Source organism: Curtobacterium sp. MCSS17_016 (assembly GCF_003234255.2).
Taxonomy (GTDB): Bacteria; Actinomycetota; Actinomycetes; order Actinomycetales; family Microbacteriaceae; genus Curtobacterium; species Curtobacterium flaccumfaciens.
Genome location: NZ_CP126254.1, coordinates 2,281,629 through 2,338,284 on the forward strand (window position 1 = coordinate 2,281,629; position 56,656 = coordinate 2,338,284).

Annotated in this window: 54 protein-coding genes (2 of these 54 only partly in view); 32 read left to right on the forward strand and 22 right to left on the reverse strand. The window is 72.4% G+C overall.

Annotated features, from left to right (window positions below; translation table 11 throughout):
• Together DEJ19_RS10780 and DEJ19_RS10785 are read left to right on the forward strand one after the other, a co-directional pair.
• Positions 1–1,050, forward strand: the 3' portion of a protein-coding gene (locus DEJ19_RS10780) for a Pls/PosA family non-ribosomal peptide synthetase (RefSeq protein ID WP_111234097.1). It extends 2,847 nt beyond the left edge of the window; 1,050 of the gene's 3,897 nt are visible here — the last part of the coding sequence; the start codon falls outside the window, past its left edge; it ends in the stop codon at positions 1,048–1,050.
• A 14-nt stretch (positions 1,051–1,064) separates the two neighbouring features.
• A complete protein-coding gene (locus DEJ19_RS10785) occupies positions 1,065–2,384 on the forward strand; it encodes a M1 family metallopeptidase (RefSeq protein ID WP_258377475.1) in 1,320 nt (439 codons plus the stop codon).
• A gap of 71 nt (positions 2,385–2,455) precedes the next feature.
• Here the strand turns inward: DEJ19_RS10785 and DEJ19_RS10790 are convergent, their stop codons facing one another.
• Positions 2,456–2,725 (reverse strand): helix-turn-helix domain-containing protein, encoded by a 270-nt coding sequence (locus DEJ19_RS10790; RefSeq protein WP_027465796.1) that lies wholly within the window; start codon positions 2,723–2,725, stop codon positions 2,456–2,458.
• Between the two features lie 32 nt (positions 2,726–2,757).
• Here DEJ19_RS10790 and map point away from each other — a divergent pair, with 32 nt between their 5' ends.
• Positions 2,758–3,525 carry a type I methionyl aminopeptidase gene (gene map / locus DEJ19_RS10795; protein WP_111094285.1) on the forward strand — a complete coding sequence of 256 codons (768 nt, stop codon included), beginning with the start codon at positions 2,758–2,760 and terminating at the stop codon, positions 3,523–3,525.
• Here the strand turns inward: map and DEJ19_RS10800 are convergent.
• Both DEJ19_RS10800 and DEJ19_RS10805 read right to left on the reverse strand, forming a co-directional pair.
• Positions 3,509–4,063, reverse strand: a complete 555-nt coding sequence (locus DEJ19_RS10800; protein WP_111234099.1) for a 4'-phosphopantetheinyl transferase superfamily protein — start codon at positions 4,061–4,063, stop codon at positions 3,509–3,511. The genes map and DEJ19_RS10800 overlap by 17 nt on opposite strands.
• A gap of 72 nt (positions 4,064–4,135) precedes the next feature.
• Positions 4,136–4,339, reverse strand: a complete 204-nt coding sequence (locus DEJ19_RS10805) for a hypothetical protein (RefSeq protein ID WP_017885770.1) — start codon at positions 4,337–4,339, stop codon at positions 4,136–4,138.
• Positions 4,340–4,623: 284 nt separating this feature from the next.
• Here DEJ19_RS10805 and DEJ19_RS10810 point away from each other — a divergent pair, with 284 nt between their 5' ends.
• The 5 genes from DEJ19_RS10810 to DEJ19_RS10830 all read left to right on the forward strand — a co-directional run bounded on the left by DEJ19_RS10810 (position 4,624) and on the right by DEJ19_RS10830 (position 10,054).
• Entirely contained in the window at positions 4,624–6,549 is a 1,926-nt protein-coding gene (locus tag DEJ19_RS10810; protein WP_284176447.1) for a TPM domain-containing protein, read from the forward strand.
• A gap of 95 nt (positions 6,550–6,644) precedes the next feature.
• Positions 6,645–7,370: a PspA/IM30 family protein gene (locus DEJ19_RS10815; RefSeq protein WP_017885772.1), complete on the forward strand. Its 726-nt coding sequence runs from the start codon at positions 6,645–6,647 to the stop codon at positions 7,368–7,370.
• A 44-nt stretch (positions 7,371–7,414) separates the two neighbouring features.
• On the forward strand, positions 7,415–8,236 hold the full coding sequence (locus tag DEJ19_RS10820) for an arginase family protein (protein WP_111234333.1): 822 nt from the start codon (positions 7,415–7,417) through the stop codon (positions 8,234–8,236).
• Between the two features lie 55 nt (positions 8,237–8,291).
• On the forward strand, positions 8,292–9,695 hold the full coding sequence (locus tag DEJ19_RS10825; protein WP_111234334.1) for a dihydrolipoyl dehydrogenase family protein: 1,404 nt from the start codon (positions 8,292–8,294) through the stop codon (positions 9,693–9,695).
• A 2-nt stretch (positions 9,696–9,697) separates the two neighbouring features.
• A complete protein-coding gene (locus DEJ19_RS10830; RefSeq protein WP_175330772.1) occupies positions 9,698–10,054 on the forward strand; it encodes a Fe-S oxidoreductase in 357 nt (118 codons plus the stop codon).
• Positions 10,055–10,923: 869 nt separating this feature from the next.
• Here DEJ19_RS10830 and DEJ19_RS10835 read toward each other — a convergent pair.
• Both DEJ19_RS10835 and DEJ19_RS10840 read right to left on the reverse strand, forming a co-directional pair.
• A complete protein-coding gene (locus DEJ19_RS10835) occupies positions 10,924–11,742 on the reverse strand; it encodes an ABC transporter ATP-binding protein (RefSeq protein WP_111103401.1) in 819 nt (272 codons plus the stop codon).
• On the reverse strand, positions 11,742–12,641 hold the full coding sequence (locus tag DEJ19_RS10840; protein WP_163343554.1) for a siderophore-interacting protein: 900 nt from the start codon (positions 12,639–12,641) through the stop codon (positions 11,742–11,744). The genes DEJ19_RS10835 and DEJ19_RS10840 overlap by 1 nt, the downstream gene beginning before the upstream one ends.
• A gap of 66 nt (positions 12,642–12,707) precedes the next feature.
• Here DEJ19_RS10840 and DEJ19_RS10845 point away from each other — a divergent pair, with 66 nt between their 5' ends.
• Genes DEJ19_RS10845 through DEJ19_RS10870 form a run of 6 tightly spaced genes read left to right on the forward strand, consistent with a single transcriptional unit; the run spans position 12,708 to position 18,782 of the window.
• Complete coding sequence (locus DEJ19_RS10845; RefSeq protein WP_181441653.1) at positions 12,708–13,718, forward strand: alpha/beta fold hydrolase; 1,011 nt, start codon at positions 12,708–12,710, stop codon at positions 13,716–13,718.
• Positions 13,715–15,259: an ABC transporter substrate-binding protein gene (locus DEJ19_RS10850; RefSeq protein WP_111234337.1), complete on the forward strand. Its 1,545-nt coding sequence runs from the start codon at positions 13,715–13,717 to the stop codon at positions 15,257–15,259. Before DEJ19_RS10845 ends, DEJ19_RS10850 begins: the two co-directional genes overlap by 4 nt.
• Before the next feature lie 46 nt (positions 15,260–15,305).
• A complete protein-coding gene (locus DEJ19_RS10855; RefSeq protein WP_111234338.1) occupies positions 15,306–16,259 on the forward strand; it encodes an ABC transporter permease in 954 nt (317 codons plus the stop codon).
• A complete protein-coding gene (locus DEJ19_RS10860) occupies positions 16,256–17,167 on the forward strand; it encodes an ABC transporter permease (RefSeq protein ID WP_111234339.1) in 912 nt (303 codons plus the stop codon). The genes DEJ19_RS10855 and DEJ19_RS10860 overlap by 4 nt, the downstream gene beginning before the upstream one ends.
• Positions 17,164–18,000 (forward strand): ABC transporter ATP-binding protein, encoded by an 837-nt coding sequence (locus DEJ19_RS10865; RefSeq protein WP_258377502.1) that lies wholly within the window; start codon positions 17,164–17,166, stop codon positions 17,998–18,000. The genes DEJ19_RS10860 and DEJ19_RS10865 overlap by 4 nt, the downstream gene beginning before the upstream one ends.
• Positions 17,997–18,782, forward strand: a complete 786-nt coding sequence (locus DEJ19_RS10870; protein WP_111234340.1) for an ABC transporter ATP-binding protein — start codon at positions 17,997–17,999, stop codon at positions 18,780–18,782. Before DEJ19_RS10865 ends, DEJ19_RS10870 begins: the two co-directional genes overlap by 4 nt.
• A 620-nt stretch (positions 18,783–19,402) precedes the next feature.
• On the opposite strand, the gene DEJ19_RS10875 is transcribed toward DEJ19_RS10870, so the two are convergent.
• On the reverse strand, positions 19,403–20,848 hold the full coding sequence (locus DEJ19_RS10875) for an amidase (protein WP_111233016.1): 1,446 nt from the start codon (positions 20,846–20,848) through the stop codon (positions 19,403–19,405).
• A 40-nt stretch (positions 20,849–20,888) separates the two neighbouring features.
• On the opposite strand from DEJ19_RS10875, the gene DEJ19_RS10880 reads away from it, so the two are divergent.
• The gene (locus DEJ19_RS10880) at positions 20,889–21,188 is read left to right on the forward strand and encodes a hypothetical protein (RefSeq protein ID WP_111110844.1); all 300 of its coding nucleotides are present in this window, start codon (positions 20,889–20,891) and stop codon (positions 21,186–21,188) included.
• A 36-nt stretch (positions 21,189–21,224) separates the two neighbouring features.
• Here DEJ19_RS10880 and DEJ19_RS10885 read toward each other — a convergent pair whose 3' ends face one another.
• The gene (locus DEJ19_RS10885; RefSeq protein WP_071404585.1) at positions 21,225–21,641 is read right to left on the reverse strand and encodes an HIT family protein; all 417 of its coding nucleotides are present in this window, start codon (positions 21,639–21,641) and stop codon (positions 21,225–21,227) included.
• A gap of 52 nt (positions 21,642–21,693) precedes the next feature.
• Here DEJ19_RS10885 and DEJ19_RS10890 point away from each other — a divergent pair, with 52 nt between their 5' ends.
• Both DEJ19_RS10890 and DEJ19_RS10895 read left to right on the forward strand, forming a co-directional pair.
• Complete coding sequence (locus DEJ19_RS10890; RefSeq protein ID WP_111233017.1) at positions 21,694–23,367, forward strand: ABC-F family ATP-binding cassette domain-containing protein; 1,674 nt, start codon at positions 21,694–21,696, stop codon at positions 23,365–23,367.
• 25 nt (positions 23,368–23,392) lie between these two features.
• Positions 23,393–24,316: a L,D-transpeptidase gene (locus tag DEJ19_RS10895; protein ID WP_181438150.1), complete on the forward strand. Its 924-nt coding sequence runs from the start codon at positions 23,393–23,395 to the stop codon at positions 24,314–24,316.
• Between the two features lie 22 nt (positions 24,317–24,338).
• Here the strand turns inward: DEJ19_RS10895 and DEJ19_RS10900 are convergent, their stop codons facing one another.
• From DEJ19_RS10900 to DEJ19_RS10910, 3 genes are read right to left on the reverse strand one after another with little or no spacing between them, the layout of a single operon-like run.
• Complete coding sequence (locus DEJ19_RS10900) at positions 24,339–25,679, reverse strand: cytochrome P450 (RefSeq protein ID WP_111233020.1); 1,341 nt, start codon at positions 25,677–25,679, stop codon at positions 24,339–24,341.
• A gap of 27 nt (positions 25,680–25,706) precedes the next feature.
• Positions 25,707–26,270: a gluconokinase gene (locus tag DEJ19_RS10905; protein ID WP_111233021.1), complete on the reverse strand. Its 564-nt coding sequence runs from the start codon at positions 26,268–26,270 to the stop codon at positions 25,707–25,709.
• On the reverse strand, positions 26,267–27,823 hold the full coding sequence (locus tag DEJ19_RS10910; RefSeq protein ID WP_220035307.1) for a GntP family permease: 1,557 nt from the start codon (positions 27,821–27,823) through the stop codon (positions 26,267–26,269). Before DEJ19_RS10910 ends, DEJ19_RS10905 begins: the two co-directional genes overlap by 4 nt.
• Before the next feature lie 207 nt (positions 27,824–28,030).
• On the opposite strand from DEJ19_RS10910, the gene DEJ19_RS10915 reads away from it, so the two are divergent.
• Entirely contained in the window at positions 28,031–28,729 is a 699-nt protein-coding gene (locus tag DEJ19_RS10915) for a FadR/GntR family transcriptional regulator (RefSeq protein ID WP_181438938.1), read from the forward strand.
• A 105-nt stretch (positions 28,730–28,834) separates the two neighbouring features.
• On the opposite strand, the gene DEJ19_RS10920 is transcribed toward DEJ19_RS10915, so the two are convergent.
• The 5 genes from DEJ19_RS10920 to DEJ19_RS10940 form a co-directional block, all read right to left on the reverse strand.
• Positions 28,835–29,440: a GNAT family N-acetyltransferase gene (locus DEJ19_RS10920; RefSeq protein WP_027465815.1), complete on the reverse strand. Its 606-nt coding sequence runs from the start codon at positions 29,438–29,440 to the stop codon at positions 28,835–28,837.
• A gap of 9 nt (positions 29,441–29,449) precedes the next feature.
• Complete coding sequence (locus DEJ19_RS10925) at positions 29,450–30,133, reverse strand: uracil-DNA glycosylase (RefSeq protein ID WP_111233022.1); 684 nt, start codon at positions 30,131–30,133, stop codon at positions 29,450–29,452.
• A 5-nt stretch (positions 30,134–30,138) separates the two neighbouring features.
• Positions 30,139–30,858 (reverse strand): Type 1 glutamine amidotransferase-like domain-containing protein, encoded by a 720-nt coding sequence (locus DEJ19_RS10930; protein WP_111087831.1) that lies wholly within the window; start codon positions 30,856–30,858, stop codon positions 30,139–30,141.
• Positions 30,855–31,382, reverse strand: coding sequence for a phosphoribosyltransferase (locus tag DEJ19_RS10935; RefSeq protein WP_051596753.1), 528 nt, complete (start codon positions 31,380–31,382; stop codon positions 30,855–30,857). Before DEJ19_RS10935 ends, DEJ19_RS10930 begins: the two co-directional genes overlap by 4 nt.
• Before the next feature lie 82 nt (positions 31,383–31,464).
• A complete protein-coding gene (locus DEJ19_RS10940) occupies positions 31,465–32,238 on the reverse strand; it encodes an SDR family oxidoreductase (RefSeq protein WP_111233023.1) in 774 nt (257 codons plus the stop codon).
• Positions 32,239–32,360: 122 nt separating this feature from the next.
• On the opposite strand from DEJ19_RS10940, the gene DEJ19_RS10945 reads away from it, so the two are divergent.
• The 6 genes from DEJ19_RS10945 to DEJ19_RS10970 all read left to right on the forward strand — a co-directional run bounded on the left by DEJ19_RS10945 (position 32,361) and on the right by DEJ19_RS10970 (position 39,926).
• Positions 32,361–33,452, forward strand: coding sequence for an acyltransferase family protein (locus tag DEJ19_RS10945; protein WP_111233024.1), 1,092 nt, complete (start codon positions 32,361–32,363; stop codon positions 33,450–33,452).
• A 301-nt stretch (positions 33,453–33,753) separates the two neighbouring features.
• A complete protein-coding gene (locus DEJ19_RS10950) occupies positions 33,754–35,085 on the forward strand; it encodes a bifunctional o-acetylhomoserine/o-acetylserine sulfhydrylase (RefSeq protein ID WP_111233025.1) in 1,332 nt (443 codons plus the stop codon).
• Between the two features lie 270 nt (positions 35,086–35,355).
• Positions 35,356–36,558: a homoserine O-acetyltransferase MetX gene (gene metX / locus DEJ19_RS10955; protein WP_110864018.1), complete on the forward strand. Its 1,203-nt coding sequence runs from the start codon at positions 35,356–35,358 to the stop codon at positions 36,556–36,558.
• Between the two features lie 132 nt (positions 36,559–36,690).
• Positions 36,691–37,848, forward strand: a complete 1,158-nt coding sequence (locus DEJ19_RS10960; RefSeq protein ID WP_111233026.1) for a sensor histidine kinase — start codon at positions 36,691–36,693, stop codon at positions 37,846–37,848.
• Positions 37,845–39,167, forward strand: coding sequence for a hypothetical protein (locus DEJ19_RS10965; RefSeq protein WP_084740710.1), 1,323 nt, complete (start codon positions 37,845–37,847; stop codon positions 39,165–39,167). The genes DEJ19_RS10960 and DEJ19_RS10965 overlap by 4 nt, the downstream gene beginning before the upstream one ends.
• Before the next feature lie 87 nt (positions 39,168–39,254).
• The gene (locus DEJ19_RS10970) at positions 39,255–39,926 is read left to right on the forward strand and encodes a response regulator transcription factor (RefSeq protein WP_017888182.1); all 672 of its coding nucleotides are present in this window, start codon (positions 39,255–39,257) and stop codon (positions 39,924–39,926) included.
• Positions 39,927–40,115: 189 nt separating this feature from the next.
• Here DEJ19_RS10970 and DEJ19_RS10975 read toward each other — a convergent pair whose 3' ends face one another.
• Together DEJ19_RS10975 and DEJ19_RS10980 are read right to left on the reverse strand one after the other, a co-directional pair.
• Entirely contained in the window at positions 40,116–41,381 is a 1,266-nt protein-coding gene (locus DEJ19_RS10975) for an MFS transporter (protein WP_027465824.1), read from the reverse strand.
• Between the two features lie 361 nt (positions 41,382–41,742).
• Positions 41,743–41,922: a hypothetical protein gene (locus DEJ19_RS10980; protein WP_111038590.1), complete on the reverse strand. Its 180-nt coding sequence runs from the start codon at positions 41,920–41,922 to the stop codon at positions 41,743–41,745.
• 128 nt (positions 41,923–42,050) lie between these two features.
• On the opposite strand from DEJ19_RS10980, the gene DEJ19_RS10985 reads away from it, so the two are divergent.
• Complete coding sequence (locus tag DEJ19_RS10985; protein ID WP_146243492.1) at positions 42,051–42,239, forward strand: hypothetical protein; 189 nt, start codon at positions 42,051–42,053, stop codon at positions 42,237–42,239.
• A 3-nt stretch (positions 42,240–42,242) separates the two neighbouring features.
• Here DEJ19_RS10985 and DEJ19_RS10990 read toward each other — a convergent pair whose 3' ends face one another.
• The gene (locus DEJ19_RS10990; protein WP_111233027.1) at positions 42,243–42,551 is read right to left on the reverse strand and encodes a thiamine-binding protein; all 309 of its coding nucleotides are present in this window, start codon (positions 42,549–42,551) and stop codon (positions 42,243–42,245) included.
• The gene (locus DEJ19_RS10995) at positions 42,548–43,861 is read right to left on the reverse strand and encodes a glycosyltransferase 87 family protein (protein WP_111233028.1); all 1,314 of its coding nucleotides are present in this window, start codon (positions 43,859–43,861) and stop codon (positions 42,548–42,550) included. The genes DEJ19_RS10990 and DEJ19_RS10995 overlap by 4 nt, the downstream gene beginning before the upstream one ends.
• 83 nt (positions 43,862–43,944) lie before the next feature.
• On the opposite strand from DEJ19_RS10995, the gene DEJ19_RS11000 reads away from it, so the two are divergent.
• Positions 43,945–44,655 (forward strand): YceI family protein, encoded by a 711-nt coding sequence (locus tag DEJ19_RS11000; RefSeq protein ID WP_111233029.1) that lies wholly within the window; start codon positions 43,945–43,947, stop codon positions 44,653–44,655.
• A 210-nt stretch (positions 44,656–44,865) separates the two neighbouring features.
• Here the strand turns inward: DEJ19_RS11000 and DEJ19_RS11005 are convergent, their stop codons facing one another.
• A complete protein-coding gene (locus tag DEJ19_RS11005; RefSeq protein ID WP_111233030.1) occupies positions 44,866–45,726 on the reverse strand; it encodes an ADP-dependent NAD(P)H-hydrate dehydratase in 861 nt (286 codons plus the stop codon).
• Between the two features lie 24 nt (positions 45,727–45,750).
• Between DEJ19_RS11005 and DEJ19_RS11010 the strand changes: the two genes are divergently transcribed.
• From DEJ19_RS11010 to DEJ19_RS11025, 4 genes are all read left to right on the forward strand, one after another.
• Positions 45,751–46,383 carry an HAD family hydrolase gene (locus DEJ19_RS11010; RefSeq protein WP_111233031.1) on the forward strand — a complete coding sequence of 211 codons (633 nt, stop codon included), beginning with the start codon at positions 45,751–45,753 and terminating at the stop codon, positions 46,381–46,383.
• 9 nt (positions 46,384–46,392) lie between these two features.
• Positions 46,393–47,475: an NADH:flavin oxidoreductase/NADH oxidase gene (locus DEJ19_RS11015; RefSeq protein ID WP_111233032.1), complete on the forward strand. Its 1,083-nt coding sequence runs from the start codon at positions 46,393–46,395 to the stop codon at positions 47,473–47,475.
• A gap of 156 nt (positions 47,476–47,631) precedes the next feature.
• Positions 47,632–49,014, forward strand: a complete 1,383-nt coding sequence (locus DEJ19_RS11020; protein WP_027465831.1) for a hemolysin family protein — start codon at positions 47,632–47,634, stop codon at positions 49,012–49,014.
• 55 nt (positions 49,015–49,069) lie between these two features.
• A complete protein-coding gene (locus DEJ19_RS11025) occupies positions 49,070–50,107 on the forward strand; it encodes a hemolysin family protein (RefSeq protein WP_027465832.1) in 1,038 nt (345 codons plus the stop codon).
• Positions 50,108–50,203: 96 nt separating this feature from the next.
• Here the strand turns inward: DEJ19_RS11025 and guaB1 are convergent, their stop codons facing one another.
• On the reverse strand, positions 50,204–51,643 hold the full coding sequence (guaB1, locus tag DEJ19_RS11030) for a GMP reductase (RefSeq protein WP_110864009.1): 1,440 nt from the start codon (positions 51,641–51,643) through the stop codon (positions 50,204–50,206).
• A 177-nt stretch (positions 51,644–51,820) separates the two neighbouring features.
• Here guaB1 and DEJ19_RS11035 point away from each other — a divergent pair, with 177 nt between their 5' ends.
• On the forward strand, positions 51,821–55,579 hold the full coding sequence (locus DEJ19_RS11035) for a multifunctional oxoglutarate decarboxylase/oxoglutarate dehydrogenase thiamine pyrophosphate-binding subunit/dihydrolipoyllysine-residue succinyltransferase subunit (RefSeq protein WP_181441507.1): 3,759 nt from the start codon (positions 51,821–51,823) through the stop codon (positions 55,577–55,579).
• 76 nt (positions 55,580–55,655) lie between these two features.
• On the opposite strand, the gene DEJ19_RS11040 is transcribed toward DEJ19_RS11035, so the two are convergent.
• Positions 55,656–56,096, reverse strand: coding sequence for a GNAT family N-acetyltransferase (locus DEJ19_RS11040; protein WP_111233033.1), 441 nt, complete (start codon positions 56,094–56,096; stop codon positions 55,656–55,658).
• Between the two features lie 115 nt (positions 56,097–56,211).
• On the opposite strand from DEJ19_RS11040, the gene DEJ19_RS11045 reads away from it, so the two are divergent.
• A protein-coding gene (locus DEJ19_RS11045; RefSeq protein ID WP_111233034.1) for a hypothetical protein crosses the window boundary here: on the forward strand, positions 56,212–56,656 show its 5' portion. Its footprint extends 137 nt past the window's final position; only the first 445 of its 582 coding nucleotides appear in the window; it begins with the start codon at positions 56,212–56,214; the stop codon falls past the right edge of the window.

The following is a 56,656-nucleotide window of genomic DNA, read 5'->3' on the forward strand; positions in this document are numbered from 1 at the left end:
CGGGTCGGTCGGGACACCGAGATCTCGACGGTGCTGCTCATCCCGGCGCTGACGCAGATCGCGTCGGGGGCGTTCCTGGCCGACGACACGATGGTGGCGACGTACGAGCTCGGCGGCGGTCGGGTGCGGATCGGTCGCTCGAAGGTCGGCCGTCGCGCGTTCCTCGGCAACAGCGGGATGACGGGTGCCGGACGCTCGGTGCCGCGCGAGGCCCTGGTGGCGGTGCTGTCCGCTGTGCCGAAGAAGGCCAAGCGCGGGTCGTCGTGGCTCGGGTCGCCCCCGGTGCGGCTGCGGCGCGCGGCGACGGAGTTCGACGAGGCGCGCACGTTCCGTCCGTCCCGGCGGCTCAAGGTCGCCCGCGGCTGCTGGGAGCTGCTGCGCCTGGTCGCCCCGATGGTCTCCGCCGCCATCGCGCTCGGCGTGGCCGGAGCACTGCTGGCGCTCTGGTCGGCCGTCGGGATCGGGTGGACGGTGCTGCTCGCCGGACCGGTGCTCATCGCCGCCGGTGCCGTCGCCGCCGTGGTGTCGACGATCGCGAAGTGGGCGTTCGTCGGCCGGATCACGGCCCGGGAGCACCCGCTGTGGTCGTCGTTCGTGTGGCGCAACGAGGTGCAGGACACGTTCGTCGAGACCGTCGCGCGCCCCTGGTTCGCCGAGCAGGCCACCGGCACCCCCGCGCTGGCCGTCTGGCTCCGGAGCCTCGGTGCGACGATCGGCCGCGGCACCTGGCTCGAGACGTACTGGCTGCCCGAGGCCGACCTGGTCACCATCGGCTCCGGGGCGTCGGTGGCGCGGGGCACGGTCGTGCAGACGCACCTGTTCCACGACCGCGTGATGCAGCTCGACACCGTCCGGATCGACGCGGGTGCGACCCTCGGGCCGCACAGCGTGGTCCTGCCGGCGGCCGGCATCGGTGCCGGGGCGACCGTCGGGCCGTCCTCGCTCGTGATGCGCGGTGAGCAGGTGCCGACGGGCTCCCGCTGGTCCGGCAACCCGATCGCTCCGTGGACATCGGCAGCACCGTCGGTGACCGCCCCACCGGCGCCATGAGGTTGACTGTCCCCGTGCCCTCCGATCCCGCCGCAGACCCGTACACCCCGCACAGCGGCGACCGACGGTGGAGTGCCGAGCACTACGAGCTCCGTCTCGACTACCGCGTCGCCACGAACCGCCTGGACGGCACCGCCACGATCACCGCGCGCGCCCTGGAGCCGCTCGAGAAGGTCGTGATCGACCTGCACGGGCTCACGGTCGACCGGGTCGACGTCGACGGACGCCGGGCGAAGAAGGTCTCGACCGCGACGCACAAGGTGACGGTCACCCCGGCCGACCCCATCGCCGCCGACACCGTGTTCAGCGTGCACCTGCGGTACCGCGGTACCCCGCACCCCGTCCGGAGTGCGTGGGGGCAGCTCGGCTGGGAGGAACTGTCCGACGGTGTCATCGTCGCCGCGCAGCCCACGGGAGCGCCGTCGTGGTTCCCGTGCAACGACCGCCCCGACGACAAGGCCACGTACCGGATCGAGATCGCGGCCGAGGCGGCGTACGACGTCCTGGCGAACGGGGAGCTGCTCGCCAAGGAGCGCGACCGCGTCGGCACACGCTGGACCTACGCCACCACCGAGCCGATGGCGACCTACCTGGCGACCGTGCAGATCGGCCGGTACCGCACCACGAAGCTGCGCACGAGCGGGGTCCCCGTCACGCTGCACCACCCCGCCGACCTCGCCGCCGCCGCGAAGACCGACTTCGGCCAGGTGCCGGAGATGCTCGCGCTGTTCGGTGACCGGTTCGGCCCGTACCCGTTCGCGGCGTACGGCGTCGTGGTGACCGACGACGACCTCGAGATCCCGCTCGAGGCCCACGGCCTGGCGGTGTTCGGCCGGAACCACGTCGACGGCGAGCACGGCACCGACCGCCTCATCGCCCATGAGCTCGCCCACCAGTGGTTCGGCAACTCCGTCACGGTCACCCGGTGGCAGGACATCTGGCTGCACGAGGGGTTCGCCTGCTACGCCGAGTGGCTGTGGTCCGAGGACCGCGGCGACGACACCGCCGACCAACTCGCTGAGCGATACCGGCAGGGACTGCTCGAGCAGCCGGAGGACCTGGTCGTCGGTGACCCCGGCGCGAAGGACATGTTCGACGACCGCGTCTACAAGCGCGGCGCCCTCGCCCTGCACGCCGTCCGCCGCACGTTCGGCGACGACGCCTTCTTCGCCGGGCTGCGGAGCATCACCGAGCAGCACCGGCACGGATCCGTCACCGTGCCCGACGTGCTCCGTGCGTTCGCGGACGCCGCCGGCCGCTCGGTCGCGGACGTCGGTGCGGTGACCGGGCCCTGGATCGACGAGGCGTCGGTGCCGGCGCTGCCCGCTGGCTAGCAGGCGCCGCCGGCGCGTCGATCAGCAGGCTCCGCCGCCGCGCCGGACAGCAGGCTCTGCCGCCGCGCCGGCTAGCCCGCCAGCTCGCCGTCGGCCGGGTCGCAGCTGACCTCGGACCACACCGCGTCGAGCGACAGCCCGACCACGCCCGCGACCGACGCGATGGTCGAGAACGCCGGCGTCGCGATGCGGCCGGTCTCGATCTTCCGGAGCGTCTCCGGCGAGATCCCCGCGGCCAGGGCGGTGTCCACGATCGATCGCGGACCACGGGCACGACGGAGCAGCGCACCGAGGCGACGACCGCGCGCGACCTCGTCGGGGCGGAGTGGGAGACGGACCATGACCACATAGTAATACCGGTATGATCATCGGCGTGATCGAGATCCTCACCCCCGCCGAGGTCGACAAGGGCCGCGCCACCGGAGCCCTCGTCGGCACGATCCTGCAGACCCTGCGCGAACGCACCCGCGTCGGCACGAACCTGCTCGAGATCGACCGGTGGGCGAAGCAGATGATCGAGGCCGCCGGTGCCGACTCCTGCTACGTCGACTACGCACCCTCGTTCGGCCGCGGCCCGTTCGGCCACCACATCTGCACGGCCGTGAACGACGCCGTCCTGCACGGGCTGCCGCACGACCGGGTGCTGCAGGACGGCGACCTGCTGACCCTCGACCTCGCGGTGTCCCTGGACGGCATCGCCGCCGACGCCGCGATCAGCTTCGTCGTCGGTACCGCACGCCCCGAGGACCTCGCACTCATCGACGCCACAGAACGCGCGCTGGCCGCGGGCATCGCCGCGGCCGGACCGGGCGCCCGCATCGGTGACCTGTCCCACGCGATCGGCACCGTGCTCGAAGCCGCGGGCTACCCGGTGAACGTCGAGTTCGGCGGGCACGGCATCGGCTCGACCATGCACCAGGACCCGCACGTGTCGAACACCGGGCGGCCCGGCCGCGGCTACACGCTCCGGCCCGGGCTCCTGCTCGCGCTCGAACCGTGGGTGATGGCGGACACCGACGTCCTGGTCACCGACGCCGACGGGTGGACCCTGCGGAGTGCCACCGGAGCGCGGACCGCCCACACCGAGCACACCATCGCGATCACCGAGGACGGCGCCGAGGTGCTCACGCTCCCCCGCTGACCGCCTCGACGACCTCGACGGGCAGGCCACCCGCGGCGACGACGAGCACGACGTCCAGTGCGGGGTACAGCACGGTGAGCGGTTGTTCGGCACCCTCGAACCGGGCGGTACCGGCGGCCACGTCGACCTCCACCGCGAGCGGGTCGACGCGCAGCCCGCGTCCGTCGCGTTTCAGCACGGCTTCCTTCGCCGCCCACGCTGCGGCGAGGAACGCCGGATCCCCGTCGGCTCGACGGAGTTCGACCGGAGTGAACGCATCGAGCGGCGCGGCGGCGACCCGCGACACCCGTTCGACGTCGACACCGAGTGCCGACGGTCCGACCGCGAGGGCGACGACGCCCGGTGCGCGCGACAGGCTCACGCCGACCGTGGTGCCCGCGACGGTCGCCCACGGACGACCGTGGTCGGTCCCCGCGCAGTGCGGGCAGACGCGCCCCGCGCGCACCGCGACCGGCTCGGCGCCGGTCGCCGACGCGACGGCGGCGACCAGGGCCTCCCGGTCGTCCGCGCGGTCAGCAGCCGGCGTCCGGAGCGTCACCGTGACGGTCTGGAGGCGCGACCCACCGACCGGGGCAGCGCCCGTCGGTCGTGTGGTCGCGCCCAGAGCGGATCAGGCGTGCGTCAGCGCGATGAGCGCGACGTTCATGGTGCTGTACTGCCCCTCGGAGCGGGTCGCCTGGCGAACTCGTCCGCGCAGGACCTCGTAACGGCCATCGTGCTCGCGCACGAAACCGATCACACCCGTCGCCGGAGTCGACACCCGGTGGTAGCCGTCCTCGAGCGGGACGACCTCGGTGCTCGTGGTGCGTTCCATCGTTCTTCCCCTTCCGTTCATCCTCGAACAGTGGCGCCAGCATACCCCGGTACGGGGGACAAGACGTCCACAGGAAGCACGGTCCGGAGCGTTCCCCCAGAGTCTGGCGGTGCCCCTGCGTGGCCTGGATAGACTCCGGGCGACAGCGCACTCGTGGCGCGGTCCGGTGCGGTGCCACGGGGTACCGGCCGGCGACGGACGGAGGACGGATGCGAGCGGTCCAGCACGGATCGGGCACGGACGGATCGAGCGGGCACAGGGGGACAACGCGGCTGTGGAGCCGTGTGACGGCCGCCCTCGTCGCGATGCTGATCGTCCTGGCTCCGGCAGCGACCGCCCACGCCACGGCGCCCGTCGATCTGGGCGGCGCGTACGTCCTCGACGAGGCCGACGCGCTGACCGCATCCCAGCAGTCGAAGGTCGAGCAGGCCGTGCAGGACCTGTACGCCGAGACCCAGACGCAGCTGTTCGTCGTGTTCGTGCCGTCCTTCACCGACCCCACCGACCACACCGAGTGGGGCCGGGCCGTGCTCGAGCAGAACCAGATCGACACCGACGGCATCCTGCTCTCGGTCGCGGTCGACGAGCGGAACTACGACGTGCAGCAGACGAACGAGACCGCGATCTCCTCGTCCGACGTGGAGAACGCCGTCAACGACTCGCTGCTCCCCGAGCTCAAGCAGGGCGACTGGTCCGGCGCCGCCGTGGCCTTCGCCGACGGGCTGACCCAGTCGCAGGCCCCGGTGGACCTCACCTGGCTGTGGATCCTGCTGCTCGTCGTGGTCGTCGGGCTCGTCGTCGTGGTCCTGGTCATCCGGACCCGGAACAAGCGCCGCACCGCCGCAGCGACCGAGGCGCAGGAAGCCTCGCTCGCCGACCTCGAACGCACCGCCGGCGGCGCCCTCGTCACCATCGACGACGAACTCCGCACCGCCGAGCAAGAGGTCGGGTTCGCGAGCGCGCAGTTCGGCCCGGACGCCGCCAAGCCCTTCGCCGACGCCGTGCAGGCCGCCCAGCGCGAGGTCCGCAAGGCCTTCACGATCCGGCAGCAGCTCGACGACGAGATCCCCGACACCCCCCAGCAGCGCGCCGAGTGGGCGAACCAGATCATCGTGATCTGCGAACGGGCGCACGCCGCGATCGAGGAGCAGACCGAGGCGTTCGACCAGCTCCGGTCGCTCGAGGACGGCATCGAGGACGCGGCCGCATCGCTCGCCCAGGCCGTGGCCGCCGCGCCGGCATCGGTCGGGGCCGCCGCCGCGGCACTCGACCGCGTCCGCGCCCGCTACACCGGCCGCACCCTCGCCACCGTGGCGAACAACGTCGACCAGGCCCACCAGGTGCTCGCCTTCGCCACCGAACGCTCGAACGCCGCCACCGCCTCCATCGCCGCCGGCGACAAGGGCGAGGCGGTCGTGGCCGTGCGCGACGCCCAGCACGCGCTCGCCCAGGTGCAGCAGCTCACCGACGGCGCACTCGCCGCCGAGCAGTCCTTCGACGAGGCCACCGCCCGCGCCGAGGCGATGCGCATCGACATCCAGGGCGACGTCGCCGCCGCCCGCAGCCTGCGCTCGGGCGGGCCGGACCTCGCCGCCGCGGTCACCCGCGCCGAGGCCGTGCTCCGCCAGGGGCTCGACCCGAAGGACCCGGTGGCGGCCGTCGACGCGCTGACCCGGGCGAACACCGAGATCGACCAGGCCATCGCCGCGGCACGGGGTGCCGAGGAACAGCGCCAGCGCGCCACCCAGGCGCTCGACGCAGCCCTGCGCGACGCCCGGAACCGGATCAGCCAGGCCCGCGACTACGTCTCCCTGCACCGCGGCGGCATCGGCCCGACCGCCCGGACCCGGCTGTCCGAGGCCCAGCGCGCCTACGACGACGCCGTCGAACTCGCCCCGAGCAACCCCGGCCAGGCGCTCAACGCCGCCCGCGCGGCCGAGCAGTACGCGGCCGCCGCGATGGACGCTGCCAACGACGACCTCGGTGGCTGGGGTGGCGGCCAGGGCGGTGGCGGAGGCGGCGCCCAGCTCGGCGGCCTCGTCACCGGTCTCGTCCTCGGCGGCCTGCTGGGCGGACGCGGCGGCAGCTACGGCGGCGGCTCCTTCGGGGGCGGCGGCTTCGGCGGCGGCGGGGGCTTCAGCGGCGGTGGCGGCTTCGGCGGAGGCGGCGGCGGGGGCGGCGGCGGCTTCTCCGGCGGCGGCCGCTTCTGACCCGACGCACTCCCCCGGCACCCAGAACCAGACACGACCCGACCCGACCCGACCCGACAACACCGTCCACAGGACTTCCACGAAAGGGAACAGCAATGGCCAAGCAGACCATCTTCGGACGCATCTCCACCCTCGTGCGCGCGAACATCAACCAGATCATCGACGACGCCGAGGACCCGCAGAAGATGCTGGACCAGCTCGTCCGCGACTACACGAACAACATCGCCGACGCGAAGACCGCGATCGCGCAGACCATCGGCAACGTGCGCCTGCTCGAGCAGGACCACGAAGAGGACAAGAAGGCCGCGGTCGAGTGGGGCCAGAAGGCCGCCAACGCCTCCACCGCAGCCGACAAGTACCGCTCCGAGGGCAAGTCGGCCGAGGCGGACAAGTTCGACAACCTCGCCAAGATCGCGATCGGCAAGCAGATCGCCGCCGAGCAGGAGGTCAAGGACGCGGAGCCGAACCTGGCGTCGCAGAACGAGGCCGTCGAGAAGCTCAAGACCGGTCTCGCCGGCATGGAGCAGAAGCTCGAGCAGCTCCGCGCGAAGCGGGACAACCTCGTCGCCCGCTCGAAGACCGCCGAGGCGCAGTCCCGCGTCAACGACGCCCTCGGCAACATCGACGTGCTCGACCCGACGAGCGACCTCGGCCGCTTCGAGGAGAAGGTCCGCCGCGAAGAGGCGAAGGTGCTCGGCCAGCAGGAGCTGCAGTCGTCGAGCCTCGACGCACAGTTCGAGAGCCTCGAAGACGTCGGCAAGGACGCCGAGGTCGAAGCACGGCTCGCCGCGCTGAAGTCCGGCGGATCCTCGAGCATCTGACGAACGCCCCGACGACGCCGGACCCCAGCTGACAGACTGAGACGATGCACTTCCTCGTGGTCGGTCAGTGGCAGGGTTCGGCGTCGTCGCGCGCGATGCGGCTCGGGGACGGCGCGTCGGCGATCGCGGCCGACCTCCCCCGGGCGTCCACCACCGTGGTCGACGTCCCGGCCGGAGCGGGAGACCGCCTCGAGACCGCCGTCGCCCGCTACACCTCGGTGCTCGCCGTCGCCGAACGCGTCGCCGAGGAAACCGCCGTCGCCACCGAACCGGTGCTCGTCGTCGGCGGTGACGGCGCCAGTGTCCTCGGCGCGACCGCCGCCCTCGCACCGGACACCGCGTTCGTCCGCATCTCCGGGTCCAGCGGGTACCGCGCGCTCAACCGGGCACAGCCCGTCGCCGCCGAGACCGCCGCCCTCCGCCTGCTGGTCGACCGCCCCGACGACCTGTTCCCCGGCCTGCCGGTGGTGCCGGCGTCCTCGGTCGTCGTCGCCGGGGTCCGCGGGGTCGAGGACGCCGAACGAGCCGCCCTCGACAAGGCCGGGATCGTGCACCTCGACGTCGACGCCGCCACCCCGGACGCCCTCGCCGCAGCGGTCGAGCGGACCGGTGCCGCATCGGTCTTCGTGCACGTCGACCTCGACGTCCTCGACCCGTCCGAGGTCGACGGACTCCTCGAACCCGTCCCGTTCGGCCTCGACGGCGCAGCGCTCGTCGAGCGCATCCAGGCCGCGACCCGCGGCCGACGCCTCGTCGGCGCCGCGCTCACCGGATTCGCCCCCGTCGCCCCGGACCGGGCGGTGGACGACCTCGGCGTGATCCTGCGCGTCGTCGGAGCGGTGACCAGCGCCTCCCGGGTGGGCTGACCACGCGGACGACGCGACCGGCGGACCCCCTGCCGGTCCGCGTACGCTCGGCAGCATGACGGACTACGACCTCATCGTGATCGGAGCCGGCGCTGTCGGCGAGAACGTGGCGGACTACGCCAGGAAGCGCGACCTGTCGGTCGCGATCGTGGAGGCCGAGCTCGTCGGCGGCGAGTGCTCCTACTGGGCGTGCATGCCCTCGAAGGCGCTCCTGCGCAGCGGACACGCCCTCGCCGCCGCCAAGCGGCTCGACGGTGCGAAGCAGGCCGTGACCGACACGCTCGACGCCGCCCACGTGCTCGCCCGCCGCAACTCGTTCACCTCCGACTGGAAGGACGACAGCCAGGTCTCGTGGCTCGAGTCCGCCGGCATCGACCTGATCCGCGGGCACGCCCGCATCACCGGCCCGAAGACCATCGACGTCGACGGCGAGACGCACACCGCGCGCGCAGCCGTCGCGGTCGTCACCGGTTCCCTGCACACGCTGCCCCCGGTGCCCGGTCTCGCCGAGGCGAAGCCGTGGGGCACCCGCGAGGGCACCAGCGCCCAGCAGGTCCCCGAGAGCCTGCTCGTCATCGGCGGCGGCGTCTCCGGCTCGGAGCTCGCGACCGCGTGGGCCTCCCTCGGCGCGAAGGTCACCCTCGTCGCCCGGCACGGTCTGCTCGGCGGCATGGAGCCCTTCGCCGGGGAACTCGTCGCCGACTCCCTGCGCGAACTCGGTGTCGACGTCCGCACCGGCGTCAACCCGGTCCGGGTCGACCGCGACGAGCACGGTCTCGTCACCACGGAGCTCGACGACGGCACCACGGTCATCACGAGCGAGGTGCTCGCCGCCACCGGCCGCGCCGCACACACGCGTGACCTCGGGCTCGAGACCGTCGGCCTGACCGCGGGCGACTGGCTCGACGTCGACGACACCATGCTCGTGCACGGCACCGACTGGTTGTACGCCGTGGGTGACGTCAACCACCGCGTCCTGCTCACCCACCAGGGCAAGTACCAGGCGCGCGCCGCCGGCGAGGCGATCGCCGCCCGGTACCAGAGCACGCCGCTGCACACCGAGCCGTGGGGTGCACACGTCGCCACCGCCGACCACGCCGCCTCGCCGCAGGTCACCTTCACCGACCCCGAGGTCGCGAGCGTCGGCCTGACCGAGGCGAAGGCCCGCGAGCAGGGGCTGAACGTCCGCGCGGTCGAGTACGACCTCGGTGCGATCGCCGGGTCCTCGCTGCAGGCGGACGGCTACACGGGCCGCGCGAAGATGGTCGTCGACGAGGACCGCAGGGTCGTCGTGGGCGTCACGTTCGTCGGCCAGGACGTCGCCGAGATGCTGCACGGTGCCACCGTCGCCGTCGTGGGCGAGGTCCCGATCGACCGCCTGTGGCACGCGGTGCCGGCCTACCCGACGATGAACGAGATCTGGCTCCGCCTGCTCGAGACGTACGGCCGCCCGGCCTGAGCGTGCGCAACCCGCTGCTCGACTCCCCCGTGTCCCGTGCGGGGTGGGTGTTCGCGACCGCCGTCGGCCTCGCCGTGGGCGTCCCCCTGTCGACCGGGCGGATCCGGGTGGAGGACGGCCTCGTGGTCTGCACGGGGCTGCCGCGCTGGGTGTTCCGGCGCGGCGGCACCTGCGTCGGTTCGGTGTACCTGACGCGCGACAACGACGGCCCTCGGGTGCTCCGGCACGAGCGGGTGCACGTCGAGCAGTGGCGCCGGTACGGGATGCTCATGCCGCTGCTCTACGCCGTGGCCGGGCGGGATCCCCTGCGGAACCGGTTCGAGGTCGAGGCCGGCCTGGAGGACGGCGGCTACCGCTGACGGGTGCGGGTGCGGGGCCGGGCGGCTCGGGTGTGCTGCGGTCGCACGACACGCCGCGTGCGCGACGTCGTGGTCGCGCGAACTGTCGCCCCGACGCCGGTCGGGCGGCAGATCGTGCGAGCTCGGCGGGCGTGCCGGCGGGGCTCGGTCGGTCGCAACACCCCGCCGGGTGCGCGGCGAGCGGTCGCAGACTGTCGTCTGCGGCGCCGCCAGCCGACAGTTCGTGGCCGCTCGGCGCCCGGCCGACGACGAGTCGTGACCACTCGGAGGCGGGCGGCCAGGCGACGAGACGCGACCGGTCGACGGCCCGGAGGCGCGTGGCGGCGCCGCCCCGGGCCTCCAGGCCGCTGCGCCCCACGTCCACCGCGCCCGCCCGCCGGTCGCAACACCCCGCCGGGAGCGCGGCGAGCGGTCGCAGGCCGTCGCCTGCGGCGCCGCCAGCCGACGGTTCGTGACCGCTCGGCGCCCCGCCGACGACGAGTCGTGACCACTCGGCGGCGGGCCGGTCAGGCGACGGGACGCGACCGATTGACGGCCTGGAGGCGCGTGCCGGCGCCGCCCCGGGCCTCCAGGCCGCTGCACCCCACGCCCACTGCGCCCGCCCGCCGGTCGCAACACCCCGCCTACCCCGCGGCGCGCGGTCGCAGACCGTCGCCTGCGGCGCCGCCAGCCGACGCTTCGTGACCACTCGGCGCCCGGCCCACGACGAGTCGTGACCACTCGGCGGCGGCACGTGACCGAAGTCGCGCGACACGCCGCGTGCGCGTCGCCGCGATCGCGCGAACCGTCGTCCGGACGCCGAGCAAGCGGCAGATCGTGCGACCTCGGCCCGGCCCGGCGCACGACGAGTCGTGACCAGCCTCCGCGCGTCAGGCCGCGCGCCGCCGCGGCACCACGAGGGGCGTGCCGGTCTCGGGGTCGGGGACGACGACGCACGGCAGGCCGAAGACGTCCTCGACGAGGTCCGCGGTGAGCACCGACGACGGCTTCCCCGCCGAGACGATCGCCCCGTCGCGCATCGCGATGACGTGGGTGGCGTACCGGGCGGCCTGGTTCAGGTCGTGCAGCACCGCGACGACCGTGCGACCGGCGGCGTGCAGCGTGGAGGCCAGTTCGAGCACGTCGTACTGGTGGGCGATGTCGAGGAACGTCGTCGGCTCGTCGAGCAGCACGATGTCGGTCTGCTGCGCGAGCACCATCGCGATCCACACCCGCTGCCGCTGCCCGCCGGAGAGCTCGTCGACGCTCCGGTCCGCCAGTTCCGCCGTCGACGTCTGCTCGAGTGCGGCCTGCACGGCCTGCCGGTCGGACCCGGACGACGGGTGCAGCAGGTCCTGGTGCGGGAACCGGCCCCGGGACACCAGGTCACGCACGGTGATGCCGTCGGGGGCGATCGGGGTCTGCGGGAGCATGCCGACCCGCCGGGCGACGGCCTTCGGGCGGTACGAGTCGATCGGCGCCCCGTCGAGGAACACCGTGCCGGCGCGCGGCTTCAGGGTGCGGGCGAAGGACTTCAGCAGCGTCGACTTGCCGCAGGCGTTCGGCCCGACGATGACCGTCAGTTCGCCGTCGGGGATGTCGACGTCGAGCGTGTCCACCACGACCCGGTCGTCGTACGCCAGGGTCAGCCCACGGGCCCCCAGCGCGGTGGTCGGGACCGGACCGAGCGCGGTGCCCGAGGTCGGCATCAGTGCTCGGCCTTGCCGTGCCGCCAGTAGCCCATGAACGCGACCTGCTTGCGGTCGATGCCGACGCCGCGCACCAGGTGGCGGCGGAGTTCCTTGACGCAGCCGGCCTCGCCCGCGATCCACGCGTAGACGGGGCGCTCGTCGACGGGCGCGGGGACGTCCCACAGCACCTGCTCGTCGACGTCGACGTCGGTGAGCTCGGCGGCCGGCTCACACGCGGCGGCGGACGGCGCGACGGTGGAGGCCCAGGCGTGCACCTGGTCGGTCATCCGGACCCCGTGGGTGGCGCCGTTGCGGGCGATCCAGCGGACCTCGACCCCGGCGGGCGCGGTGACCGGCAGCCGGTCGGCGTCGGTGGGCACCTCGATGAAGACGTGGCCGACGGTCGAGACGTCGAGGGCTTCGAGGATGGCGCAGATGGCCGGTGCAGCGGTCTCGTCCCCGGCGAGCAGGATCCGGTTCGCGTGCCCGGGAGCGAACTCGGCGGCCCCGGTCGGCAGGTCCTCCGGCGACTCGGGGACCCGCGGCCCGACGATGCGCAGCTCGTCACCGACGCGGCAGGCCGACACCCAGCGCGATGCCGGACCGGTGTCGCCGTGGGCGACGAAGTCGATGTCGAGCTCGCGGGCGTCCGGCCGGAACGAGCGGACCGTGTACGTGCGGAGGGGGTTGCGGGCGTCGTCCGGCAGCGCGCGCCAGGCGGCGTACCAGTCCTCGTCCTCCGGCAGTTCGGAGAAGCCGATGCCGGGCAGGGGCAGCACGATCTTGATCCGCTGGTCGAGACCGACCGAGGAGAAGTCGGCGAGCGCGTCGCCCGTCAGCGTCACCCGGACGAAGTTCGGGGTGAGCGACGTGACGGCGGCCACACGGACGGAGAAGACGCGATACCGGGTTGCCACGGAATCGAGTATGGCATGCCTTACCTAACGTCTCCAGGCCCCCGGAACGGTGCGAGGATCGTCCCCGTGTCCGAAGCCCCCGACGACGAATTCGCCGACCTGCCCGCCCTCGCCAGCGCGAGCGGCGTGACCACGCCGCTCCGCGCCTCCAGGCAGGTGGTCCGCACCGCGGACGGACAGGAGACCTCCGCGATCCGGTGGGGCGACGACGGCCAGGAGGCCCGGATCACCTACCTGCACGGGCTCGGCATCGACGCCCACAGCTTCGACACCACGGCACTCGCCGTGGGCGAGCCGGCGGTCGCCCTCGACCTGCCCGGCCACGGCCGGTCGTCGTGGCGGGAGGACGCCGACTACGCGGCGGCCGCGACGGCGCCGAGCGTGCTCGCCGCGCTCGACGCGCTCGCGGTGCCGCCGGGCATCGTCGTCGGGCACTCGCTCGGTGCCATCCTGTCGGCTCGACTCGCGGCCACCGCGCCGGAGCGGGTCACCGGACTCGTGCTCGTCGACATGTCGCCGGACTTCGCGCAGCGTGCGGTGGACCGGATCGCCCGCGCGCTCGAGGCCGAGGAGCCGTTCGAGTCGCTCGAGCAGGTCGTCGACCGGGCGATCGAGGCGCGGGTCGGCGACGACCGGCAGGTGCTGCTGCGCGAGGCCCGGCACACGACGGCCCTCGGTGCGGACGGGCGACTCGTTCGCCGTCACCACTTCCCTCACCTGCCCGCCGGGCGGACGTCGTCGGTGGGGCGCTTCGCCGATGCGTGGCCGGACCTCGAGGCCCTGCGCGTGCCGATCCTGCTCGTCCGGGGTGACCGTGGGTACGTCTCCCCGAAGCTGCAGGCCGGGTTCGCCGAACGCCTGCCCGACGCCGAGATCGTGACGGTGACCTCGCGGCACGCGGTGCAGAACCAGGCACCCCTCGAACTGGCTTCGGCGATCCGGGCATGGGCGGAGCGGCACGGATTGTTGCACCCGATCGAAGAACCGTCGCCGGACGGCACCAGCCGCCGGTACCCTCGTGCGAGCGCGAGGCCCGATCCCAGCCCTCGTGCCCGGAAGGAACCCACCACCCCATGAGTCCGCTCCTGCCCCGTCGCACCGCGCGCACCTCGCGCATCGGGCGCGCTGCCCTCGCCGCCACGGCCGTCGCCGTCGTCTCCGCCCTGGCGCTGGCCGGCTGCTCCGGCTCGTCCGACACCAGCGGCGGCAAGGACGCCACGGTGCGCGTCGGGCTGGTGCTCGAGCCGACGAGTCTCGACATCCGCACCCAGTCCGGGGCGGCGCTCGACCAGGTGCTCATCGACAACGTGTACCAGGGGCTCGTCGGCCGGACCGCCGACGGCGAGATCCGTGACGTGCTGGCCTCGTCGCACGAGGTGTCGAAGGACGGCCTGACCTACACGTTCACGCTGCGGGACGGCACGACGTTCCAGGACGGCAAGCCGGTCACCGCGGCCGACGTCGTGTGGTCGCTCGAGCAGGTCAAGTCGAACGACTCGTACGTCGACTCGGCCAAGCTCGCGGGCGTCACGTCGATCACCTCGCCGTCGGACGACTCCGTCGTGCTGCAACTGGCGAAGCCGGACTCCGACCTGCTCTGGAACCTGACCGGCCGCTCCGGCCTGGTGCTCGAGAAGGCCGCGGACAACGACCTGTCCGACAGCGCGAACGGCACCGGCCCGTTCGAGGTCGCGAGCTGGAAGCAGGGCGACTCGCTCACCTTCGACCGCAACGAGGACTACTGGGGCACGAAGGCGAAGGTCGCGAAGATCGTCTTCCGGTACATCACGGACCCGTCGACCGCCGTCAACGCGATGGCGAACGGTGACCTCGACGTCCTGAACCCGGTCGACGGCACGCTCAAGAGCCAGCTGCAGGGCAACGCCGACATCGCGCTGCACAGCGGCAAGACGACCGACAAGTACACGCTGGCGTTCAACAACCGCAAGGAACCGTTCACGGACGAGCGCGTGCGCCGGGCCATCCGGCAGGCGATCGACGCGAAGGCGCTCATCAAGGCGATCGGCGGCACCGGCGTGGAGCAGGGTGGCCCGATCCCGGAGCTCGACCCCGGCTACGAGGACCTGACCGACATCGACGCGTACGACCCCGCGAACGCCAAGAAGCTCCTGGCCGCCGCCGGCCAGCAGGACCTGAAGCTGACGCTCACCTACGCGAACATCTACCCGACCACGATCGGCGACGTGCTGAAGTCGCAGCTCGCCGACGTCGGGATCACCCTGACGGTCAAGCGCGTCGACTTCGCCACCTGGCTGTCCTCCGTGTTCCAGGCACCGAAGTCCGGCGAGCGGGACTTCGACCTGTCGATGGTCGACCACGTCGAGGCCCGTGACTTCGGCAACTGGGCGAACCCGGACTACTACTTCGGCTACGACAACCCGAAGGTGCAGGCCCTCTACGCCCAGTCGATCGCGGCGACCGACGAGGCCACGAAGACCGAGGCACTCCGCAAGGCTGCACGCATCGTCAGCGAGGACGCGGCCGGCGAGTGGCTCTACACGGCGACCGAGATCACCGCGGTGCGCTCCGGCGTGACGGGCTTCCCGGTCGACGGCGGCAACTCGCGCCTCGACCTGGCGAAGCTCGCGGTCAAGTGACCCGGAGCGGCCGCGGCGGGGTGTCCGTCCCCGTAGCATCGGTGTCGTGACCCGGTTCCTCATCGGGCGGGTGCTCCTGCTCGTCGTCGGCCTGCTCGTGGCGAGCGTCATCATCTTCGCCACGCTCCGCGTGCTGCCCGGTGACGTCGCCCAGGTCGTCGCCGGCACGCAGTCGACCCCCGCGCAGGTGGAGCAGCTCCGGCAGCAGCTCGGACTCGACCGGCCCGTCGTGGTGCAGTACCTCGACTGGATCGGCGGGGTGTTCCGTGGTGACCTCGGCCGCTCGCTGGTGACGAACGGTGCCGTCGCACCGGAGATCGCGCAGAAGCTCGCGATCACCCTGCCGCTCGCCGCGATGTCCCTGGCGACCGCCCTGGTGATCGGCGTCCCGCTCGGGGTGGTCGCCGCGGTGCTCCGTCGCCGCCCGGGTGGTGCGGTGATCGGGTTCGCGGCGCAGGCGGTCGCCGCCGTGCCCGTCGTGTGGGCCGGCATGCTCCTGGTCGCCCTGTTCGCGGTGACGCTGCACTGGCTGCCGACGCAGGGCTTCCCGCTCGACGGCTGGTCCGAACCCGGGCGGGCGTTCGCGTCGCTCGTGCTGCCCGCGCTGACGATCGGTGCCGTCGAGGGCGCCGTGATCCTCCGGTTCACCCGGTCCGCCACGTTGTCCCTCCTCGATGCCGACCACCTGCGCACCGCCGCCGCCGTCGGGCTGACCCGCACGCAGGCGCTGCTCCGCCACGGTCTGCCGAGCGTCGCCCTCACGGTGCTCGCCGTGCTCGGCGTCCAGATCGCCGGGCTGCTCGTCGGTGCCGTCGTCGTCGAGCAGCTGTTCTCCCTGCCCGGGGTGGGCCGGATGCTCGTGACCGACGTCGGCCGCCGCGACATCACGAAGGTGCAGTCGGAACTGCTCGTGCTCACCGGACTCGTGCTGCTCGTCGGGTTCGCCGTCGACGTCGTGCACCGCACCCTCGACCCCCGACAGCGCGAGGTGCAGGGATGATCCGCCGTCTGGTGTCCCGACCGACCGGGGTCTTCGCCGTCGTCGTGCTCGGCCTGCTGCTCGTGCTCGCCGCCGTGTCGCTCGTCTGGACGCCGCAGAACCCGTTCCGCGCCGATCCGTTCCACCAGTGGGAGGGCCCGAGCGCCGCGCACTGGTTCGGCACCGACGCCGCCGGCCGCGACATCGCGAGCTACCTGCTCGCCGGCACCCGCACCACCGTGCTCGTCGCCGTCGGCTCCGGGGTGATCGCGAGCGTCGTCGGCATCGTCCTCACCGTGATCGGTTCGCTCACCGCCCGCTGGGTGCGCGAGGGCACCGCGGTCCTGCTCGACATCCTGGTGGCGTTCCCGACCCTGCTCACCGCGATGCTCCTGACCGCGGTGTTCGGCGGGTCGCTCGGCGTCGTGATCGTCAGCGTCGGGCTGTCCTTCGGCGTGACGATCGCCCGCGTGGCCCGCGGTGAGATCCGGCGGATCGCCCGGAGCGACTACGTGACCGCGGCCCGGGCGTCCGGCGTCGGCGGTGCCGGAGTGCTCTTCCGTCACCTGGTGCCGAACGCGGCGCCGCTGTTCACCGTGCAGCTGTCACTCGCGATGGCCACGGCCGTGCTCGCCGAGGCCGGACTGTCCTACCTGGGCTACGGCGCCGGATCGGACACCGCGTCCTGGGGCAGCCTGCTGTCCGACCTGCAGACCTACATCGGTGTCCACCCGTGGAGTGCGACCTGGCCGGGAGCCGCCATCGCCCTCGTCGTCGCGGCACTGTCGTTGCTCGGCGACGCGGTGCGGGACGCCTCGGACCCGCGGCTGACGACGAGCGACCGGAGCGCCGACCCGGCGACGACCGACGGCACCGCGAGCGACCGGAGCGCCGACCCGGCGACGACCACGCCGGGGGTGACCGCATGACCGACCACGCAGCACGCCCCGGCCCCACCGGCGCAGCCGGCACCGCCCACGCCACCGCAGCCTCCGGACTCGAGGTGCGCGGGCTGTCGGTCCGCATCACGGGACGGACGATCCTCGACGACGTCAGCTTCACCGTGCCTCCCGGCCAACGCGTCGGCGTGATCGGCGCGAGCGGATCCGGCAAGTCGATGACCTCGCTCGCCCTGATGGGCCTGGAGCCCACCGGCGCCGTCGTGACCGGCAGCATCCGCCTGGACGGCACCGAACTCGTCGGCCTGCCCGACCGCGAGCGTGCGCGACATCGCGGATCGAGCATCGCGATGGTGTTCCAGGAGCCGGGCACCGCGCTCGATCCGCTGCGCCGCGTCGGCGTGCAGATCGCGGAGCCGCTCCGGCTGCACCGCGGACTCGACCGCCGCGCGGCGCGCGCGGCGTCCGTCGACCTGGCGGCGTCCGTGGGCCTGCCCGACCCGGAGTCGCTGCTGCGGCAGTACCCGCACCAGCTGTCCGGCGGGCAGCGGCAGCGGATCTGCATCGCGATGGCGATGGCGGGTGAGCCGTCGTACCTGGTGGCCGACGAGCCGACCACGGCGCTCGACGTCACGACCGAGGCCCGCATCCTCGACCTGTTCGAGCACCTGCCGGCGGGCATGGTGTTCGTCACCCACGACCTCGCCGTGCTCGCGCGCATCGCCGACACCGCCGTGGTGCTCGACGCCGGCCGGGTGGTCGAGCAGGGGCGCGTCGCGGACCTGCTCGCCGCACCGCAGCACCCCGCCACCGCTGCGCTCGTCGACGCCGCACGTGCCACCGCCAGGAGGACCGCCCCGTGACCCTCCCCGTCCTCGAGGCCACCGGTCTCCACCGCACCTACCGACTCCCCCGCCGCGGCCCGTTCGAGCCCGGGCCGGTCCGCACCGCCGTCGACGGTGTCGACCTGACGGTCGCCCCCGGCGCACGGCTCGGCATCGTCGGCGAATCGGGATCCGGCAAGTCCACGCTGATCCGGCTGCTCGCCGGCCTGGAGGTCCCTTCCGCCGGCACCGTCGCCGCCTCCGGCCGTCCGGTGGTCGCGTCCCGGTCCGCGCGTGCGTTGCGCTGGTTCCGTCGCGAGACCGGGGTGGTGTTCCAGGACCCGTACGCGTCCCTCGACCCGCGGATGCGCGTCGGCGCGATCGTCGCCGAGCCGCTGCGGGCCCTGCAGGTCCCGGGGTCGCACGACGACCTGGTCCGTGCCGTGCTGGAGCGCGTCGACCTGCCCGCCGACACGGTCGACCGGTACCCGCACGAGTTCTCCGGCGGGCAGCGGCAGCGGATCGCGATCGCCCGGGCCGTGGTGCACTCGCCCCGGATCCTGTTCGGCGACGAGCCGATGAGCGCCCTCGACGTGGTCGTCCGCGCACGGGTGATCGAGCTGTTCCGGTCGCTCGCCGACGACCTCGGTCTGACGCTCGTGCTGGTGTCGCACGACATCGGGGTCGTGCAGCGGCTGTGCGACACGGTCGCGGTGATGTCCGACGGCCGCATCGTCGAGCACGGGCCGGTGTCGCTGCTCGACGCGCCGCAGCACCCGGTGACGCGGGCGTTGGTGGCGGCGGCGCCGACGCTGCCGTAGGCGGGGGGCGGCGGGGCGGCGCGGGGCGGCGCACCGTGCGTACCCCGCTACTCGGTGCGAGCTTGCCCGCACAGAGCCGGCCTACAAGGCCGCACCGAACAAGCAACGCCACACCACACGCACGAAACCGCACCGTGCGCCAGACAGGAGGCACGGCACCGGCCCGACCCGCGCCTCCAGACCAGACGCACACGAGTCCACCGCACCGTGCGCACCCCGCCACTCCGTGCGGGCTTGCCCGCACGGAGCCGGCCTACAAGGCCACACCGAACAAGCAACCCCGCACCACACGCACCAAACCGCACCGTGCGCGCTCCGCCACTCCGTGCCGGCTTGCCCGCACAGAGCCGGCCTACAAGGCCGCACCGAACAAGCAACGCCGCACCACACGCACGAAACCGCACCGTGCGCCAGACAGGAGGCACGACACCGGCCCGACCCGCGCCTCCAGACCAGACGCACACGAGTCCACCGCACCGTGCGCACCCCGCCACTCCGTGCGGGCTTGCCCGCACGGAGCCGGCCTACAAGGCCGCACCGAGCAAGCAATGCCGCACCAGCCTGACAACGCCGCACGGTGCGCCGCGCGCCCGCGCACCGGCGCGTCCCCGGGCCTCCCGTCAGGCGGTCCAGGCAGCCGGGTGCCGCCGCTGCCAGCGCAACCGGCGCTCGAGCTGCGCGCCGATCGCGAGCAGGACGCGCTCGCCGCCGGGGCGCCCGATCAGCTGCACGCCCATCGGCAGCCCGCCGCCGTCGGGGTGGTCGCCGTCGGTCACGCCGACCGGCAGGGTGATCGCGGGGAGCCCGGACACGTTCGCCATCGACGTCCACGGCGAGTACGCGCACTGGCGGCGGAAGTCCTCGTCGGGGTCGTCGCCGTACCAGCCGAGGGGCCGCGGCGTCATCGCGAGGGTCGGCGTGAGCACCGCGTCGAACCGGTCGAACGCGCCGATGAGCGTCGTCGAGAAGGTGTCGAGCGTCGACATCGCGTCGAGGACCTGCGTGCCGGACAGCGCCTGTCCGCGCGCCACGAGCCACGCCACGAGCGGGGTCAGCGCCGACAGGTCGATCCCGGGCACCTGCGGCAGTCGGGCGGCCGAGCTCTCCCACGCCACCCGGAACGCGTCGGCGTACGGCACGCGGGGCATCCGGACGTCCTCGACGCCGTGCCCGACCTCGCCGAGCACCCGCACGGCGGTCTCCACGGCGACCCGGGCCGCGGGGTCGACGACCACGTCGACGGTGTCGTCCCACGGTGAACCCTCGAGCACCCCGACGACGAACCGGCCCTCGCCGCGGACGGCCGCCGCGGTGAACGGCCCCTCGCCGACGTCGGGGGTGACGAGCGCGTAGGGTGAGGCCTCCGGCAGCCCGGTCGGCGCGACCAGCGCGTCGAGGAGCATGCCCGCATCGGCGACGGACCGGGTGAGCGGCCCGGCCACGGACAGGCCACCGACGCCGGAGCGGCCGGGCATCGACGGCACGCGGCCGCGGCTCGGCTTCAGGCCGACGAGTCCGGTCGCCGCGGCGGGGATCCGCACCGATCCGCCGCCGTCCGACCCGACCGCGGCGGGCACGAGTCCGGCGGCGACGGCGACAGCCGCACCGCTCGACGACCCGCCCGGCGCGCGCGTGGTGTCGTAGGGGTTCCGCGTCACGCCGAGCCGGGTCTCGGACGACGAGGACATGCCGAACTCCGGTGACGCCGTCTTGCCGAGGCTGACGGTACCGGCCGCGTCGAGCGCGGCGACGAGCGGGTGGTCGGCCGACGCGGGCCGCTCCGGCAGGCTCGCGGTGCCGTTCCGCGTGGGGACGCCGGCGCGGTCGTACAGGTCCTTGTCGGCGGACGGGAGGCCCCACAACGGTCTCGACGTCGGCACCAGGTGGCCGAGGCGATCGGCTCGGGCCCGGGCAGCGTCCGCGGTGACCGTCACGAAGGCACCGAGTCCGGCGTCCAGGCGTTCCACGCGGGACAGGTAGTGCTCGGTGACCTCGAGGGCGGTCGCCTCACCCCGGCGGATCCAGTCCCAGAGTTCCTGTGCGGAGAGGTGGTGGAGTTCGAACACGGCTCCGAGCCTAGGCGGCGGTGGCCCGTATCCTTCGACGGTGGACACCACTCTCCCCTCCGGCACGACGAAGCGCCGGATCGAACTCCGGCTCGTCCGGCCCCTGTTCGCCTGGTTCGCCCGGCCGACCGTCACCGTCGACGGGGTGGGGCACCCGGCGCAGTGGGGCACCGGCACGTGGGCGGTGCCGGACGACGGCGACACGGTGATCGGTGTGTACCTGTTCAACCGAGCGTGGCGGTTCGGGGCGGCCTCGGTGTCGGTCGGCGGCGCGACGGCGCTCGAGTACCGGGGCGGGCTGCTGCCGGTGGGTACGGGTCGGCTGGTGCCCCGGGGCTGAGGGTCGCGCCAGGCCGGGCAGGGTCTGCTCGGGCGGCTACTCGAACATCTCGGCGAGGAGCGCGTGCGGGTCACCGTCGACCACGTGCGCGGATCGTCGCTCCGGCCAGTGCGTCGTGGCGTCGTCCGGCCAGCACGGCACGACGTGGAGGTGCAGGTGCGGCACGCTCTGGCCGGCGTCTGCACCCGATGCCTGCAGCACGACGGTCCCGGTCGCGCCGAGCGCCCCCTTCATCGCACGGGCGACGCGCTGCGCCAGTGCCGTGGTGGCGGCGAGTGCCGTGGGTCCTGCACTGAGCAGGTCGGCGGTGTGCTCGACCGGCACGACCAGGGTGTGGCCGGGAGCCAGCGCCGAGTCGGGCAGGGGTGCGAAGGCGACGGCGTGCTCCTCGCGCTCGACCCACACGGCGGGTTGGTCACCGGCGATCACGGCACAGAAGACGCAGGAGTCCATCGGCCCAGTCTGCTGCACGTGGGGTACCCGCTCCGCGTGGGACGATGGGCGCATGACCGCCACGCTCGTCGCCAAGGGCCTGTCCGGCGGGTACGCCGCTCGCACGCTGTTCGACTCCCTCGACCTGACGGTGGCGCCCGGTGACGTGATCGGGGTCGTCGGTGTGAACGGTGCCGGCAAGTCCACGCTGCTCCGGCTGCTGGCCGGGGTCGACGAGCCGCTGGCCGGCACGGTGTCCCTGGCACCGACGGACGCGTTCGTGGGGTGGCTCCCCCAGGAGCACGAGCGCATCGCGGGCGAGTCCGTCGCGGCGTACCTCGGGCGGCGGACCGGCTGCACCGAGGCGACGGCGACGATGGACGCAGCGGCGGCGGCGCTCGGGGACCCCGATGCCGGCGACGCAGCGGCCGACCGGTACTCGGCGGCGCTCGACCGCTGGCTCGCCGCGGGAGCCGCGGACCTGGAGGACCGGATCCCGGCGGTGCTCGCCGACCTCGGCCTCGAACCCGGCACCGGCGACTCCGGTGCGGACGGCGTCGGCCCGGACTCCCTGATGACCGCGCTGTCCGGTGGGCAGGTCGCCCGCGTCGGGCTCGCCGCGCTGCTGCTGTCGCGGTTCGACATCGTCCTGCTCGACGAGCCGACCAACGACCTCGACCTGGACGGCCTCGACCGGCTCGAGGCGTTCGTGCGTGGGCTGCGCGGCGGGGTGGTGCTCGTCAGTCACGACCGTGAGTTCCTGGCGCGCTCGGTGACCTCGGTGCTCGAGCTCGACCTGGCGCAGTCGTCGAACCGGTTGTTCGGCGGCGGGTACGACTCGTTCCTCGAGGAGCGCGAGATCGCCCGGCAGCACAAGCGTGACGCGTACGACGAGTTCGCGTCGACGAAGGCCGACCTGGTCTCGCGGGCACGGACGCAGCGCGAGTGGTCGAGCCAGGGTGTCCGGAACGCCATGAAGAAGAGCCCGGACAACGACAAGATCCGCCGCCGTGCCGCCTCGGAGTCGAGCGAGAAGCAGGCGCAGAAGGTCCGGCAGATGGAGTCCCGCATCGCCCGGCTCGACGAGGTCGAGGAGCCGCGCAAGGAGTGGCAGCTCGAGTTCACGATCGGCAGCGCACCCCGGTCGTCGGCCGTCGTGGCGACGCTGTCGAACGCCACGTTCACCCAGGGCGACTTCACCCTCGGCCCGGTCTCGCTGCAGGTCGACGGCGGTGACCGGATCGGCATCACCGGCCCGAACGGCGCCGGCAAGTCCACCCTGCTGCGGGCGCTGCTCGGCAAGCAGGCGCCGACGACGGGCACGGCCTCGCTCGGGTCCAGCGTCGCGGTCGGCGAGGTCGACCAGGCGCGTGCTGCGTTCACCGGTGACCAGCCCCTGGCAGCGGCGTTCGAGGCGATCGTCCCCGAGTACACCACCGCCGACGTCCGGACGCTGCTCGCGAAGTTCGGGCTGAAGGCGGACCACGTCGGCCGACCAGCCTCGGCGCTCTCCCCCGGCGAGCGCACCCGGGCCGGACTCGCGCTGCTGCAGGCCCGCGGGGTGAACGTGCTCGTCCTCGACGAACCGACCAACCACCTCGACCTCACCGCGATCGAGCAGCTCGAGCAGGCGCTGGAGTCCTACGACGGGACCCTACTGCTCGTCACACACGACCGGCGCATGCTGGAGACCGTCCGACTCGACCGGCAGTGGCGGGTCGAGGGCGGCACCGTCACCGAACGCTGACGGATCGACCGAGGGGGGAAGCACCATGCGACGCAGCACCTTGATCGCGACGACTGCCGGGGTGGTGGTGCTCGCCGTCGCTGCCGTCGTGGTGGGGGTGACCCTCGGGTCGCCGACACCGGAGCCGACCCGTGCGGCCCGGGCCACGACGACACCGACCCCGAGCGCCACGCCGACCGCGTCCCCGAGGCCGACGCTCTCGGCCGTCCCCGCTGCACCGTCCGACGCGACCCTGGCCGCGCTGCCGTTGGCGTTCCACGACGCCGTCGTGCCGCAGTTGCTCGACGGCGGGGACGTCGAGCCCGAGGACACGTGGCAGATCGCGACCCCGCGCACGCCGCTCGTCGCCCTGTACGCGAGCCCGTCCAGCCGCGCCCGGCCGGTGGCGACCCTGTCCCACCTGGTGTCGACGATCAACCGGCCCGCGGCGACCGCCGTGTGGGGTCGCTCCCCCGGCCGGGACGGCGGGATGCTCCTGGTGTCGACGCCGTCCCGCAACCGCACCCCCGGTGACGGCGGCGACCCGGACGCCCCGAGCGCGACGTTCGCCTGGGCCCGGGCCGCCGACTTCACCGTGACGCGCACCGACCGGATGATCACGGTCGACGTCGCGGCGAGCACCGTGTCCGTCGTCACCCGGAAGGGGAAGGTCACCGCGACCGAGGCCGCGCGGCTCGGCACCCCGCAGGACCCCACACCGGCCGACACCGCCACCTACGTCGAGGCGGCGTACGTCGACACCCGCGTCGCGTACACGCAGGGCAACCCGATCATCCTGACCGGGGCGCACTCGTCCCGGATCCCGTCGTACGGCGGCAACGCTGCACTGACCGCGTTGCACTACTACCCGGACCCGACCGGCAGCTCGCACGGATGCGTCCGGATCTCGGCGGAGATGACGAAGACGCTCGCGGCGCTGCCCGTCGGCACTCCGATCCGGTTCAGCTGAGCCCGGGTCAGCTGAGACCGGGTCAGTGGAAGGGGCAGCGGCCCCGGACCTCGCCGCCCGATGCCGGCTTCGTCGGCAGTCGGCGGCGGTCGACCTGGAGCCCGTCGTCGAGGATCGTCAGCCGCGGGTCGCTCAGCACCGAGACCGCGGCCGCGAGTGCGGCGATCGCGACCTTCTCGCCGGGGCACCGGTGCCCCGTGGCGACGTCGGCACCGCCGTGCGGGACGAACGTCGTGATGGACTCGAAATCGTCCACGCCGAGGAACCGCGACGGGTCGAACTCGCCCGCACGGTCCCACGAGCGCTCGTCGGTGTCGGTCCCGGTGATGTCGAGCACCACGCGCCCGCCGGCGGGCAGGTGCTGGCCGTCCAGTTCGACGTCCGTGGTGGCCCAGGCAGGCAGCATCGGCACGAACGGCGCGGTCCGGCGGATCTCCTGCGCGAAGGCGACGGCGAGCGGGCCGTCGACGCGCGGACCGACGGCGAGCGGGCCGTCGACGCGCGGGCTGTCGACGCGCGGGCCGTCGACGCGCGGCCCGTCAGCGGTGTCGGCCGCCGCGCTCTCGGCGGCGATCCGTTCCCGCCACTCCGGCCGGTCGTGCAACTCCTTCGCCGCGAACGCCACGAACCGGGCCACCGCGATGGCCGGCCGGATGCTGTTCTGCAGTTCGATGCCGGCCAGCCGCGCCGGCAGCAGCGCCCCGGAGGGGTCCCGGTGCCACGCCCACTCGTGCAGGGCGGTGTGCGGCTCGGGGGTCAACCGGCCACCGCGCACGGCCTCGACCAGCCGCCGGGCATGCCGGTCCGACCAGTGCCGGTTCAGGACGGCCTGCAGGTACTCCGGTGAGTAGGGCACCCCGAAGCCGTCGACGACCTGGGCGAGCCGCGCCGCCCAGCGGGTCTTCGCCGCCGGCGTCCCCGGCAGCCCGGCCCACCGCATGACGGCGCGGCCGATCGCACCGACGGCCGCGTCGTACGCCGACCGGGTGCCACCGGTCAGCCACGCGTCGCGTTCGGTCGCCCACTCGTGGGTCAGCAGGGGTGCGAGGCGCCGGACCTGCTCGTCCTCGTACGCGACGTCGACGAACGTCGCCTTGCGGTGGTGGTGCTCCGCCCCGTCGAGACTGTGCACCGAGCCGACGCCGAAGAGCGTCCGCTGCACGATCGCCGGCATCGCGCCGTGGCGTGCCGTGCGGTCGCCGTCGTAGAACAGCCCGACGCCCTCGGCACCACGCACGAGCAGCGCCGGACGTCCGAGCAGTCGGAAGCCCACCGCCCGCGCCCCCGGACGGGTCCGGCGCCACAGGTGGGCACCGAACCCGTAGCCGCGGGTCAGGAGCGAGAGGGAGTCGTCGATCGCCATGCGGCCATGCTGCCGAGCGCCGCCCGATCAGGCTCTCGGGATCCGGACCAGCCCGAGCCGCGCCATGACCTCGGCGCTCTCCTCTTCCGGGGTGCGGTCGGCGGCGATCGTCAGGTGGGCTTCATCGGACTGGGGCGGCTCGAGCGTGGCGAGCTGCGACTGCAGCAGCGACGTCGGCATGAAGTGCCCGGAACGCTGCGACATCCGCTCCTCGATGAGGGCACCGTCACCGGCCACGTGCACGAACACCACCCCGGGGGCCCGCAGCACGTCGCGGTACGAGCGCTTCAGGGCCGAGCAGGTCACGACGCCGTTCGTGCCGGCGTCCAGGTGTCCGCGGATCCATCCGGCGACGACGTCGAGCCACGGCCAGCGGTCCTCGTCGGTGAGCGGGGTGCCGGCGTGCATCTTGTCGACGTTCGCCGGCGGGTGCATCGCGTCGCCCTCGGCGAACTCCCACCCGACCTGCTCCGCCACCATGGCGGCGACGGTCGACTTGCCGGACCCGGAGACCCCCATCACGACCAGGACGCGGGCGTCCAGCCCGGCGTCGGCCGCACCGGCAGCAGCAACTCCTCCTGCGCCGCTCATCGGATGAACACCCCGGCCAGCAGGACCCCCAGCAGACCGAACACCGAGATGAGGCACTCGAGCACCGTCCATGTCTTGAACGTCTGCCCCACCGTGGTGCCGAGGTACCCCTTCACCAGCCAGAACCCGGCGTCGTTCACGTGCGACAGGAACACCGAGCCGGCACCGATCGCGAGCACGAGCAGGGAGGTCATCGGCGTCGACAGGTCGGCGGCGATCGGCGCCATGATGCCGGCGGCGGTCACGGTGGCGACCGTGGCCGACCCGGTCGCCACGCGGACCAGGGCCGAGACGACCCAGGCGACGAGCAGCACCGAGACGCCGGAGTCCTTGACGGCGTCGGCGATCACGCCGCCGATGCCGGTGTCGATGAGCACCTGCTTGAACCCACCGCCGGCGCCGACGATGAGCAGCACGCCGGCGATCGGGGGCAGCGCGCTCTCGAGCGACTTCGACACGGCCGAGCGGTCCATCCCGCCGCCGATCGCGAAGAAGACCATCGCGTAGACGGCGGCGATGCCGATGGCGATCATCGGCGAACCGAGGAAGTCGAGCAGGCTCACCCACGAGCCGGCGGCGTCGGGGGCGGTGGCCTCACGGATCGCCTGGGCGAGCATGAGCACGACCGGCAACAGGATGCCGATCAGGGCGACGGTGAACGACGGGCTGCGCGGCTCGCTGATCACGCGCGTGAAGTCGCTCTTGCCGTTGGGCAGGGACGCGGTGTCCTGCGTGGCGGGGCCGCGCCGGGCCTCCCGTCCGGGGTGTGCCGGGTCGTCGGCGAAGGAGGCGGACCCGGAACCCGACCCCGAACCCGGGCCGGCGGTGGCGACCGCCCCACGCGACCCGAACATGTCGGGGACGGGGATGTCGACCCAGCGGGCCGCGAAGCGGGCGAAGAGCGGCCCGGCCAGGATGATCACCGGGATCGCCAGCACGATGCCGAAGGCGAGCGTGGTGCCGAGGTTCGCACCGACGGTGGAGATCGCGACGAGCGGGCCGGGGTGCGGCGGGACGAACGCGTGCATCGTCGACAGGCCGACCAGGGCGGGGACGGCGATCTTCATGATCGGCACCTCGCTCCGCTTGGCGACCAGCACGATGATCGGGATGAGCAGGACGAGGCCGACCTCGAAGAACATGGGCAGCCCGATGAGCGCGCCGATCAGGGCCATCGTCCACGGCAGCGCCGCCTTCGACGACTTCCGCACCAGGGTGTCCACGACGCGGTCCGCTGCGCCGGAGTCGACGAGCATCTTGCCGAACATCGCCCCGAGCCCGACGAGGATGCCGACGCTCGTCATGGTCGCGCCGAAGCCGTCACCGAAGCTCGTGACCGCCTTGTCCGGCGCCAGGCCCGCGCCGATGCCGACGCCGAGCGCGCCGATCGTGAGCGCGATGAACGGGTGCACCTTGAGCCAGGTGATGAGCGCGATGATCACCACGATGCCGGCGAGCGCCGCGATGATCAGCTGCGGGATCGAACCGGACGGGTCGACCGTCTCGGTGGTGCCACCCGCGGCGAGCAGGTGGTCCGGGAGAGCGTGAGGCATCAGCGCCCCTTCCTGGAGTCGCTGCTGCGCGGCTCCGTCGCCTTCGTGTCGAGGGTGGACTGGCGCGACGAACGCCGACCCTCAATAATCTGATTAATCAGACTATACGACGTCGTCCCGCGCGCCAACCGCCCGTCCCCGGAGTCTGCCGCTTCGATGGGACCGGCGTCACGACGACCGCGTGACCCGTACTGCACGGAGGAAACGATGCCCACCGCACGCGGACTGCACGCCCACGTGCTCGACACCCTGGGCCAGCGGATCGTCGACGGCGACCTGGCCACGGGTTCCGTCGTGCGACCCGAACTGGTCGCCGACGAGTTCGGGGTGTCCCGCTCCGTCGTCCGCGAGGCCCTGCGCGTCCTGCAGTCCCTCGGCCTGGTCGAGCCCCGGCAGCGGGTCGGCACGCTCGTCCGCGACATCACCGCGTGGGAGCTGCTCGCCCCCACCGTGATCCGGTGGCGCGGTACCTCACCGGCGTACTTCGTGCAGCAGCGCGAGCTCGTCGAGCTCCGGCTCGGCGTCGAACCGGTCGCGGCGTCCCTGACCGCCGGCTCCGATGGTGCTGACGCCGTGCTCGCCGCCGCCGAGGACATGCTCGACGCCTGCGGACGCGAGGACAGTCGCGCCTACCTGGAGGCCGACGTCCGCTTCCACCGTGCCCTGCTCACCGGGTCGGGGAACGCCGTGTTCGCGCACTTCGCCGGCACGGTCGAGGCGCTGCTCCGCACCCGCACGTCGGAGTCGCGCGACCCCATCACGCGCTGGACGCGCGAGGCGGCGCTCCGGCACCAGGCGGTCGGGCGCGCAGCGGTCGAGGGTGACGCGGACGCCGCCGCTGCGGCGGCCACCGCGCTGCTCCGTGTGACGCGCGACGAGTTCATCACCGAGGCGCCGGCGGGCTGACGCGACCGGGCGACGGCCTGGAGGCGCGTGCCGGGCCCGCCACGGGCCTCCCGTCCGCCCTGTGCCGCGTCTCGAGCGTGACGCGCGTCGACCGCGTCGGCTCCGTCAGCGTCGTCGCGCGAACAGCCGCGGGCCGCGCAGGCGGAGCCGCATCGTGACGGTGCCGAGCCAGCGGTCGTACTTGTAGCCGACCTTGCCCATCCGGCCCACTTCCTCGAAGCCGAGCCGCTCGTGCAGCCGGATCGACGCCTCGGCCTGGCGGTCCGCGATGACGGCGACGACCTCGCGCACGCCGGCCGAACGGCACTCGTCGAGCAGCGCCTCCATCAGCGCGCGGCCGAGCCCCTTGCCACCGGACGCGGCGCCGAGGTAGATCGAGTCCTCGACGACGTGGTTCGAGCGGTCCCGCGGGTTCCACGCGTCGACCAGGGCGTACCCGAGGATCTGCCCGGCGGGGTTCTCCGCCACCAGGAACGGCAGGCGGCGCTTCCGGATGTCGTCGTAGCGCTTCTTCCACGCGGCGTACGTGAACGCCGCCGGGTCGAAGGTCACCGACGAGTTGCGGACGTAGTGCGTGTGGATCTCGCGCACGTGGGGCAGGTCCCCCACCTCGGCCGCACGGATGCGGTACTCGAAGGCCGTCTCGGTCGCCGCCGGGGCACGCAGGTGCCGCGGCAGGACCCGCCGTCGCTGGTATTCCTCCTCGAGCACGTGCCGAGCCTACTGAGCGGGCAGCGTCCAGTCGACGGGCGGTGCGCCCTGCGACTCGAGCAGCGCGTTCACCTGCGAGAACGGTCGGCTGCCGAAGAACCCGCGCGACGCGCTGAGCGGGCTCGGGTGGGCCGACGCGACGACCGGGGTGTCGCCGAGGAGCGGTCGCACCGAACCGGCCTGGGCGCCCCAGAGCACGGCGACGAGCGGGGTGCCACGGGCGACCAGGGCACGGACGGCCTGGTCGGTCACCGATTCCCAGCCCTTGCCGCGGTGGCTGCCGGCCTCGCCCGCCTGCACGGTGAGCACCCGGTTGAGCAGCAGGACGCCCTGGTCGGACCACGCCCGCAGGTCACCGTGCGGTGGGGGCGTCACGCCGAGGTCGTCGGCGAGCTCGCGGTAGATGTTCGCCAGGCTGCGCGGCACCGGACGGACGGCCGGGTCGACGGCGAAGGACAGACCGATCGGGTGGCCGGGCGTCGGGTACGGGTCCTGCCCGACGACCAGCACCTTGACGGCGTCGAACGGGCTCGTGAACGCGCGCAGAACGTCGCCGCCGGCGGGCAGGTAGTGGCGACCGGCTGCGGTCTCGTCGCGGAGCCACGCTCCGATCCGGTGTACGTCGGGTTCGACGGGTGCGAGGGCATCGGCCCAGCCGGGGTCGACCAGGTCGGCGAGTGGCCGGGGTTCCACGTCGGCTACGCGCCCATGGTGGCGACGGCCACCGACTCCTCGCCGGCCATCACGCGCCAGACGCTGCCGGTCCCACGGACCTCGAGCGCGCCCTCGCCGACGACGAGCGTGGTGTCCTCGTCGATCGCGAGTCCGGCGGTGACGAACTCGGCCTCGGCGCTGGCGATGAGCCGCGCGAGCGTGCCGGCCTGCACCGCGTGCACGTCGATGGTCAGGTCGACCAGGCCGAGGCCCTCGCGGAGCTCGACCTCGTCCAGCCCCTCGGACGCCGCCTCGGGGCAGATCTCGACGCCGCCGATGCGCCAGCCGCCCACCAGGGCACGGTCGGCGGCGATCATCGCACCGGCCGAGTAGCCGAGGTAGGGCAGACCGTCGGAGACGAGCAGCCGGAGCTGGTCGACGAGCGGGGCGATCGCCGCCAGGTAGTCGGGGGTGACGCCGCCGCCGACCACCAGGGCGTCGACGTCGCTCAGGACGGTGGTGTCGAAGACCTGACCGGCCGCGACCTCGGTGACGAGCACCTCGGCCGTGCGCGGGCCGCCGAGGACCTCGGCGATGTCGGCCGTCGACGACGGGCTGCCGCCGTCCGGGCCCGCCACGGAGAGCAGGGCGATGCGCGGGATGCTCCGGCCGACCGCTGCCGAACGGGCGGTCGCTTCGGCGAGGAACGGTGCTGCGGCGTCCGAGGCGGCGAACAGACCGCCGCCGACCAGGTGGATGCTCACGACTCGGCCGTCACGGGGGCGAGGGCGCTCCACGGGAACGTGATCCAGCCGTCGACCCGGCGCCACACGTGGTCGGGCTCGAGGACGGTGCCGGGCTTCGAGTACAGGCAGGCGCTCCGGACGTCGGCACCGGCGTTCCGGATGATGTCGACCACCAGGCGCAGGGTGCGGCCGGAGTCCGACACGTCGTCGACGACGAGGACCCGCTTGCCGGCCAGGCTCGGGGCGTCGAGGGCGGGGGCGAGCACGACCGGCTCCTCCAGCCGCTGCTCGACGTCGGTGTAGAACTCGACGTTGATCGAGCCGCACTCCTTGGTGCCGAGGGCGTACGCCACGGCGCCGGCGATGATCAGTCCGCCACGCGCGACGGCGACGACGACCTCGGGCTCGAAGCCGCTGGACAGGACGTCCTTGGCGAGCAGGCGTGCGGCGTCACCGAACTCCAGCCAGCCGAGTACCTCGGGCCCGCTCGTCACGGTCACGGTGGACGGAGCCGCGGGCTCGGGTTCGCTGCTGATCGGCATCCGACCACGGTACCGGCAGGGAGCCCACGCCCGCGACCCGCGGCAGCAGCCCGGGCGCTGCGCGGGTCCGGCGCGGGTCGACTCAGCGGGGCGTCAGCGGGCCGCGCGCCAGCTTGTGCTGCGCCGACTGCGCCACCGGCCGGATCGTCACGAGGTCGAGGTTCACGTGTGCCGGCAGCTCCACCGCGTGCACGATCGCCTCGGCGACGTCGTCGGCCACGAGCGGCTCCGGCACGTCGTCGTACACCGCGGCGGCCTTCTGCTCGTCCCCGCGGAACCGGGTGAGCGCGAACTCGTCGGTCTTCACCATGCCCGGCGCGATCTCGACGACCCGGATCGGCTCGCCGTTCAGTTCGAGCCGGAGCGCGCCGACCAGGGCGTGCTCGGCGAACTTCGCGGCGTTGTAGCCGCCACCGTTCTCGTACGCGACGAACCCGGCGGTGCTGGTCACCGTGACGATGTCCGCTCCCCCGGACGCGCGAGCGCGGTCGCGCAGGTGCGGCAGCAGCGCGGAGACGACACGCTTCGTGCCGATCACGTTGACCTCGAACATGGCGCGCCAGTCGTCGAAGTCGGACTCCTCGACGCTCGCCGAACCGAACGCCCCACCCGCGTTGTTCACGAGCACGTCGGCACCGCCGAGGTCCGCGACCCGCGCGGCGAGCGCCGCCACGTCGTCGGCGTCCGTGATGTCGGCGACCAGGGTGTCGGCCCCGGTCTCCGCGGCGAGCGCCTCGAGCTTCGCGGCGCGGCGGGCCACGGCGAGCACGTCCCAGCCCCGCGACCGGAACAGCCGGACGGTGGCCGCCCCGATGCCCGAGCTCGCTCCGGTGACGACTGCGCGCCGTGCTGCCATGTGATCTGCCTCCTGCGTCGGTGACCGGGCGTGTGGTTGCCCGGTCCGCCCACCGTACCGAGCGGGACGCTTCCGGCACCGCACCGGGCCGTCCAGATCACGATCCGGTAACGTGACCGGCAATGACGACGGATGCCGCCCCTCCCGCCCCCTCGGCCCCGGCGACGCAGCTCGAGCCCGGTCGAGCCCCGCGCCGGATCCCGATGTGGGACACCGCGCGGTTCGTCGCGGTCACGCTCGTGGTCATCGGCCACGCGATCCAGCGGCAGACGCCGGCGAGCGAACACGCCCTGGCGCTCTACACGTTCATCTACGCGTTCCACATGCCGGCGTTCGGTGTGATCAGCGGCTACTTCTCGTCGGCCGACACCCCGACGGCGAAGCGGATGCGGCGGACGATCACGGACATCGTCGTGCCGTACATCATCATGCAGACGATCTGGACCGTGGTGCAGGGCATCGTCGAGGGCGGCAAGGACTTCAACCCGACGAAGCCGACGTGGACCCTGTGGTTCCTGCTGGCCCTGGGCATCTTCAAGCTGATCCTGCCGTACCTGGCGCAGCTGCGGTGGCCGCTGTTCTGGGCGGTCGTGTTCAGCATCGGCGTGGGCTACTTCGACAACGTCGACTCCACGCTCTCGCTGTCCCGCGCGATCAGCCTGCTGCCGTTCTTCCTGCTCGGCTGGCAGGTCAAGCAGTGGGGCGTCTTCGACCGCTGGTACGAGGCGTCCCGCCGCACGGTCGTCCGGGTGCGGATCGCCGCCGTCGTGGTGTTCGCGGCGTGGGCGGTGTCGTGCGCGGTCTGGATCCCGCAGTTCAAGGAGTTCGACCTGCACCACTGGTTCTTCTACGACGACTCCTACTCGGGGCTCGGCGAGGACGCCTGGTGGGCGGGTGCGGTGCGCTTCGGCCTGATGCTGCTCGCGACCTTGCTGACGGCGTCGTTCCTGGTGCTCATCCCCCGTCGGAACGTCTGGATCACCCGGTTCGGCGCGGCGACGATGTACGTCTACCTGCTCCACACGTTCGTGCTCTACCCGATCCGGGAGTCCGGCGTCTTGGCCGGCGAGCACTCGGCATGGCCGTTCGTGCTCCTCATGGTCGTCATCGCGTGCGCCGTCAGCCTCTTCCTGGCGCAGCCCTTCGTGCGGCGCGGGATGCGGTGGCTGCTCGAGCCGAAGGTCGACTGGCTGTTCCGCCGCGACAAGGCGTAGCGGTGCCACCTCGCACGGTGCGCGTTCCTCCGCCCGGTGCGAGCTTGCCCGTCCCGTGCGGCGCTGCAGCGCCGCACGGAACCACCGACCTCGCACCGTCCGACGGTGACAGCACGGTGCGGGCGGACGGACGGACGGGAGGCCCGTGGCGAGTCGGGCGGGTGCGTTACGTCCCGAGGCGGGTGCGGTGGTGCGGGCCCGGCCACCTGCGTACCGTGACACCCGACGCACAGCCGCGCCGCGCCTCCAGGCCGAGCGCAGGGCGACCCGACGACCAGCCGCACCGGACAGGAGCACCAAGATGACCGAGCACGACGCCGCGCAGTGGCAGTTCGAGACCACCCAGGTCCACGCCGGCGCACAGCCGGACCCGACCACCGGGGCCCGAGCGACGCCGATCTACAAGACGACCTCGTACGTCTTCGCGAACTCGGACGAAGCGCGCGACCTGTTCGCGCTCGCCAAGCCGGGCAACATCTACTCCCGGATCATGAACCCGACGAACGACGTCGTCGAGCAGCGGATCGCCGCGCTCGAGGGCGGGTCCGGGGCCCTGCTCGTCGCCTCCGGCCAGGCCGCCGAGACCTACGCGGTGCTGAACATCGCCGGGGCGGGTGACCACATCGTCTCGTCGTCGTCGATCTACGGCGGCACGTACAACCTGTTCAAGTACACGCTGGCGAAGCTCGGCATCGAGACGACGTTCGTCGAGGACCAGGACGACCTCGAGGAGTGGCGCCGCGCGGTCCGCCCGAACACGAAGCTGTTCTTCGCCGAGACCATCGGCAACCCGAAGATCAACGTCCTCGACATCACGGGCGTCAGCGACGTCGCCCACGAGTCCGGTGTCCCGCTGATCGTCGACAACACGATCGCGACGCCGTACCTGATCCGTCCGTTCGAGCACGGTGCCGACATCGTGGTGCACTCGGCCACGAAGTTCCTCGGCGGGCACGGCACGGTCATCGGCGGGATCATCGTCGACGGCGGGAAGTTCGCCTGGTCGCAGCACGCCGACCGGTTCCCGGAGTTCAACACGCCCGACCCGTCGTACCACGGTGCGGTCTTCGCCGAGGCCGTCGGCAACGAGCTCGCCTACATCGTGAAGGCCCGGGTGCAGCTGCTCCGCGACCTCGGTGCGTCGAACTCCGCGGACACGGCGTTCACGCTGCTGCAGGGCATCGAGACCCTGTCGCTCCGCATCGAGCGGCACGTGTCCAACGCGCAGGAGATCGCGGAGTGGCTCGACCAGCACCCCGACGTCGCCACGGTCGCCTACGCCGGGCTGCCGACGTCGCCCTGGTACGCGGCCGCGAACCGGTACGCGCCGAAGGGCGTCGGTGCTGTGCTGTCGTTCGAGCTCAAGGGCGGGGTGACCGCGGGCAAGGCGTTCGTGGACAACCTGCAGCTGTTCTCGCACCTGGCCAACATCGGCGACGTCCGCTCGCTCGTCATCCACCCGGCGTCGACCACGCACTCGCAGCTCACCCCCGAGCAGCAGCTCACCACCGGGGTCACGCCCGGCCTGGTGCGCCTGTCGGTCGGCATCGAGAACATCGCCGACCTGAAGGCCGACCTCGAGGCCGGGCTCGCCGCGGCCCGGGCGATCGCGCAGGAGAGCCAGCGCGCGTAGAGCTCGCCCGTCCTGCTTGCCTGCCTGGCTGCCTGTCGATGCGCGTGCATGTTGCGACGTCCCACGTGTCGATCGACGCGTGGGACGTCGCTCGTTGCACACGCATCCGGTACGTGCGCATGGTGCGACGATCCACGAGTCGAACGACGCGCACGATGTCGGAACATGCGCGCGCACGGAACGGCGAGCGCGGCCTGAAGCCCGGCCACGCGCCGGGCGTGACGTAACACGGCGGCGGCGACCCGCGCCTCCCGGCAGACTGGACGCACGATGGACTGGCAGACGACCCCCGAGGACTCCGTGCCGTCCACCCTGGTGCCCGGCACCGAACTCGGCACCCTCGGCAAGCCGCCCGTGACCGGTGCCTGGCGTCCCGGTGACCACCCGGGTGCACGCCACTTCGAGTCCCTCGGCGAGCAGTGGGTGCGCGGCGGCCGCCTGCCGTCCGTGCGCGTGGCCTACGAGACGTGGGGCACGCTCAACGCCGCCCGCGACAACGCGGTGCTCGTCCTGCACGCCCTGACCGGGGACTCGCACGTGACCGGTGCCGCCGGCCCGGGCCACCGCACCGCCGGCTGGTGGGGCGACGTCGTCGGCCCCGGCCGGGCGATCGACACCGACCGGTGGTTCGTCATCGCGCCGAACATGCTCGGCGGCTGCCAGGGCACCACCGGGCCGTCGTCGGTGTCGCCGACGGGCGCGGAGTGGGGCTCGCGGTTCCCGTTCGTGACGGTGCGCGACCAGGTCGAGGTGCAGGCGCAGCTCGCCGACCGGCTCGGCATCGAGACCTTCGCGGCCGTCGTCGGCGGGTCGATGGGCGGCATGCACGCCCTCGAGTTCGCGGTCTCGCACCCCGCGCGCGTGCAGCGGCTGGCGGTCCTCGCGTCGACGGCACAGACCACCGCAGACCAGATCGCGGCGAACTCGCTGCAGCGGGCCGCGATCCAGATGGACCCGGCGTTCGCGGGCGGCGACTACTACGAGGCCGACGTCGGCGAGGGCCCGCACCGCGGGCTGTCCCTGGCCCGACGGATGGCACTCATGACCTACCGGGCGTCGGACGAGCTGAACAGCCGCTTTGCGCGGTCCTGGCAGAGCGACGTCTCCCCGCTCGGCGACGACGGCCGGTTCTCCGTGGAGAGCTACCTCGACTTCCACGGCAACAAGTTCACCCGGCGGTTCGACGCCTCGAGCTACGTCACGCTGACGTACGCGATGGACTCGCACGACGTCGGCGCCGGGCGCGGCGGGGTGTCGGCGGCACTCGGGCTGGTGACCGCACGGACCCTGGTCGTGGGGATCTCGAGCGACCGGCTGTTCCCCGTCGAGGACCAGCACCGGATCGCCGCGGGCGTGCCGGACGCGCTCGACGGGGACACCGCAGCGGTGATCGAGAGCGAGTTCGGACACGACGGGTTCCTCATCGAGCACGAGCAGGTCGGGGCGCACCTGCGGCGGCTGCTCGACTCCTGAGCGGGCCCACCAGCCACCACGGCGCGCCGAAGACCCCCCAACGGGTGGCGCGCGTGGAATGATGGCGTGGAGCTCGGCACTGACCGACGCTCGGTTTCCCGCACCGCCAGATCGTCACCAACCAGGACATCGATGGACTTCATCGCACAGGAACGCGACCGCTTGCTGCGGTCGGCGACCCGTGTCGTGGGCATCGTCTGCGCGCTCGTCAGCGTCGTGGGCATCGTCTCCGCCGCCGCCGTGCCAGCGCTGTCCCTGACCGGAGCGCTCCTCTGCATCGCCGCGATGATCACCGCGCTCGTGTGCTTCGGCCGCGGCGGCGAAGTGTGGTGGACCGCCGCCATCGTCGTCGCCGGACTCGCCACGATGGTGCTGCTCTTCACCGGAGTCCCCGACTCGGCGCGGCCCCTCGTCGCCAGCGCCGTCATGCCCCTGGCCGCCGGCGCGCTCTCGGCACCGCTGATGGCCCAGCGCGGGCACCCGGTCGGTCTCGCCATCACCATCGCCGGGGGCGGCGCCGTGGTGGTGCTCATGGTGTGGGGATCGGGCTCGCTCCTGTCGACCCCGGTCAGCGGCGCACTGCTCGGGTGGGTCCTGATGGCCGTCGTGGCGATCTGGATCTCGCGCAGCATCCCCCGCGTCGCCCGCCGCATCTACAGCATCGGCACCGCCCACCGCGCCGAACGGCAGGCCAGCGAGACCGAGGCGCAGCGCCGCCAGGGTGCCCGCCTGCTGCACGACACGGTGCTCGCGACCCTGACGCTGCTGGCGCACTCCGGCGTCGGCGTCTCCGAGCAGGCCATGCGCGAGCAGGCCGCCGAGGACGCCCGACTGCTGCGCCACCTGCGCCTCGGTGCGACCCCGCAGCCCTCACAGTCCGGTGACTACTCGCTCACCCGCGAAGAGGAATCACCGCTCGGGCAGACCCTCGAGTCGGTCAAGCAGCGCTTCGGCCGGATGGGGCTCGAGGTCAGCTGGCACGGCACCGGGCAGGTCCTGCTGCCGTCGAACGTGCTCGACGCGTTCCTCCTCGCGCTCGGCGAGTGCCTCGAGAACGTCCGTCGGCACGCCGGCGTCGGCGAGGCGCACGTCACGATCGTCCACGACAACGAGGTCGTCCGTGCGATGGTCACCGACTCCGGCGTCGGCTTCGACCTCACCACCGTCAGCGCCGAACGACTCGGCTTCAAGGAGAGCGTCGTGAACCGCCTGCGCGAGGTCGGCGGCGACGCGAAGCTCTTCTCCGCGCCGGGCTCCGGCACCACCGTCGTCCTGGAGGCACCGCGATGACCCGGGTCCCCGAGGACACCATCGGCCGCAGCCTGCCCGGCGAGACCGCTCCGCCAGCACCCCGTACGCGCCGCGAGGCCCGCGAGCGGTACCGGACGAGCGAACGCCGGCAGGCCAGAGGGCTCCCGTCCACGTCGACCGGCGCCCGGTCGCTGCGCCAGGCCGCCAAGCCCGGCGCCTCGCTCGGTGCCGGCTACCTCGGCCTCGGCGCCGCGGTCCTCACCGCGATCGAGGCCGTCGCCGGCATCGCGTTCTTCCTGGTGCGCTGGAACGAGTACTCCGACCCGTGGTTGCCCGCGGTCGCCTGGGGGCTCTACGTCGTCGCCGCCGTCGGGGTCGGACTCAGCGTCCTGACCTACGGCGAACGGCTGACGGGTCCGGCCTTCGCGTTGATCTGCGTCGTGCTGGCCTGCGTGGTCACGCTCGACTTCATCGGCATCTGGCCCGAGCACGACATCGCGCACACCGCGACCGCGTCGATGGCCGCCGGGTTCGCCCTGCTGCCGATCGCCACGCTCCGCCCCGCCCGCGAGGTCGCCGTTGCCATCGGTGCGCTCGGCATCGCGTTCATCGTGATGGCCGTCGCGTCGACGCCGATCACGAACGACACCATGCCCGGCATCGTGTCCCTGCTGTCACTCGTCGTCGTGCCGCCGGCGCTCGCGCTGTACGTCGTGCAGCGGTTCCGCCAGCTCGTGCAGCGCGAACTCGACCGGGTGCTCGTGCAGAGCAACGTGCAGGCGCCGCAGTTCGCCGTCGGCATGCTCGCCTCGGACGAGCTCGCCCGGCTCGACCTGGCCGCCGAGAAGCTGCTCGACGCCGTCGCGAACGGCACCGACCCGCTGCCGCTGTCCGACGCCTCGAGCTCCGTCGCCGCGTCGCTCGCCACCGAGCTCCGCCTGCACCTGATCGAGGGCCGTCGCGAGACCTGGCTCTACCACGCGATCACCGAGTCCGACCACCTCGGTCGCTCGGTGAGCGTCGCCGACCCGACCGCCCTGGCGGGGCACCTCTCCCCCACCCAGCGCGACGGGCTGCTGCAGGCGATCTGGCAGATGGTCGGCGACGGCCGCACCGCGCAGCCCGGCATGCCCGTCGTCTCCGTCACCCTCGGCCCCATCGGTTCCGACGGTCACCCGGTCAGCGACGACACCATGGACGTCCCCGTCGTCATCGAGTCCCGCGGGGTGCCCCGTCGCAGCCTCGGCCCGACGGCGTGGAGCGCCCTGCAGCGCATCGGCCCGTACACCGAGACCGTCCGCGACGGCGCGCTGCACATCGTCGCGCACTGCGTCGTGAACCGACATCCGTCGATGTAGCTGCCGGACACCCGCACGCCTGACCGACTTCCGGCCCGCATCCTCCTAGGATCGGCCGAGCAATCCGCACCGAGAAAGGACGCCAGCATGGCGACTCCAGAGGAACCGATCCGACTCGCACTGGTCGACGACCACAGGATGCTCCTCGGCGCGCTCACGGAGTGGATCCGGAACGCGGCCGACGACATCACCCTGGTGGCCGCCGTCACGACCTGGCCCGAGCTCCTGACGAGCCCGGCGTTCCCGGTCGACGTGGTGCTGCTGGACCTGGACCTCAAGGACTCCATCCCGGTGTCGCTGAAGATCTCGACGCTCAAGACCGCGGGCGTCAAGACCGTCGTCATGAGCACCTACTCGGAGCCGAACGTCGTGCGCGAGGCCCTCGGCGCCGGTGCCCTCGGGTACCTCGTCAAGAGCGAGGACGCCGACATGATCGTCGAGGCGATCCGCTCCGCCCAGCGCGGCGAGCAGTACGTCTCGGCCGAGCTCGACCTCGCCATCAACAGCGGCGACGTCGGCGGCGTCCCGAAGCTCAGCGCCCAGGAGCGTCGCGTGATGGCCCTGTACGGCGGTGGTGAGCCCGTCAAGAGCGTCGCCTACCAGCTCGGCATCTCCGAGGAGACCGCGAAGAGCTACCTCAAGCGCATCCGCGAGAAGTACCGCGTCGCCGGCTTCGACGTCGGCACGAAGGTCGCGCTGCGGAAGCGTGCGATCACCGACGGCATCATCGTGCAGGACGGCAGCCCCCTGGGGCTGTAGCGCGCGGCGCGCTTCGTGCGGTGCGCTTCGCGCGTTGCGCTTCGTGAGCAGCAATGGTCGGGTCCCGTCACGGGACCCGACCATTGCTGCTCACCATGTGCGGTGGCCGCACCACGTGACGGACGGGAGGCCCGTGGCGGCGTCGCCACGGGCCTCCCGTCCGGTGGGTGCGTGCGCGCACCCCGCGTGTCAGGCCGTCGGGACCGGTGCGGTGATCGGACCGGTGGACGGTGACGAGGAGCGGACCGCGGCACGACGCGTGCTCCGCCGCTCGACCGCGTAGCTGACCATCGTCACCAGGACGCCGAGCAGCGCGAGGCCGATGCCGAGCCAGCCCGGTGCGAGGAACCCGAAGCCGGCCGCGATGACCGCGCCGCCCAGGGCCGCACCGATCGAGTTGCCGATGTTGAACGCCGAGTGGTTCAGCGCCGCCGCGATCGTGCGGGCATCCCCGGCGACGTCCATCAGGCGCGACTGCACCGCCGGCGGGATCGCCGACGAGGTCGCACCGAGCAGGAACGCGCCGAGCAGCATGCCCCAGAGCCACTGTGCGGTCAGGACGGTGACGAGCAGGGCACCGATGAGCGCGAACATGCCGACGTAGATCGTGCGCTTCACGCTGTGGTCGGCCAGGTGTCCGCCGAGCACCCCGCCGACGACCATGCCGATGCCCACGACGACGAGCACGATCGGCACGAACGACTCGGGCATCCCGGTGACGTTCTGCACGAGCGGGGAGATGTACGAGTACACCGCGAAGAACCCGCCGAACCCAACGGCACCGAGGCCCATCACGATCCACACCTGCGGCACGCGGAACGCCCGGAGCTCACGGCCGATCGTGGCGTGCTCGTCGCGGGCGCTCTTCGGCACGAAGGCCGCGACGGCCAGGAACGTCAGGGCGAACAGCGCGGCGACGACGCCGTAGGCGACCCGCCACCCGGCGACCTGCCCGACCCACGTGATCGCCGGGACCCCGACGACGTTCGCGACCGACAGGCCGAGCAGCACCATGGCGATGCCCTTGCCGCGCTTGCCCGGGCCCATCATGTCGCCGGCCACGATCGACGCGATGCCGAAGTAGGCGCCGTGCGGCAGACCGGCGACGAAGCGGGCGACGAGCACCAGACCGAACGAGGGCAGCAGCGCACTCGCGATCGTCGCGACGACGAACCCGACGAGCAGCACGAGGATCAGGCCCTTGCGCGGGAACCGGGCGGACATCGCCGCGATGGTCGGCGCACCGACGACGACCCCGAGGGCGTACGCGCTGACGAGCCAGCCGGCGTGGGCGATCCCCGCGTCGGGGTCGATGCCGTACTGCTCGGGGAGCAGGGCCTGCGCGATGTTCGGCAGCAGCCCCATCGCGACGAACTCGGTCGAGCCGATGGCGAACCCGCCGAGGGCGAGCGAGATGAGCGCGAGGGTGCGACGCGCAGGCGTGAGCTGTGACATGGGGCCTGTTCTCGTGACGGGAGGGCTTGGGCGGCCGTCACAGCGGGACTACCGTTCGGGCAGCGCGGTCACGGCGGGGAGTGCCGGTCCGGGTTCAGCGGCGAACGGGACTGGCCGGGCGGTGTCGATCACTCGGCCTTCGCAGTGTAGACCGCTCCAAAGCCCCAACGGAAGTCGGTCAGTGCCCGGTGGTCGCCACGCTGCGTACACCGGAGCGGTCGGCGGGTCGGCGCGATTCTCGGCCGGGCGGACAGTTCTCGCGGTCCGCGACACGTGAAGTGCCCGTCAGCGCGAGTTCCGGGTCAGATCCAGCGGCAAGCCCCGGCCGCGAGCACGATCGTCGGCCCGCCAGCGCCTCAGGTCAGGCCGCCTGGCGCTCCGGGGTGCGGGTCCGTGCCGGGGCCTGTTCGGGCAGCTCGTCGCGGTGCACCCATCCGGTACCGCACTCCGCGCAGCTCGCCCACGCGTTCTCGCCCTGTTCGTCCGTGTCGATGACGACCGTTCGCAGGTCGCAGTCGGGGCACCAGCCGTCGTGCATCATCACGCGCTCCTCATCGTCGTCTCGCAGGCCACCGGAAGTGGCTCGATGCAGACCATGAGACACCCGGCCACCGACATCCGAGGGACCGCTCCGGCGTGTCGGTCGACGCTGCGGTGCAGGATGACGACGTGCCCACCGTCACGACCGTCCTGGCCTCCTGCGCCGCCGGCGCGCCCGCGAACTGCGAGGACGTCACCGACCCACTCGGGATCGTCGTCGTCGTGGTGTTCGCGGTCGCCGGCCTCGTCCTGCTGACGGTCGCCGCGGTCCTCGGCACCGACCCCCGTCGCCGCAGGCGTCCGCGTCGGCGCCGCTGACCACTACTCGCCGAGCGCGGCCTCGAGCCGTTCGAGCTTGCCGTCGATCTCGCCGGTGTGCCCGGGTCGGATGTCGGCCTTGAGCACGAGCGACACCCGCGTGCCGTACTCCCCGACGGCCTCGGTAGCGCGCTTGACGACGTCCATGACCTCGTCCCACTCCCCCTCGATCTCGGTGAACATCGACGAGGTGCGGTTCGCCAGCCCGCTCTCGCGCACCACGCGCACGGCGGCCGCGACGGCGTCGTGCACGGACCCGTCGGACGTTGCAGCGGGACCACCGGACGGAGCGACGGAGAAGGCGACGATCATGCGTCCATCCTGCCCGGCTCGGGCCGGTCGCGCACGGACGTCGACGCGCTCACCTCGGGAGCAGGACGCCCGCCAGCTCGTCCCATCCGCACCAGCACGACGATGCTCCACACCAGGATCGCCACCTCGAGCAGGTTCCGCAGCGTGAGCACCACGAGGATCCACGGCTGCACGCCGAGCAACTGGTCGTAGTAGCCCGGGTAGACCAGCTGCGTGAGCAGGGCCATCGGCAGCGCGAGCACCGCGATCGGCACGAACCGGCGCGCACTCGGGGTGCCGGCCGCGAGGCCCCAGACGATCGGCACCGCGAACCAGCCGATGTACTGCGGCGACCCCACCTTGTTCGTCGCGATGAGCGCCGCGACGAACAGCAGCGCGAGCACCGGCGCGAGCTCGGCCCGACGGGCACCCCGGCGCGCGGCCCAGAGCGCGAGCACGACCCCGGCCACCACCACGACGGCCATCAGCGGCGTCGACACGGCCGCGGCGGCGGACGTACCGGCACCGGACACCTCGAAGGTCAGGATCTCCTGGTCGTAGAACACCGCTGCACCCGGGACGCCGAAGGCTGCGGCCCACATGAAGGGCGTCGCGAGCGGTGACTCGATCTGCAGCGCACGGCCGGTCTGCTCACCGACGAAGGACAGCAGGTACGGCGCACCGCCCCACAGCACGTCGACGAGCACGATGAGGGCGCTCAGCACCAGCGCCCCGGCGAGCACACCCCGGCGGTGTCCGCGACGCAGGAGCAGCAGCACCGCGACGAGCGCCGCGGGCCACACCTTCGTCCACGCGCCGGCGGTGAAGAGCGCGGACGCGACGGCTGGCCTCGAGGCCACGAACGCCACGCCCACCAGCGCGAACGCCGTCGCGACGGTGTCGATCCGACCGAGCGCGATCGGCCCGAGCGCGAGCAGGAACAGCAGCCACCACCAGACGACCCGCACGCCGTGCACGTCGAAGCGGTCGGACGACCCCACGCGCGCCCGAAACCGCCACAGGAACGCGCACGCCACGGCGTCGAGCAGCACCATCAGCAGCAACCAGCCGGAGCCGATCGATGCGACTCCCCCGAGGGCCGCTGCCGCCATCGGCACGATCGCCAGGATCGGGTACACCCAGGCGCCGTCGATGCCGACCCAGAAGTCCGCGGTCCGCCCGGTCTCGATCCAGCGGCTGTAGGTGATGGTCACGTCACCGAGCGGCAGGTTCGCCGACACGAGGGTCAGCCACCACAGGAACCCGTGCACGGCGACGAACGCCAGGACGAAGCCGGCGAGTTCGAGCCACCGGGTCGAGGTCCTCTGCACCGGACGAGCGTAGCGGCCGGACCGAGGGCGATCGCTGCCACGGACTCAGGGTCTCCCGAGCATGACGTGTCACCGTTCTGCTCGTGACCTCCGACACACCGCGCAAGCGCCGCAAGGCCGTCATCTGGATCTCCGTCATCGCCGCCGTCGTCGTCCTCGGCGTCGTGGGCGCGGTGGTCTTCACGAACGTCTACACGAGCAACGAGAACGCGAAGGCCTCGGCCGCGCCGTCCGTCGCCGCCACCCGTGAGGCCTCCACCCTCGACGACACGGACCTGTCCGGCGAGTGGACGGTCGGCGGCGACTCCGAGGCCGGGTACCGCGTCCACGAGGTCCTGAACGGCTCCGACGTCACCGTCACCGGCCGCACCGACAGCGTCTCCGGCACCGCGACCGTCGACGGCACGAGCATCACCGCCGCCAAGATCGCGGTGCAGGTCGCCGACATCACCACCGACTCCGACCAGCGCGACGCCTACTTCCGCGACTCCGCGATGGACGCCGCGGCCTTCCCCGAGGCCACCTTCGAACTCACCGCGCCGATCGCCGACGCGGTCCCGAGCGGCTCCGACACGACGACCGTGACGGCTCCGGGGAAGCTCACCCTGCACGGCGTCACGAAGAACGTCACCGCGAAGCTGCAGGTCGGTCTGAACGGCGATGGCGTCGACATCTCCGGTTCGGTCCCGATCACCTTCTCGGACTACGGCGTGCAGGCCCCGAGCCTGGGGTTCGTCAAGGTCGACGACGCGGGTTCCGTCGAGTTCCTGGTGCACGCGACCCCCGCGAGCTGACGGCCGCGCCGCGCGTCACGCCCGTGACGTGCCCGCCGACGGCCTGGAGCCGCACCCGCTGGCTGATGCGTGCGCATGTTGCGACCTTGCACCTGTCGAACCCGTGGTGTCCCGTCGGAACATGCGCACGAATCCATTGCGTGCGCATCCTTCGACAGAACACGCGTCGATCCCCTCGTGGATCGTCGGAAGGTGCACGCGCACCGACCGCTACCCGCGCGCGTCGCCGTCGACGACCAGGTCCCGCACGACCCCCGGCAGCTCGGCGATGAGCGTCGTCATCGGGAACGGCCCGCCGCCGGACGCCCGACGTGCCGCGAGCCCGTGCACCACCGCGGCCGACGCGGCCAGGTTCGCGAGGTCCGACGGGGTGAGCGATGAACCGGCCGCCTCGACGGAGCCCTGCCGCGCGGCGACGAGCGCCCCGAGGACCCCGCCCAGCACGTCCCCGGCACCGGCCGCGGCGAGCCACGGCGTCGCCGAGGACGCCACGAGCCGCACCGACCCGTCCGGGGTGACCACGTGGGTCCGCTCCCCCTTGAGCAGCACGACGCTGCCGGTCTGCTCCGCCGCACGGAGCGCTGCGGCGGCCGGGTCCTGCTCGATCTCGGCGCGATCGGCTCCGAGGAACGAAGCGAGTTCACCGGCGTGCGGGGTGAGCACGGCGAGCGGCCCGAGGTCGACGAGCGGGATCGCCCCGGCGTCGACGACGACCGGGACGCCGTCGTCGGAGGCGTGGGTGAAGCCCGAGGCCGTCGTCGCGTCCAGGTCACCGAGCGTCGGCGCCGAGATCCCGGAGCCGACGAGCCAGGCCTGCACGCGGCCGACGCCGGAGACGACCTCGGGGCGGCGGGTGAGCACGTGGTCGGTGGCGCGTGCGGGTCCGACGTACCGGACCATGCCGACGCCGGTGTGCACGGCGGCGTCGACCCCCAGCACCGCGGCGCCGGGGTACTGGTCGGACCCGGTCGCGATGCCGAGGACCCCGCGGCGGTACTTGGTGGACTCCCCCGTCGGCGCGGTGACCCACGCGGCGGCATCGGACGGTCGGACGAGCACGAAGTCGTTCACCGGCCCCACGTTACGGTGGAGCACATGAGCCTGTTCCTGCCTGGTCGCGTGGTGGTCTTCGACTACGGCGAGGTGATCAGCCGGACGCCGCACGCCTCGCGGGACGCCCTCGTGGCCGCCACCGGGGTCCCGGCCGACGAGCTGTTCCCGGTGTACCAGGAGCTCCGGCACGACCTGGACCGCGGCGACCTGTCGGTCGTGGCGTACTGGCGTGCCATCGCGGAACGGACCGGACGGACCTGGAGCATCTCCGAGATCCACCGGTTCTGGGCGATCGACTTCACCGGGTGGTTCGAGGTCGAGCCGGAGACCCTCGAGATCGTCGAGGAGCTGCACGAGGCCGGCACCCGTGTGGCCCTGCTCTCGAACGCGGGCTTCGACTTCGGCGACCCGTACCGCCGCTCCCCGATGGGCTCGCTGTTCGAGACCGTCGTGGTGAGCGCCGAGGAGCACGTCCTGAAGCCCGCGGCATCCATCTACCGCGACACCTGTGCGCGCTTGGGAATCGACCCGGGTCAGATGGTGTTCGTGGACAACAGGGCCGAGAACGCCACCGGTGCGGAAGCGATCGGGGCGGTCGGCCACCACTACACGTCGCCGGCGTCACTGCGGTCGTTCCTGACGGAACTGGCCGAGGCGCCGGCACCCGTCCTCTGAGGAGCCCGCGTGACGCACGCCCTGTTCGACCCGATCACCGTCCGTGACCTGACCGTCCGCAACCGCATCTGGGTCTCCCCGATGTGCCAGTACTCGGTGGACCAGCAGGACGGCGTGGCGACGCCGTGGCACCTCGTGCACCTGGGCGGGTTCGCCAAGGGCGGCGCCGGCGCGGTCGTGGTCGAGGCGACGGGTGTCGTGCCCGAGGGACGGATCACCCCGCAGGACCTCGGGCTGTGGAACGACCAGCAGCGCGACGCGTTCAAGCCGATCGTCGACTTCCTGCACGAGCAGGGCGCCGCGGCGGGCATCCAGCTCGCGCACGCCGGCCGCAAGGCGTCGACGTACCGCCCCTGGGACACCACGCACGGCACCGTCCCCGCCGACCAGGGCGGCTGGACCACGGTCGCGCCGTCGGCCGTGGCCTTCGACGGCTACGACGTCCCGCGCGAGCTCGCGGTCGAGGACATCCGCGTCGTCGCCCTCGCCTTCGCGCAGTCCGCCCGCCGCGCGGTGGAGGCCGGGTTCGACCTGGTCGAGATCCACGCGGCCCACGGCTACCTGCTGCACCAGTTCCTCTCGCCGCTGAGCAACCAGCGCACCGACCAGTACGGCGGCTCGCTCGAGAACCGTGCCCGCGCGCTGCTCGAGGTCGTCGACGCCGTGCGCGCCGAGGTCGGCGAGGGCTTCCCGATCGTCGTCCGCTTCTCGGCCACCGACTGGGTGGACGGCGGGCTCACGCTCGACGAGACCACCGTCGTCGCCCGCTGGGCCGCGGAGCACGGTGCCGACCTGGCCGACGTGTCGACCGGCGGCAACGTCGCGAGCGCGCCGATCCCGGTCGGCCCCGGCTACCAGGTGCCGCACGCCGCGGCGATCAAGCGCGACGCCGGCATCCCGACGATCGCGGTGGGCATGATCTCCGAGGCGTTCCAGGCCGAGCAGATCGTCGCGACCGGCCTGGCCGACGTCGTGATGATCGGTCGCGAGATGCTCCGCGACCCGTCGTTCGCGCTCCGTGCCGCCGTCGAACTCCGCGTGCCGGTCGACTACGAGCCGCAGCAGTACCACCGCGCGCGGATCACGGCCTAAGCGCGGTCGGTTCTGTACGGATTCACGGTTCAGCGACCGCGCAGGCAGTACGATTGGCAGCACTGTGGACGATCCCCCGAATAGTTCTTCGCCTCACTCATCCGCCGCTCACTCGGTGAGCTGCACGTCATCCCTGTGCGCGAACGGGGGTGAATCATGAGTCCGATCGACATCGTCATGCTGATCGGCGGCATCCTGCTGACCCTCGGCACGGGTGTCTTCGTCGCGTCCGAGTTCGCGCTGGTCAACCTCGACCGCGCCGACGTCGAAGCGCGGCGCGACCGCGGTGAAGCCGGCCTCGCACCGGTCATCGGCGCGCTGAAGGTCACCTCGACGCACCTGTCCAGCGCACAGCTCGGCATCACGCTGACCACGCTGCTGACCGGCTACCTGCTCGAACCCTCGATCGCGAAGCTGCTCGAGGCGCCGTTCCTGGCGATGAACCTGCCTGAGGGCATCGTCGAGACCGTCGGCTCGATCGTGGCGCTCGTCATCGCGACCCTGCTGTCGATGATCCTCGGCGAGCTCGTGCCGAAGAACTTCGCGCTCGCGCTGCCCCTGCAGACCGCCAGGCTCGTGGTGCCGCTGCAGATCGCGTTCACGACGGTCTTCAAGCCCGCCGTCGCACTGCTGAACGGCACCGCGAACGCCGTGCTCCGGTCGCTGGGCATCGAGCCGCAGGAGGAACTCTCCGGGGCCCGCAGCGCCGAGGAACTCACCTCGCTGCTGCGCCGCTCGGCGTCGGAGGGCTCGCTCGAACAGGACACCGCGACGCTCCTCGAGCGCACCATCTCGTTCTCCGAGCTGAGCGCCAGCGACGTGATGACCCCGCGCCCGAGGCTCTCCACCATCCGCGTGTCCGAGTCCGCCGAGGACGTCATCGCCCTCGCCCGCAAGACCGGCTTCAGCCGCTTCCCCGTCATCGAGGAGGACGCGGACGACGTCGTCGGCATCGTGCACGTCAAGCAGGCCGTTGCCGTGCCGCGCGAGAAGCGTCCGGAGGTCCCCGTCGGGGCACTCATGACCGACGCCGAACGCGTGCCGGAGACCATGCCCGGCGACACCCTGCTCGCCGAGGTCCGCGGTCGCGGCTACCAGATGGTCATCGTCGTCGACGAGTACGGCGGCACCGCCGGGGTCGTCACGCTCGAGGACCTGATCGAGGAGATCGTCGGCGAGGTCTCCGACGAGCACGACCGCGCCCGCATCGACGTGGTCCGCTCCCGCGACTGGCTGACCTTCCCCGGTCTGCTGCGTCCCGACGAGCTCGAGGACCGCGCCGGCGTGAAGGTGCCCGAGGAGGGCCCGTACGAGACCGTCGGCGGGTTCGTCATGTCGACGCTGGGCCGCCTGCCCGTCGTCGGCGACGAGGTGCCCCTGGACGGCGGGGTGTTCCGGGTCGAGCGGCTGGACGGCCGTCGGATCGACCGAATCCGCTGGACCCCGACGCGCCCGTCGACCGACACGGCGGCGACCGCGATCATCATCCCGTCCACCAAGAGCACCCCGACCACCACGACGAAGGGCAGCACCCGATGAGCTCCGACTCGAAGATGGGCGCAGCGGGATCTTCTGGCTGCAGGGAGGGACTGCGATGAGTTCCGATTGGTGGGGCATCTTCTGGCTCGTCGTCCTGTTGATGGGCAACGCCTACTTCGTCGCGGCGGAGTTCGCGGTCATCTCCGCACGCCGCTCGCAGATCGAGCCCCGCGCCGAAGAGGGCTCGAAAGCCGCGCAGATGACGCTCTGGGCGATGGAGCACGCCACCCGCATGCTCGCCACGACCCAGCTCGGCATCACGGTCTGCTCCCTGCTCATCCTGAACGTGTCCGAGCCGGCGATCCACCACCTGCTCGAGGTCCCGCTGCACCTGACGGGCTGGAGCGCCGAGGTGATCGGCACCGTGGCCTTCGTGTTCACGCTGCTGCTCGTCTCGTTCCTGCACGTGGTGTTCGGCGAGATGGTGCCGAAGAACATCTCGTTCTCGATGCCGGACCGCGCCGCGCTGCTGCTGGTCCCGACGCTCTGGTACATCGGTCACGGCCTGCACTGGGTCATCGTCGGCCTGAACGAGGTCGCGAACGCCGTGCTGCGGCTGTTCCGCGTCGAGCCCAAGGACGAAGCGGTGAGCGCCTTCACGGTGGAGGAGGTGCAGACCATCGTGGAGCAGTCCCGCCGCGAGGGCACCCTGACCGACGACGGCAAGCTCGCCCTGGCGTTCGAGTTCACCGAGAAGAAGGTCCGTGACGTCGCCGTACCGATGGCCGAGCTCGTCACCCTCCCCGACGACGCCACCCCGGCCGACGTCGAGCACGCCGTGGCACAGCGCGGGTTCTCCCGCTACGTGCTCGTCGGCGAGGACGGCTCCCCCACCGGCTACGTGCACGTGAAGGACGTCATCGACCTGCGGCCGGACGAGTTCGACGACCCGGTGCCGCCGAAGCGCATCCGCCAGCTCATCTCGCTCTACACCGAGATGGACCTCGAGGACGCGCTCGCGACCATGCGGGCCGCCGGGCGCCACGTGGCCCGCGCCTTCGACGCGGACGGCCGCACGATCGGCGTGCTGTTCCTCGAGGACATCCTCGAAGAACTGGTGGGCGAGGTCGAGGACGCGACCCGGCGCCGGTAGACGTACAGACAAGCGGACGGGAGGCGCGGTGCCAGCTTGCACCGCGCCTCCCGTCCGTCCGTGGTCGAGACCAGGGCGACGCGCGCCCCGGCCGCGCTACCAGCTGACGGGCAGGGGCTTGCCCTCCTCGTACCCGGCGGCGGACTGGATGCCGACCAGCGCGCGCTCGGAGAACTCGGCGAGTGACGACGCGCCCGCGTAGGTGGCGGAGCTGCGGACGCCGGTGGTGATCATGTCGAGCAGGTCCTCGACGCTCGGACGCTCCGGGTCGAGGTAGATCGTCGACGACGAGATCCCCTCGGCGAAGAGCGCCTTGCGGGCCCGCTCGTACGGGTCGAGCCGCTCGAACCGCTCGCGCACGGCCTTCGCCGAGGCCATGCCCCAGCTCTCCTTGTACGCCTTGCCCGCGGCGTCACGGCGCAGGACACCGGGGGCCTCGAGCGTGCCGGCGAACCACGAGCCGATCATGACGGCCGACGCCCCGGCTGCCAGCGCGAGGGCGACGTCGCGCGGGTAGCGCACCCCGCCGTCCGCCCAGACGTGCGCACCGAGCGAGCGGGCCGCCGCGGCGGTCTCGAGCACCGCGGAGAACTGCGGGCGACCGACGGCCGTCATCATGCGGGTGGTGCACATGGCGCCCGGTCCGACGCCGACCTTGATGATGTCCGCTCCGGCCCCGACCAGGTGCGCGACGGCGTCGGCGGTGACGACGTTGCCGGCCACGAGCGGGATGCCGAGCTGCAGCGACGCGACCGTGCGGAGTGCGCGGAGCATGCCGTCCTGGTGGCCGTGCGCGGTGTCGAGGACCAGGACGTCCACGCCCGCGGCGGCCAGCGCCTTGGCCTTGGCGGCGACGTCGCCGTTGATGCCGAGTGCGGCGGCGACCCGGAGCCGGCCGGAACCGTCGACGGCGGGCGTGTAGATGTCGGAGCGGATCGCGCTCGTCTGGCTCGTGGTGCCGACGACCCGGCCGTGCCGCATGACCGGCGCGAAGTCGACCTCGGCGGCCGAGAGCACGTCGTACACGTGGCGGGGTGTGCCGGCGTCCTCGGCGTCGATCGCGGTCGAGGCGCCGTGCAGCAGGTCACCGAGGACGGCGTCGGGGCCGGCGGTGCCGAGGCGGGTCGCGGGCACGCAGCCGAGGTACTCGCCGTCGGCGTCGCGGACGACCACACCACGGCCGGCCACCGGCAGGAGCTGCTCGAGGGCCTCGGCGACGGTGGTCTGCGCGCCCATGTCGTAGGCGGTGTCGAAGTCGACAGGCTGGTCCTTCACCCAGCGGATCGCGGCGTCGAGGTCCTGCAGGTGCATGTCCTGCGGCAGCACGCCCAGACCGCCGCGGCGGGCCAGGGTGGCGGCGAGCCGGGGGCCGGTGACGGAGTTCATGTTGGCGCTGACGATCGGGATCGTGGCACCGCTGCCGTCGTTCGCCGCGAGGTCGACGTCGAAGCGGCTCGTCACGCCGGAACGGCTCGGGACGAGGAAGACGTCGGAGTAGGTCAGGTCGTGCGTCGGCCGCGTCTCGTAGAACCTCATGCGCTCCACTGTACGGCTCCCGTCAGGGCCCCGACCGGGTGCTCGGGGGCTGCCGACTCGCGCCGCGGCTGACACGGAACGGACATGTCGGAGCGGCTAGGCTTGGCACCTGTGCGGCGCAGGGTTGCTCCGCACGACACACACGAGCATCTATCGACGGAGAGTGGGCGATCGGCTGTGTCGAGCCATCTGACCGGAACGGACGAGACCGCGGGCGAATTCGGGGCGAACGAGTGGCTCGTCGACGAGCTCTACGAGCAGTTCGTCGCGGACAAGGAGTCGGTCGACAAGTCCTGGTGGCCGGTCCTCGAGAGCTACCACCGCACGCAGGTCGGTGACGCGCCGGCTCCCGCAACTCCGACGGGGTCGCCCGCCCAGCAGGTCCCGACACAGCAGCAGCAGTCGTCGACGCAGCAGCCCGCCACCGGCGACACCCCGGGCGAGGCGAAGTCGGGCCCGATCCAGGCGAAGACCACCTCGCGCCAGCCGGCACCGCAGCCGATCCCGGCCGAGGCGAACGACGCCGCCGACGACCACGAGGAGACCCACGAGGACGTGGCGACCCCGCTCCGGGGCATGGCGAAGACGCTGGCGTCGAACATGGACGCCTCGCTGACGGTCCCGACCGCCACCAGCGTCCGGACCATCCCGGCGAAGCTGATGATCGACAACCGGATCGTCATCAACAACCACCTGCGACGTGCCCGCGGCGGCAAGATCTCCTTCACGCACCTGATCGGGTGGGCGATGGTGCAGGCCGTCAAGGACTTCCCGAGCCAGAACGTCTACTACGAGGAGCGCGACGGCAAGCCGTTCGTCGTCGCCCCGGCGCACGTGAACCTCGGCATCGCGATCGACGTCCCGAAGAAGGACGGCACCCGCTCGCTCCTGGTGCCGAGCATCAAGCGCGCGGAGACCCTCACGTTCGGCCAGTTCCTCTCCGCCTACGAGGACCTCGTCAAGCGTGCCCGTGACAACAAGCTCACCCCAGCGGACTTCCAGGGCACGACGATCTCGCTCACCAACCCGGGCGGCATCGGCACCGTGCACTCGGTCCCCCGTCTGACCAAGGGCCAGGGCTCGATCATCGGCGCCGGCGCCCTCGAGTACCCGGCGCAGTTCCAGGGCTCGGCGTCGAAGACCCTGGTCGAGCTCGGCATCGGCAAGACCATCACCCTGACGAGCACCTACGACCACCGCGTCATCCAGGGCGCCGGTTCGGGTGAGTACCTCAAGCACGTGCACGAGCGCCTCATCGGCGAGCACGGCTTCTACGACGGCATCTTCGCCGCGCTCCGGATCCCCTACAAGCCGATCCAGTGGGCGAACGACATCAACGTCGACCTCGCGCACCGGGTGAACAAGACCGCGCGCGTGCAGGAGCTCATCAACAGCTTCCGCGTCCGTGGGCACCTGATGGCCGACATCGACCCGCTCGAGTACCGCCAGCGCACGCACCCCGACCTCGAGATCGAGAGCCACGGGCTGACCTTCTGGGACCTCGACCGCGAGTTCGTCACCGGCGGGCTCGCCGGCACCACCTCGGCACCGCTGCGCGACGTCCTCGGGATCCTGCGCGACGCCTACTGCCGCACGGTCGGCATCGAGTACATGCACATCCAGGACCCGGAACAGCGTCGCTGGGTGCAGGAACGCATCGAGGTGCCGTACTCGAAGCCCTCGAAGGAAGAACAGCTCCGCGTCCTCGGCAAGCTCAACGAGGCCGAGGCGTTCGAGACCTTCCTGCAGACCAAGTACGTCGGCCAGAAGCGCTTCTCACTCGAGGGCGGCGAGTCCACCATCGCCTTCCTCGACACCCTGATCCAGCACGCCGCCGGAGCCGGGCTGGCCGAGGTCGCGATCGGCATGGCCCACCGCGGCCGCCTGAACGTGCTGACGAACATCGCCGGCAAGACCTACGGGCAGATCTTCCGTGAGTTCGAGGGGTCCTCGCTGCCGGGCACGGTGTCCGGTCAGGGCTCCGGCGACGTGAAGTACCACGTCGGCACCGAGGGCGTGTTCCGCACGTCCGACGGCTCGAGCATCCCGGTGACGATCGCCGCGAACCCGTCCCACCTCGAAGCCGTCGACGGCGTACTCGAGGGCATCGTCCGCGCCAAGCAGGACCGCGAGGCACCCGGCAGCTTCGGCGTGCTCCCCGTGCTCGTGCACGGCGACGCAGCGATGGCCGGTCAGGGTGTGGTCGTCGAGACGCTGCAGATGTCGCAGCTCCGCGGCTACCGCACCGGCGGCACGGTCCACCTCGTCATCAACAACCAGGTCGGGTTCACCACCCCGCCCGAGTCGGCGCGCAGCTCGGTGTACTCCACCGACGTCGCCAAGACGATCCAGGCACCGATCTTCCACGTGAACGGCGACGACCCCGAGGCCGTCGCCCGCGTCGCCGAACTCGCCTTCGCCTACCGCGAGGAGTTCCACCGCGACGTCGTGATCGACCTGATCTGCTACCGCCGTCGTGGGCACAACGAGGGCGACGACCCCTCGATGACGCAGCCGCTGATGTACAACCTCATCGAGGCGAAGCGCTCCGTCCGCACGCTGTACACCGAGGCCCTCGTCGGCCGTGGTGACATCACGCAAGAGGAGTACGACGAGGCGCACCGCGACTTCCAGGACCGCCTGGAACGCGCCTTCGCCGAGACGCACGAGGCACAGACCGGCACCATCCCGGTCATCGAGGTCGACGACGACGGTGCGGTGCAGGGGCTCGAACGCCCGGCCGCGCAGCGCGACGACTCCGAGGTCGAGGTGCACGAGACCGCCGTCTCCGAAGAGCTCGTCCGGGCGATCGGCGACGCGCACAGCAACCCGCCCGCCGGGTTCTCGATCCACCCGAAGCTGCAGCAGCTGCTGACCAAGCGCACCGAGATGACGCGCAACGGCGGCATCGACTGGGCGATGGCCGAGCTCATGGCGATCGGCTCGATCCTGGTCGAGGGCAAGCCCGTCCGCCTCGCCGGACAGGACGCCCGCCGCGGCACGTTCGTCCAGCGCCAGTCGGTGTTCCACGACCGGGTGAACGGCCAGGAATGGCTGCCGCTGTCGAACCTCACCGAGGACCAGGCCCGGTTCTACGTGTACGACTCGCTGCTGAGCGAGTACGCGGCGATGGCCTTCGAGTACGGCTACTCGGTGGAGCGCCCCGAGTCCCTCGTGCTCTGGGAGGCCCAGTTCGGCGACTTCGCGAACGGCGCCCAGATCGTCATCGACGAGTTCATCTCGTCCGCCGAGCAGAAGTGGGGACAGCGCTCCGGCCTCGTCCTGCTGCTGCCGCACGGGTACGAGGGCCAGGGGCCGGACCACTCGTCGGCACGCATCGAGCGCTACCTGCAGCTGTGCGCCGAGGACAACATGATCGTCGCGCGCCCGTCGACCCCGGCGTCGTACTTCCACCTGCTCCGCCGACAGGCCTGGGCCCGTCCGCAGAAGCCGCTCGTCGTGTTCTCCCCGAAGGCGATGCTCCGGCTCCGCCAGGCGACGAGCGCGGTCGAGGACTTCACGACCGGAACGTTCGAGCCCGTGCTGGACGATGCGCGGATCACCGACAAGAGCGCCGTGCGCCGCGTCGTGCTGCACTCCGGCAAGGTGCACCACGACCTGCGTGCTGAGGTCGACAAGCGCGGCATCACCGACGTCGCACTCGTCCGCCTCGAGCAGCTCGCCCCGCTCCCCCTCGACCGCATCCTCGAGGTCCTGGCGGGCTACCCGGACGCCGACGTCGTGTGGGCGCAGGAGGAGCCGGAGAACCAGGGCGCCTGGCCGTTCGTCTGCATGAACCTGTCGCCGCACCTGGGCGGTCGCCCGTTGTCCGTCGCGGCCCGCTCGGCGAGTGCCGCACCGGCCACGGGGTCCTCGAAGCGCTCCGCGCAGGAGGCCGCCGACGTCATCGACACGGCGTTGAGCGCGTCGGCCTAGTCACGTCGAAGCGCCCCGTGCGGGAGTCCGAGGGACTCCTGCACGGGGCGCTTCGACGTTCGCCAGGAAGGTGGCGCTACGCGATCTTCGTGTACCGCACCCCGGCGTCGTGGTACCCGCGCTTCTGGTAGAACCGGTGCGCGCTGTCCGTCGCGGCCGCACTGACGGCGCTGAGGCGACGTGAGCCCTGCTCGACCGCCCATGCTTCGAACGTGCCGATGAGCGCCGAACCGGTGCCGAGCCTCCTGGCCGTGTCGTCGACGACCAGCAGCAGCAGCTGCGCCGTCGGCTCGTCGCTCGCGTACGCCCAGGTGACCTGGGCACCGGCGACGGCGACCACGCGACCGTCGTCACCCCGCACCACCCAGGTCCGGTGGCCGGCTTCGGGTGTGAGTCGAGCGAGGCGCGCACGCATCGACGCATCGTCGACGTCGTGACCGAGCAGACGGACGAGGGCGGCGACGTCGGTGACGTCCGTGTCGGACCAGGTGGAGGTCGACTCGACGGAGAGGGTCATGTCGGCCAACCTACCCGTGCGTTCGGTCGTGTTGCGACGGGGTTCCGTTGCAACTGATATTCATATACCCTGTTTGCATATCACCCGCCGGGTGATCCCGACCGACAGGACAGCCATGCACATCACCTCCCGCCACGGCCGCACCGCAGCCTGGATCGCGTTCCCGCTCGCCGTCGTCGCCAGCGGCGCACTCATCGCCACGGCCTCGTGGGCCGCCTTCTCGAGCAGCACCGACAACGCCGCGAACAGCTGGCGCACCGGTGCCGTCTCGCTCACCGACGACGACCAGGGCCTCGCGATGTTCGACGTCGACGACCTGGTGCCCGGGTCCGCCGGCTCCAACTGCATCACCGTCACGGCGAACACCACCAACGCCTCGACCGTGAAGCTCTTCACCGCCGACCAGGCCGACGACGACGCACTCGCCGAACACGTCGGGCTGACCGTCGAACGTGGCAGCCTCGCCACCGCCGGAGACTGCAGCACCTTCACCACGGGGACGACCGTGCACGACGGCACCCTCGCCGGCCTGATGGAACGCGAGTCGTTCGGCACCGGGG

What these genes read in the sequence shown, in the direction of transcription:
- DEJ19_RS10980 (WP_111038590.1), bottom strand. Translation starts at nt 41,922, where the DNA reads ATGATGCACGACGGCTGGTGCCCCGACTGCGACCTGCGAACGGTCGTC.
- DEJ19_RS10850 (WP_111234337.1), top strand. Translation starts at nt 13,715, where the DNA reads ATGAGTCCGCTCCTGCCCCGTCGCACCGCGCGCACCTCGCGCATCGGG.
- DEJ19_RS10915 (WP_181438938.1), top strand. Translation starts at nt 28,031, where the DNA reads ATGCCCACCGCACGCGGACTGCACGCCCACGTGCTCGACACCCTGGGC.
- DEJ19_RS10815 (WP_017885772.1), top strand. Translation starts at nt 6,645, where the DNA reads ATGGCCAAGCAGACCATCTTCGGACGCATCTCCACCCTCGTGCGCGCG.
- DEJ19_RS11040 (WP_111233033.1), bottom strand. Translation starts at nt 56,096, where the DNA reads ATGACCCTCTCCGTCGAGTCGACCTCCACCTGGTCCGACACGGACGTC.
- DEJ19_RS10960 (WP_111233026.1), top strand. Translation starts at nt 36,691, where the DNA reads ATGGACTTCATCGCACAGGAACGCGACCGCTTGCTGCGGTCGGCGACC.
- metX (WP_110864018.1), top strand. Translation starts at nt 35,356, where the DNA reads ATGGACTGGCAGACGACCCCCGAGGACTCCGTGCCGTCCACCCTGGTG.
- DEJ19_RS10820 (WP_111234333.1), top strand. Translation starts at nt 7,415, where the DNA reads ATGCACTTCCTCGTGGTCGGTCAGTGGCAGGGTTCGGCGTCGTCGCGC.
- DEJ19_RS10965 (WP_084740710.1), top strand. Translation starts at nt 37,845, where the DNA reads ATGACCCGGGTCCCCGAGGACACCATCGGCCGCAGCCTGCCCGGCGAG.
- DEJ19_RS10805 (WP_017885770.1), bottom strand. Translation starts at nt 4,339, where the DNA reads ATGGAACGCACCACGAGCACCGAGGTCGTCCCGCTCGAGGACGGCTAC.
- DEJ19_RS10990 (WP_111233027.1), bottom strand. Translation starts at nt 42,551, where the DNA reads ATGATCGTCGCCTTCTCCGTCGCTCCGTCCGGTGGTCCCGCTGCAACG.
- DEJ19_RS10835 (WP_111103401.1), bottom strand. Translation starts at nt 11,742, where the DNA reads ATGCCGACCTCGGGCACCGCGCTCGGTCCGGTCCCGACCACCGCGCTG.
- DEJ19_RS10910 (WP_220035307.1), bottom strand. Translation starts at nt 27,823, where the DNA reads ATGCCTCACGCTCTCCCGGACCACCTGCTCGCCGCGGGTGGCACCACC.
- DEJ19_RS10860 (WP_111234339.1), top strand. Translation starts at nt 16,256, where the DNA reads ATGATCCGCCGTCTGGTGTCCCGACCGACCGGGGTCTTCGCCGTCGTC.
- guaB1 (WP_110864009.1), bottom strand. Translation starts at nt 51,643, where the DNA reads ATGAGGTTCTACGAGACGCGGCCGACGCACGACCTGACCTACTCCGAC.
- DEJ19_RS11025 (WP_027465832.1), top strand. Translation starts at nt 49,070, where the DNA reads ATGAGTTCCGATTGGTGGGGCATCTTCTGGCTCGTCGTCCTGTTGATG.
- DEJ19_RS10790 (WP_027465796.1), bottom strand. Translation starts at nt 2,725, where the DNA reads ATGGTCCGTCTCCCACTCCGCCCCGACGAGGTCGCGCGCGGTCGTCGC.
- DEJ19_RS10945 (WP_111233024.1), top strand. Translation starts at nt 32,361, where the DNA reads ATGACGACGGATGCCGCCCCTCCCGCCCCCTCGGCCCCGGCGACGCAG.
- DEJ19_RS10825 (WP_111234334.1), top strand. Translation starts at nt 8,292, where the DNA reads ATGACGGACTACGACCTCATCGTGATCGGAGCCGGCGCTGTCGGCGAG.
- DEJ19_RS10900 (WP_111233020.1), bottom strand. Translation starts at nt 25,679, where the DNA reads ATGGCGATCGACGACTCCCTCTCGCTCCTGACCCGCGGCTACGGGTTC.
- DEJ19_RS10865 (WP_258377502.1), top strand. Translation starts at nt 17,164, where the DNA reads ATGACCGACCACGCAGCACGCCCCGGCCCCACCGGCGCAGCCGGCACC.
- DEJ19_RS10895 (WP_181438150.1), top strand. Translation starts at nt 23,393, where the DNA reads ATGCGACGCAGCACCTTGATCGCGACGACTGCCGGGGTGGTGGTGCTC.
- DEJ19_RS10905 (WP_111233021.1), bottom strand. Translation starts at nt 26,270, where the DNA reads ATGAGCGGCGCAGGAGGAGTTGCTGCTGCCGGTGCGGCCGACGCCGGG.
- DEJ19_RS10950 (WP_111233025.1), top strand. Translation starts at nt 33,754, where the DNA reads ATGACCGAGCACGACGCCGCGCAGTGGCAGTTCGAGACCACCCAGGTC.
- DEJ19_RS10975 (WP_027465824.1), bottom strand. Translation starts at nt 41,381, where the DNA reads ATGTCACAGCTCACGCCTGCGCGTCGCACCCTCGCGCTCATCTCGCTC.
- DEJ19_RS10885 (WP_071404585.1), bottom strand. Translation starts at nt 21,641, where the DNA reads ATGGACTCCTGCGTCTTCTGTGCCGTGATCGCCGGTGACCAACCCGCC.
- DEJ19_RS10970 (WP_017888182.1), top strand. Translation starts at nt 39,255, where the DNA reads ATGGCGACTCCAGAGGAACCGATCCGACTCGCACTGGTCGACGACCAC.
- DEJ19_RS10890 (WP_111233017.1), top strand. Translation starts at nt 21,694, where the DNA reads ATGACCGCCACGCTCGTCGCCAAGGGCCTGTCCGGCGGGTACGCCGCT.
- DEJ19_RS11010 (WP_111233031.1), top strand. Translation starts at nt 45,751, where the DNA reads ATGAGCCTGTTCCTGCCTGGTCGCGTGGTGGTCTTCGACTACGGCGAG.
- DEJ19_RS10935 (WP_051596753.1), bottom strand. Translation starts at nt 31,382, where the DNA reads ATGCCGATCAGCAGCGAACCCGAGCCCGCGGCTCCGTCCACCGTGACC.
- DEJ19_RS10940 (WP_111233023.1), bottom strand. Translation starts at nt 32,238, where the DNA reads ATGGCAGCACGGCGCGCAGTCGTCACCGGAGCGAGCTCGGGCATCGGG.
- DEJ19_RS11020 (WP_027465831.1), top strand. Translation starts at nt 47,632, where the DNA reads ATGAGTCCGATCGACATCGTCATGCTGATCGGCGGCATCCTGCTGACC.